Origin of the sequence: Streptomyces pyxinae (assembly GCF_024756275.1) — a bacterium.
GTDB lineage: Bacteria > Actinomycetota > Actinomycetes > Streptomycetales > Streptomycetaceae > Streptomyces > Streptomyces pyxinae.
Genome location: NZ_JANUGQ010000028.1, coordinates 1 through 57,671, shown reverse-complemented (window position 1 = coordinate 57,671; position 57,671 = coordinate 1). Strand labels below are relative to the sequence as shown.

Sequence of the window (57,671 nt, the reverse complement as noted above, 5' to 3'; positions counted from 1 at the left end):
GAGCACCACCCGGGGCAGCCGGATGTTCCACAGCACGCTCTCGGCCGTCCGGTCCAGCGGACGGCCGCCGAGCCCGATCCGGTTGCCGAGGGACGCCAGTACGTCTCCGAGCGGGATCTCGTACGCGCCGAGCCCGGCCGACACCAGGGCGAGCAGCACCAGCGCGGCGAGCAGCCCGGCCGTCAGCAGCCAGGCCCGGCCCGCCCGGCCGGAACCGCCGCCGGGCCCGGCGCCACCCCCGCCCCGGCCCCTGCCTTCGCCCTGAACACCCGTGTCACGAACACCCGTGTCACGAGCGCCTGTGTCATGAGCACCGGTGTCATGAGCGCCCGCGTCACGAGGGCCCTTGCCAGACGCACCCACGGCGGGAGCGGTCTCGGCCCGGGTGTCCGTGCCGGGAGCGCTGCCGCGGGTGCCGGCGCCCGAAGTGCCCTCCGTGCCGGGGGAGTCGATCGCCTGAGAGGTCACTTGCCATCTCCGTACAGCTGTTTCACCAGCGAGGACAGCACCTGGTCGGTGCGCGGGCCGTAGTTGAGCAGGACGCCGTCGTCCACCGCGACCACCCGGCGGTCGGCGCCGGCCGGGGTCTCCGCGACGCCCGGGATCTTCACCAGACCGTCCACACCGCCGACCGACTCAAGTCCCTTGGTCATCACCAGGATCGCGTCCGGCGCGGCCTTGGCGAGCGCCTCGCTGGTGATGGCGGTGAAGTCCTTGATGAGCCCGGACGCCTTGCCCGCGTCCACCGCCCCGGCCGCCTCCAGCAGCGAACTGGCCCCGGACTCCCGGCCGCCGAGCAGATAGACCGAGGCCGAGCCGCGCAGATAGAGGAAGGCCACGCGCGGCCGGTCGGTGCGGGCGGGGATCTTCTTCCGTACCGCCGCGATCCGTCCGTCGGTGCGCTTCTTGAGCGCGGCGCCCGCCGCCGGGACGCCCAGCGCCCGGGCCACCGTCTCGATCCGGGTGTCCACATCGGCCAGGGACTTGGCGGGCGGGACCACCACCAGCGGCACGCCCGCGTCCCGGATCTGGGCGATCGCCTCGACCGGCCCGGTGGTGGTGTCGGCCAGCACCACGGTCGGCTTCAGCGACAGCACGCTCTCGGCCGACACGTCGTGGGCGCGGGTGACCACCGGGAGCCCGGCCGCCTGCTCGAAGGTGGCGGTGATGTCCCGGGCCACCACCCGCTTGCCGAGGCCCAGGGTGAAGACGATCTCGTTGAGCGAGCCGGTGAGCGGCACGATCCGGTCGGCCGAGGCGACGGTGACCGGACTGCCGTCGGCCGAGGCCACGGTGACCGGCAGAGCGGGCGCGGGCGTCCCGGCCAGCGGCTCCACCCGGTCGGGCGGGGCGGCCGCACGGGCCCCGGCGCTCCCGGCCGGGCCCGTACCGCCGCCGTCGCCGTTTCCACCGCAGCCGGTCGCGGCGAGGGCGAGGGCGAGGGCCGCCGCCAACGCGGTGGCGAGGCGGGTTCTGAGCACCGGGAGCACCGTCCTGTCGTAGTCGTAGTCGTAGTCGTAGTCGTAGTCGTCATCGGCATCCGTCGTCGTCTCGTCGTCCGTCGTCGCGCCGCCGGGCACGGGTCCGGAAATGCCGCGACCGCGCCACGGAAACGCCGCGGCCGCAGTACCGGAAACGCCGTCGAGACGCCGCAGCCGTGCCTCCGGAACGCCGCAGACGTGCCGCGGAAGTGCCGCACACTCCCCGCGGTCGGCCCGCCGCCGGAAGCTGTCCGGAACGGGCCTCCGGAGGGCTGTTCCGGATTGCGCGGAGGTAGTTTAGGTTAGCCTTACCTTGCTCGCTAGCCCTTCGAGGGGACCCCCATGCTGCCGTTGTCCGGATCGGTGCGCCTCCGTGTCCGCGCCCTCGCCGTCGCCCTGCTCGCGGCGCTCCCGGTGGCCCTGCTGCCGGCCGCCACGGCACGGGCGGAGGACCGTACGGTGCGAGGCGGCCGGCTCGACTGGGGCATCAAGTCCTCGTTCCAGAGCTACGTCACCGGGCCCATCGCCCACGGGAACTTCAGCCTCACCGGGGGCGCCGCCACGGTCGGCGGCAGCCAGTTCCGGTTCCACTCCGCCCGGGGCTCCTACGACCCGGCCACCGGCGCCTTCGAGGCGGCCTTCGGCGGGGGCGTCCACTTCACCGGCCACCGGAAACCGGACGGCGGCAATGAACTCGACCTCACCATCAGCCGGCCCCGGGTCCGGATATCCGGCGGCAGCGGCACCCTCTACGCCGACATGGTCAGCAGGGCCAGGGGCAGCGGGCGGTTCACCACCACCTCCCAGGTGCCCTTCGCCTCGCTGAACCTGTCCGGAATCGACATGCGCGGCGGCGGCTCCCCGGTCGCCCTCTCCACCGTGCCCGCCGCCCTCACCGCCGACGGCGCCAAGGCGTTCGCCGGTTACTACACGGCCGGCACCGCGCTCGACCCGGTCTCCCTCTCGGTCGACGTCACGGCGCCCGCCGGCCCGTCCTCGTCCGCGCCCTCCCCCTCATCCACCGCCGGGCCGTCCGCCTCTGCCGCCGCCTCCGCTTCCGCCTCGCCGGGGACGAGTGGCTCGGCCGCCCCGGGGGCCTTCCGGGACGCGGCCGTGGACTGGGGGGTGCGCCGCACCTTCCGGGAGTACGTCACCGGCGCCATCGCCCGGGGCGAGTGGACCCTGGCCGGGGGCGCCCAGGACGGCGGTGCGCTCTTCCGCTTCCCGCGCGGCACCGGCGCGTACGACGCCAAGTCCGGTGTTCTGGACGCCCGATTCACCGGCAGCGTCCGCTTCACCGGCAAGCAGCTCGACCTGACCCTCGCCGCCGTCGCCGTGCGGGTGAAGGACGGCAAGGGCACGCTGAGCGCGGACGTCACCGGTGGGGGCCGTACCGAGAAGGCCGTGCCCCTGGTCACCTTCACGGCCGGTGATTTCACGCCGAAGAACGGACTCGCCGTCATCACCGAGGCGCCCGCCGTGCTGACCGCGCCCGGCGCCAGGGCGTTCGGCTCCCTCTACCGGGCGGGCACCGCCATGGACCCGGTCTCACTGGCCGTCGCCACCGACGCCAGGGCCGCCCTGCCGGCCCTGCCGGACCTGGGCAGCGACACCACCGCGTCCCCCGCCGCCACCGGTCCGTCCACCACCGCGAGCCCCGCCGCCCCGGCCTCCGCGCCCGCCGCCTCCGGTTCGTCCGCCGTCCCCGTGGCCGCCTGTGTCGCGGGTGGCGCCGGGGTACTGGCCCTGGCCGCCCTCGCCGCCTACCTGGTCCGGCGCCGCCGCACCCCCGCCCCCGCCACGGAAACCGATGGCCCCGGCACCGCCACCACCACCGACGACACCGGCACCGGCACCGCCGGCTGACCCCCGACGGCCCGGGCCGAAGCGCCGCCCACCCCCGATCCGAGGAGAACAACGACCATGCGTCCCATCGCCCTTGCCGCCGCCGTCGCCACGGCGGCCGCGCTCGGCGCCACCGCCCTCACCCTTCCGGCCGCCGCCGCCCCCGGTGGCGCCCCGGCGGTGGAGCTCAAGGACGGCACCCTGGACTGGGGCATCAAAGAGTCCTTCCGCACGTACGTGGTGACCTTCGGCGCCGGCAAGATCGAGACCGCCGACGGGGCCACCCAGAGCGCCGGCAACGGCCCGTTCGGATTCGCCCAGGGCACCGGCACCTACGACATGGCCACCCACGGCATCTCCACCGCTTTCAAGGGCAGCGTCCGGTTCCTGGCCCACGAGGGCAAGCTGGACCTGAAGTTCAGCGATCTGAAGCTGAAGACCAAGGGCCCGGCCGACCCGACCGGTGAGATCACCGCCGATGTGGTCGGCAAGGACATGCAGGGCAACGCGTTCGACAAGGACGACGCCGCCATCGCCACGCTCGACACCACCGGCATCAAGACGGAGAACGGCGCCGACGGCAGCATCGCGCTCAAGAACATCCCGGCCAAACTGACCAAGACGGGCGCCGAGATATTCGGCAACTACCCGGAGGGCACCCCGCTCGACCCGGCGACCGTCACGGTCAAGCCGGCCACCGGCGGTGGCCAGACCGGCGGTCAGACGGGCGGCCAGACCGGCGGTTCCACCACGGCCGGCGGTACGACCTCCGGCGCGGGCGGCTCCACGTCCGGCGCGGGCGGCTCCACCACGGCGGGCGGCACGACCTCCGGCGGCGGTACGGCCACCTCCGGCGGTTCCACCGGCGGCGGTTCCACCACCACCGGCGGCGGTTCCACCACCACCGGCGGCTCCGGCACCAAGCCGGCTCCCCAGCCCGCCGCCATTCTCTCCGGCAAGCTGACCTGGGGCGTCCGGGCCTCCTGGCGGAACTACGTCACCACCATGTGCGGCGGCACCATCACCCCATCGGCCGGCGCCACCAAGAACGGCTCCGTCTACGACTTCCGCTTCACCAAGGCCACCCTGGACGGCAAGGCCAAGAAGGTGGACGCCGCCTTCGACGGCACCCTGCGCTTCGCCTGCGCCGGGCACGGCATCGACTGGAAGATCAGCGACCTGAAGATCCGGGCGACCGGCGCCAAGGGCACCCTGGTCGCGGACGTCGCCAACGGCAAGACCGCCTTCAACGACATCGCGTTCGCCGACCTCGACCTCACCAAGGCCGACTGGACCGCCAAGAACGGTGTGGTGACCCTCAAGGACCTGCCCGCCAAGTTCACCGCCGCCGGGGCGGCCACCTTCGCCATGCCCGGGGGCAGCTCCCCGTACAAGCCGGGCGAGACCATCGACCCGGTGACGGTGGCGCTCTCCACCGGCAAGAACACCCCGCTGCCGCCCACCGGTTCGGCCTCCTCCGGCTCAACCGGTTCCGGCGCGGGCACCGGTGGCTCCGGCGCCACCGCAGGGACCGGCGGCTCCGGCTCCACCACCGGCGGTGGCACGGTCGGCGGCGGCACGGGCGGCAGTGTCGGCGGCGGTGCCGCCGCCATGGGCGACTCCGGTGCCCTCGCGGAGACCGGTGCCGGCATCTCGGCGGGCGCGGCCCTGACCGCCGCCGCGGCGACCGCGGCGGCCGGCGGAGCCGTGGTCTTCGCGGTCCGCCGCCGGCGCCAGACCGCCTGACGACCCGCTCCGGACCCGTCCGCCGTACGACCGGAGCCCGTCGGCGGACGGGTCCGGAGCGCCCGGCCCGGCCCCGCACCCGCGGGGCCGGGCCCTTTCCGTTGCCCGGGCCCAGGGCGCACCCTGCCCGGCTCCGGAGGGAGCCCCGCCCCCGGAGGGCACCCCTCCCGGAGGGCACCCCTTCCCGAGGAAGCCCACTCCCGGACGGCACCCCTCCCGGACGGCACCCCTCCCGGACGGCACCCCTCCCGGACGGCACCCCTCCCGGAGGGCATACCCCCGGAGGGCACCCGGGCGGACCCCCACCCCCCGCCCGAAGTGCTTGAATGGCCCGGTGAAGCAACACCCCACCGCCGCCGATGTGCTGGAGGTTCTCGCCGTCTTCTGCGGCCCCGACGGGCGGCACGGCAATCCGCTCGGTGTCGTCCGGGACGGCCGTACCTGCCCCGACGAGGCGTCCCGACAGGCGCTGGCCAAGCAACTCGGCTACAGCGAGACGGTGTTCGTGGACGACCCCGAGCGCGGCGCCCTCGACATCTACGCCCCGGGGGAGCGGCTCCCGTTCGCCGGGCATCCGCTGGTCGGCACCGCCTGGCTGCTCGATCTGGAAGTGCTGAACCCGCCGGTGGGCGAGGTGTGGGCGCGGGACGACGGCGAGTTCACCTGGATCACCGCCCGCCCCGAGTGGGCCCCGCCCCGCACCCTGCGGCAGTACGCCTCCGCCGCCGAGGTGGAGGCGCTGGAGGTCCCGCCGCCGGGCAGCTGGATCTACGCCTGGGCCTGGGAGGACGAGGCGGCCGGCCGGGTCCGTGCCCGGGGCTTCCCGGGGCGCGGCGACGGCGTGCCGGAGGACGAGGCGACCGGCGCGGCGGCCCTGCTGCTCACGGCCGCGCTGGGCCGGGCGCTCAACATCACACAGGGCCGGGGGTCGCAGCTGCTGACCGCCCCCGGCCCCGACGGCACGGCCGAACTCGGCGGCCGGGTGCGGTTGCTGAGCCCCGGCCGCCGGTCCCTCACGCGCTGAGCGGGAACTCGCTCCCCAGCTCCCGGAAGACCGCGCCGTTGTAGTCGAAGGCGCGCTTGCACTCGTCGATGACCCGCTGCTTCTCCAGGTCGTCGGCGTCGATCCCGTCCAGCAGCTCGCGGTAACCGCGCTTGAACGCCGCCGGGTTGTCGATCGCCTCGAAGACGTAGAACCGCACGCCGTCGCCCTTGCGCGCGAAGCCCCAGGTGCGCTCGGCCCGGTCCCGGATGATCTGCCCGCCGGAGAGGTCGCCCAGGTAGCGGGTGTAGTGGTGGGCGATGTACCCGGCCGACCAGGTGCGGGCGCACTCCTCGACCCGGTCCGCGTACGCCTCCGTGGCCGGCAGCGGCGACAGCCCGGCGCGCCAGTCGGCCCCGCGCAGATGGGCCAGGTCCCGCTCCAGCTCGGCGGTGCGGAACAGCTCGGGCCGGATGAACGGCCCGGCGACCGGGTCGTCCGCCAGCGCCGCCGCCGCGCCCTCCAGGGCCCGGTAGACGAACCACAGCTGCTCGGTGTAGCGGGCGTACGCCTCGACGCCCAGGCGCCCGCCGAGCAGGTCGCTCATGAAGGAGGAGTTCTCCGCCTCGGTGTGCTGCTGGTGCGAGGCCGTGCGGATGAGCGTCGAGAACGGGGTGACAGTGGCGCTGGCGTCCAAGGCGGGCCTCCGGGGACCGAGGGATACGGGACAGCGGTACGGAGCAGGCCCGACGGCAGCGGAACGCCGTGGAGGGCAGCCCCGGCCGCCGTCACCGCCGATCCTCCTACTTAGGCTTACCTAAGTCAACCGCTTCCCGACGTCCTGTCGGCAAAGACGCTACCCCTCTCGCCGGCCCCGGCAACCCGAACGGCCGAAATCCCCCGGCGCCCGGCCTCGGCCCGTACCGGACGGCGGCACGGGCCCCGGACAGGGCCGGGACGGACTCGGGGCAGGCCCGGGGAAGTGCTCAGGGGACTGAGAACAGGATCGGGGCGGGCTCAGGGCAGGGTCAGGATCTCCGCCCCCGTCTCCGTCACCACCAGCGTGTGCTCGAACTGGGCGGTCCGCTTCCGGTCCTTGGTCACCACCGTCCAGCCGTCCTCCCACATGTCGTACTCATGGGTGCCCAGCGTCAGCATCGGCTCGATGGTGAACGTCATCCCCGGCTGGATCACGGTCGTGTGGTGGGGGGAGTCGTAGTGCGGGACGATCAGCCCCGAGTGGAACGACGAGTTGATCCCGTGCCCGGTGAAGTCGCGCACCACGCCGTAGCCGAAGCGCTTGGCGTACGACTCGATGACCCGCCCGATGATGTTGATCTGCCGCCCCGGCCGGACCGCCTTGATCGCGCGGTTCAGCGACTCCCGGGTCCGCTCCACCAGCAGCCGGGACTCCTCGTCCACCTCGCCGCAGAGATAGGTGGCGTTGTTGTCGCCGTGCACCCCGTCGATGTACGCCGTGACGTCCAGGTTCACGATGTCGCCGTCGCGCAGCACGGTGGAGTCCGGGATGCCGTGGCAGATCACCTCGTTCACCGAGGAGCAGAGCGACTTCGGGAAACCCCGGTAGCCGAGCGTGGAGGGGTAAGCCCCGTGGTCGCACATGTACTCGTGGGCCACCCGGTCCAGCTCGTCCGTGGTGACGCCGGGCGCGATGTGCTTGGCGGCCTCCTCCATCGCCCGGGCCGCGATGCGCCCCGCGACGCGCATGCGCTCGACGGTGTCGGAGTCCTGGACCTCGGAGCCGGTGTACGGCTTGGGCGCCGGCCTCCCCACGTACTCGGGACGGCGGATGGATCCGGGAACGGAACGGAGCGGGGAGATCTCCCCGGGCACGAGCAGTGACTGGCCAGACATGCCAGCGAGTTTAACCAGCGCTGGTGGGGCACCATGGCGGCAGAGGAAGGAGGCCGCCATGGCCCTGTTCAAGAAGCGTACGGCCGGCAAAGCGGGCGAGTACTACTACTGCCTGAAGCACGGCACGGTCGAGGAGGGCCCCGAGTGCCGCGCCGCCGACCGCTTCGGCCCCTACGCCACCCGCCAGGAGGCCGCCCACGCCATGGAGACCGCCCGCGAGCGCAACCAGGAATGGGAGAACGACCCCCGCTGGCAGGAGAAGAAGTAACTCCCGCCCCGACCCGGTGCCCCCCTGGCTGCGAGCTGTGCCGAGGCGCGAGACCCGGATGGGGACACTCCCTCAATTCAAGCTCAAATCGATAAAAGAAGCTTGATCGCCGCCGTGCGATGTGGGATTGTCCTGGCGGCGGTGAAGGCAGGGGTGAGGTGAAGCGGAATTCCGTCTTCGGGGGGCGACTTTGCGCCATGATACTCATGGCGCAAAGTCGACTGTATGTCGGAGATTGCGGTCTGCTTCCTATCCCCTGTCATCTCACCGCGCCAAGTGCAGTCGATTCAACGAGGGGGAACGGTGTCGTCCAGACGCTTATTTGAAGGACAGCGTACGAGACTGCTGGGTGGGGTTTGCGTCGGTGCGCTGCTGGCTGTCGGAGCGTCGCCCGGTGCCATTGCTTCGGAAAATGACGCGGCGGACAGCCCGAAGAGCTGTTATTCAAGCGTCACCACCTATGTGCTGGAAGATGCGCCCGCGTCCGCTCCGGCGACGCCCGGGGCCGCAACCCGCACATTGCGTAAATACGTGGACTGGAATCCGCGGAGCGCCGGTGCCGACGGAACTCTGATCGACACGGCGGACACGGCCTCGGTACCGGCCTCGAGCCGACTGATCGCCGGTAACAAGGGTGCGATCTACGAAATCACCGGAGGGTCCGGCGGGGGCGGTCTCAGGCTGCACCGGGACATGACGGGCAGCGGGGGGAGCTTGTTGACCCCGAGATACAACTTCAAGCAGAACCCCGACCAGCCATGGGGCACCTTCGAGAAGATCTGGGCAGACACCGAGGGAAATGTCCTGGCGATCGACGCCGGGGGAAACCTCGACCTCTATCAGATCGTTTATCCGTCGTCCGGAACCACGGCGAGCATGGCGCGGAAGGCGCGGCTCCTGGCGACAGACCCGGCTCTGACCGAGCTGCGCAAGTCCTCGAAGGTCTGGTCGGTGGGCGCCCAGGTGTACGGCTTGCGTGACGGAGAAGTCCGGTCCTGGCCGTACTCGTTCACCGGCGGGGCGCTTTCGCTGGGCGCCGCGGTGGTCATCGCCTCCGGTCTGACGGACGCCAAGAGCGCGTGGAGTCCCGGTCCCGGCACGGTCTACACACACTCCGGGCCCAGCGGGCAGACGCCCGGAAGCCGTGATTACGCCGGTGTGGTCAAGGGATTCACCGGTGCCCCGTCGTCGCTGTCCCTCGCGAGGGACGAGGTACGGGTGGGCATCTTCGGTGAGGTACTGGTCAACGCCGTTCCTTGTCTCGTCGAAGCTCCGGAGGATGCCAGGCCCTCCGTGGGCCCCGAACCGGACGAGGCAACCGTCCCGGAGGCTCCCCCGGCCCCCGCTCCGCAACCGAAGCCCACGGGCCCCGCGAAGGTGTCGGGGAAGTTCGTCCTCGGGGACGGCAGTCCGGCCGCCGACCTGCCTGTGACGATCGAGGCCGCGGATGTTCGCCAGGACAGCGACTCCGCGATGAACCTGCCCGATCTTGGTGTGGTGCGCACGGGTGCCGACGGGGCGTGGTCACTGACGCTGCCGGATCCGCTGCCGGCGGATATCCAGAAGGCGGCGGACGACAACGGCGGCGCGCTGAATGTCATCGCCCGCACCGAGGGAACCACGACTTCGGGCGTGGCCATGTTCGGTACGGTCAGCTTGACCGCGGCGCCGGAGGCGCCGAGCACGGGGAAACCCACCGCGTTCGCGGCGTCGGTGGCCTCCGATTCGGCCGAGCCGACCGCGCTCCTGCCTCTGCTCGCCGCCGACGCCCCGGGCAACTCACCCTTTTCGGCCACGGAGGCGCAGACAGCCGACACCTACGCCGCTGAACATGACAGGCTCACTGTCGCGACGGACGAGCCGACACCCACCTGGCAGAGCGATCGCGGTCCCGCGCCGGCGAGCTACGACCCGTATCTGGTGAAGGGCGCGGACATCCGCTCCGAGAAGGTGGTGCCGTACCGGACGCGCAGCCAGTGCGAGTGGTTCGCGTTCCGTGAGTCCAGCCGCATCGCTTACACGGTGGTCGGCGAGGGCCATGCCTACTGGGATGCTCGTTCGCAGGTCGAGTACTCAAACAAACTGTCCAGCCAGTTCGACGTGGCCATCAGTCATGGCTCGAACTGGACGGTGAGCGGAAAGGTCGCGCGTGGCTCGTCCATGGGCGTCACCACTTCCCATGCCTACCGAGGCCCTTACTACTCGAAGCAGTGGATGGTGCCCATCGAGTATTCGAAGGAACGATGGGAGCAGTACTGCGGCGAGCTTCCCAAGCTGAAGGGAAAGTACTGGCGAATAGCTCCCGGCGGGTACAAAATCCCGCAGGGCGGGGCCACCGCCAAGATCGGTAAGGACGTCATGAGCAAGGACGGGCCTCGTAACTACGCCACGTCGCGCCCCGAATATCGGGCCATTGCGGTGCGTGACAGCTACTGGGGGCTGCTGTGGGGCCGGAGCTCCAAGACCGAGAGAGCGGCAACTGTGTACGGGATCACGTTGGGCGCTTCAACGTCTTATGACAGTGATCACGCTCAGCGCATCTATGCCGGCAAGGCGCGGCGTGCTCATTATATTTGGGGGAGGGGTGGGCGTCTGTATGAGAATCCGGGGATGTTCCATTCCAATTAGGCTGTGCGTCGCTGCGGTTGGTCTTCTGCTTGCCGCATGTTCCGGGCCTTCCGTTGATTCGGAAGGCCGGGAGAACGGCAGTCTTCTCTTGGCCGAGAGCGGGATGTCCCAAGGTCTGTCGGGGGTTGAGAGGGCCCACGTCGGAGAGGAGTGGTGGTTCGCGCTTCCCGTGCCGGTCAATACCTCTTCCAAGGACATTCGGGTGACCGGGGTGCGAGTGGTGGAAGTGCCGGACGGTCTCCAGGTGGCGGGGTACGGGGCCTTCAAACTCAAGGACACACAGGGGCTCTACCTGTTGTCGAGAGAGGGAGAGGAGGAAACCCCGAAGTTCGACCGGCTGAAGGATTATTTCAACCAGCCGGTCACCGTGCGGGCGAAGAACAGCAGTGACATCTATTACCTCGTCCGGCTGAAGGTGAAGGGCCGGGTGACGGGCAACGTCAAGGGCTGCCGGTTCGAGTACGAGCAGGGCTCGCGGCGCTACACGCAGACGCTGAGGTGTGAGGCCGAGATCAGGCTCGCGCGCCGGAAGTGACCGGCCGCGGGGTGCCGCACCGGGCACGTGGGCGCGGCACCCCGCTGTTTCGCGGGCTCACACCGCCGCGGCGGCCTTGCGGCGCTGGGCGTCCTCGTCGGTGTGGGCGTCGTAGGTGACCAGCTTGGGGAGGACGGCCGCCAGCAGGGCGACCGAGGCCACGCAGACCAGGCCGCCGCCCCAGACCGCCGGGCGGGTGCCGGTCCAGCCGGCCATGGCACCGGCCCGCACCTGGCCCAGCTGCGGGCCGGTGCTGTAGGAGAGGGTCTCGATGCCGGCCAGCCGGCCGCGCAGGGCGTCGGGGATCGTCTGGTTCCAGATGGTGGAGCGGCCGAGACCGCTGAGCATGTCGCCGGCGCCCGCCAGGGCCAGGCAGAGCAGGACCAGCCAGACGTTGGAGAACCAGCCGGCCGCCGCCACCGCCGCGCCCCAGCCGGCCGCCCCGCACACCACCAGCAGCCCGTGGCGGCGGATCCGCGAGGTCCAGCCGCTGGTCAGGCTCAGCAGCAGCGAGCCCACCGAACCGGCGGCGTACATCAGCCCGAGCGCCCAGTCGGCGTTCAGCTCGTCGGCGAGGAACGGGAAGATCGTGTTCGGGAAGGCGAAGATCATGGCGGCGAAGTCCACCGCGTACGTCCCGAGCAGCACCGGCCGCGACCAGGCGTACCGGGCGCCCTCCGCGATCCCGCGCAGCGACGGCCGCTCGGTGGCCAGGTTCGGCGGCGCCGGGGTGAGCCGCAGACAGAGCAGCACCGATATGACGAAGAAGGCCACGGTCACCGCGTAGGCGGGGGCGTGACCCGCGTAGGCGACCAGCAGACCCGCGACCGCCGGGCCCGCGATCATGCCCATCTGCCAGCGCACCGCGTTCAGCGCGGCGGCGGCCGTCTGCTGCTCATGCGGGACGATCTTGGCGAGCAGCGCGTCGAGAGCGGGCCGCTGGAGGCCGGCCAGCGCCGAGACCCCGCCCGCGACCACATAGAGCGGCCAGAGCAGCGGCTCCGACAGCAGGGCGTTGACCAGCAGCAGCGCGGCGAGCAGTCCGAGACCGGTCTCGGTGCCCACGATGACCTTGCGGCGGTCCGCCGAGTCGGCCAGGGCGCCCCCGTACAGCCCGAAGACGATCAGCGGGACGAGCTCCACCGCGCCCATCGCCCCCACCGCGAGCGGTGATCCGGTCAGGTCCTTGATCTGGAGCGGCAGCGCCACCATGGCGAGGGAGCTGCCGAAGTAGGTGATCAGGCCCTGTACCCAGAGCACTCGGAAGTCCCGTGAGGAACGCCAGGGGGAGAGATCGGGGAGTACGGCGGAGAGCTTCGAGGTCACGGCCGACCATGCTGCGTCGGCCCGCCCCGCCACGGCAACCCGATTATCACCGGAGACCGTAGGGTCGGGGCCATGACTACTGCGACCACCGCATCCAACAGCCCCGCCCGCAAGGATCCCTGGGACCTGCCCGATGTCTCGGACCTGGTCGTCGGCGTGCTCGGCGGCACCGGAGACCAGGGGCGTGGGCTCGCGTACCGGTTCGCCCGGGCCGGCCAGAAAGTGATCATCGGCTCCCGGTCGGCCGAGCGCGCCGAGGCGGCCGCCGCCGAGCTGGGCCGGGGCGTCGAGGGGGCGGACAACGCCGAGTGCGCCCGCCGCAGCGACGTGGTGATCGTCGCCGTGCCCTGGGACGGCCACCGGGCGACGCTGGAATCCCTGCGCGAGGAACTGGCCGGGAAGCTCGTCGTCGACTGCGTCAACCCGCTCGGCTTCGACAAGAAGGGTGCCTACGCGCTCAAACCCGAGGAGGGCAGCGCCGCCGAACAGGCCGCCGCCCTGCTGCCGGAGTCGCGGGTCGCGGCGGCCTTCCACCACCTCTCGGCGGTACTGCTCCAGGACGAGACGCTGGAGGCCATCGACACCGATGTGATGGTGCTGGGCGAGTCCCGGGCCGACACCGACGTGGTCCAGGCGCTGGCCGGCCGGATCACCGGGATGCGCGGGGTCTACGCCGGCCGGCTCCGCAACGCCCACCAGGTCGAGTCGCTGGTGGCCAATCTGATCTCGGTCAACCGCCGCTACCAGGCGCACGCGGGCCTGCGCGTCACCGACGTACAGAAGTAGCCCCCGGCCCCGGGGCCGGAGGAGTCCGGCCGGACCGGCTCCGGGGGCGGGCGGGGCATGGGGGACACTGGTCGGGCACATCCGCCGTTTCAGCCGTAACCGGACAGGAGCCGACCCCCATGCCCCGCCTCGCTCTGTACGCCCTCGCCGTCTGCGTGCTCGCCGTCGCCGCGGCCGTGATCTCCTTCGTCCAGGGCACCTGGCTGGGCATCGTCTGGGTGCTGCTGGCCGGGGTCTCCTCCAACATGGCCTGGTACTACTACAAGCGCGGCCCGCGCGTCACCCGCTGACGCCCCCGCGGAGCCGGTCCCGCTTCCGGTCCCGGCCCAGGTGTCGACCCAGTCCCTGTCCGGGTTCCGTTTCCCGCCCCGGTCCCGGGCGGCGCGCGTCAGCCGGTGACCGCCGCCTGGCAGATGTCGTTCCGCTCCTGCCAGAAGCGGTAGAAGTCCTGGCCGCAGGCGACCTCGACGGGGGAGACGCCCAGCGCGTCCAGGATCGACCGGATCACGTCGAAGAAGACCGCGTTCACCTCGGGGATGAAGAGGAAGACGAACACCGCCAGCAGCCCGAAGGGCGCGAACGGCTCGATCTGGCGGCGGATCCGGTACGAGAGCCAGGGCTCGACCACGCCGTAGCCATCGAGCCCGGGCACCGGCAGGAAGTTCAGCAGCGCCGCCGTCACCTGGAGCAGCGCCAGGAAGGCGAGCGCGAACCGGAAGCCCCACGGCACTCCGTCCAGCAGCCCCAGCCAGAACGGCGCGGTGCAGACCAGGGCGAAGAGCAGATTGGTCAGCGGCCCGACGGCCGAGATCAGGCTGTGCCGCCAGCGGCCCCGGATGCGGTTCCGCTCGATGAACACCGCGCCGCCCGGCAGCCCGATGCCGCCCATGATCACGAAGATCACCGGAAGCACGATGCTCAGCAGGGCGTGGGTGTACTTCAGCGGGTTCAGGGTCAGATACCCCTTCGCCCCGATCGAGATGTCCCCGCTGTGCAGTGCGGTACGGGCGTGCGCGTACTCGTGCAGACAGAGCGAGACGATCCACGCCGAGGTGACGAAGAGGAAGACGGCGAGACCGAGGTTGGCCGAGAACTCCGTCCAGACCGCCCAGCCCGTCACCGCCATCACGGCGGCGATGCCGAGGAAGACCGGACTGATCCTCCGGTCGCTGTGGCGGGAGGTGGCGGTGGCCATGCGGGGTGCTCCTGTTGTCTCGCGGGTTGTCTCGGGGGTGTCTCGCGGGCTCTGCGGTCCTTCGGCGCCGCCCGCGAACCGTCTCGCGGGCCGTGCGCACCGAACCGTACCGGGACGCGCGGGATCAACGTCCGGTACGCGAACCGAGTTCCGGAGCTCCGGCTGCCGACTTCGCACATATGAGTGAATCCAGGTCGGAACCGCCCCGACCCGGACGCGGGCGGCATACGGTGAGCGCCTTCGAGAGCCGAGGCGGTGAGGCATGGACGACAAGATGTCCTGGAAGACCCATGTCGACGGGCAGCCGGTGCGGCTTCCCTCGACGATCGACGAGATCCGGGCGGCGTTGCCCGAGGACCAGCGGCCGGTGTTCGACGAGGAGATCGGCCGCACCCCTGTCGACCAGCTCCCCCAGGTGCTCGCGGTGTGGGCGCTGCCACCGGCCGCCCGGGAGCAGATCGACGCGGACATCGCACGGCTCAAGGCGGGGGACCACAGCGGGTTCCACCCCCATTCCGGGGACGCGGCGTGAGCCGTCGGGACCGGCCGGAGTCGCCGGAGTCGCCGGTGTCCTGAGCCGGCGGAGCGGAGGCCGGACCGGCGGCGACCGGCCGACCGCCGCGGGCGCCGGGGGCTCGCCCCGCCGCGGGCACTGGGGCGAGCCGGCGGACCGCCCGGCGGTGGGCGGGCGGCGTCGCGGAGAATGGGCGGGTGCAGATCTTCGTACTCGGTTCCACCCAGGCGCGGCAGGACGACGGCACCCCGGTTCAGGTCGGCGGGGCGCGGTTGCGCGCGCTGCTCACCGTGCTGGCGGTACGGGCCGGGCGCACCGTGCCGGCCGGGGCGCTGGTGGACGAGGTGTGGGGCGAGCGCCCGCCCGCCGACGCGCCCGGCGCGCTCCAGGCGCTGGTGGCGCGGCTGCGGCGGGCCCTCGGGGCCGGCGCGGTGGTCTCGGCCGACGGCGGCTACCGGCTGGGCGCCGGCCCCGAGGCGGTGGACCTGCACCGGTTCGGGCGGCTCGCGGCCGAGGGGGCGCGGGCGCTGGAGGCGGGCGAGCCGGGCCGGGCGGTCGCCGCGCTGGACGAGGCGCTGGCGCTCTGGCGGGGGCCCGCGCTGGCCGACCTGCCGGATCCGGTGGCCCGGGCGGCCGAGGCGGCACCCTGGGAGGCCCGCAGGCTGACCGCCCGCCGCTCCCGGCTGGCCGGTCTGGTGGCGCTGGGCCGGGCGGAGGAGGCGCTGCCGGAGCTGGCCGCGCTGGAGGAGACGTACCCGCTGGACGAGCCGCTGCGGGCGCTGCGCATCCGGGCCCTGGCGGCGGCCGGGCGCCCGGCGGAGGCGCTGGCGGCGTACGAGACGGTCCGCCGCGACCTGGCCGAGCGGCTGGGCGCCGACCCCGGTCCGGAGCTGAAGGCCCTGCACACCCGGCTGCTCGACCCGGAGGCGGCCGGTCCGGAGCGGGGCCCGGCCCCGGTCGCCCCCGCCGCCCCGGTGTCCGCGCGGCCCGTGCCGGACCTCCGCCCCGGCAATCTGCGGGCCCGGCTGACCAGCTTCGTGGGCCGGGAGGAGGAGATCGGCACCGTACTGGCCGATCTGGCCGGCTCCCGGCTCGTCACCCTGCTCGGGCCCGGGGGAGCGGGCAAGACCCGGCTCTCCCAGGAGGCGGCCGAGCGCGGGGGCACCGCCTGGCCGGACGGCGTGTGGCTGGCCGAGCTGGCGCCGGTCAGATCCCCGGAGGCCGTCCCCGACGCCGTACTCACCGCGCTCGGGGCGCGCCAGACCGTGCTGCACGGCGCCGGGGCGGGGGAGCTGCGGGTGGTCGAGGGGGCGGGCCGGGACGACGCCCTGGTGCGGCTGGCCGAGCACTGCGCCCGGCGGCGGATGCTGCTGCTGCTCGACAACTGCGAGCACCTGTCGGACGCCGCCGCCGCTCTGGTCCAGCGGCTCCTGGAGGAGTGTCCCGGCCTCTCCGTGCTGGCCACCAGCCGGGAGCCGCTGGGCGTGCCCGGGGAGACCCTGCGCCCGGTGGGCCCGCTGCCCGGCCCGGCGGCGCTCGAACTGCTGGCCGAGCGGGGTGCGTCCGCCCGGCCCGGTTTCCGGGTCGAGGACGATCCGGAGGCCTGCGCCGAGATCTGCCGCCGGCTCGACGGGCTGCCGCTCGCCATCGAGCTGGCCGCCGCCCGGCTGCGGATGCTCACGCCCCGGGGGATCGCGGACCGGCTGGACGACCGGTTCCGGCTGCTCACCGGCGGCAGCCGTACCGTACTGCCCCGCCAGCAGACCCTGCGGGCGGTGGTCGACTGGTCCTGGGAGCTGCTGGCCGACCAGGAGCGGGCCGTGCTGCGGCGGCTCTCGGTCTTCTCCGGCGGCTGCGGCCTGGCGGCGGCCGAGGCGGTCTGCGCGGAAGCGGGACCGGACACCCGGGCGGGAGCGGGGCCAGGGGCGTCGGGAGCGGGGGCCGGGCCGGGGTCCGTGCCGGGAGCGGGACCGGGGGTGTCGGGAGCGGGACCGGGCGCCGGAACCGGGCCCGAGGCCGGCCGCCGGGGATCCGCGCCGGGCGCCGGGGCGTGGCCGGGACCCGGGGCGGGCGCCGTGACGGGACCGGGAGGCGGACCGGGGTCCGTGCCGGGAGCGGAACCGGGCGCCGGAACCGGGCCGGAGGCCGACCGCCCGGGATCCGCGCCGGGTCCGCACTCCGGCCCGGGACCGGGTGGGCGCGGCGTCCCGGACATCCTGGACGTGCTGGGCTCGCTGGTGGACAAGTCGCTGGTCGTCGCCGCGCCCGCCGCCGACGGGGAGATGCGCTACCGGCTCCTGGAGACGGTGGCCGAGTACGCCGCCGAGCGGCTGGACGAGGCGGGCGAGCGGCCCGCCGCCGAGCGCCGCCACCTCGTCCACCACCGGGAGCTCGCCCGTACCACCGACTCGCTGTTGCGCGGCCCCGGTCAGCCGGACGCGATCGCCCGGTTCCAGCTCGAATACGAGAACATCCGCACCGCGCTGCGCCGGGCGGTCGACGCCCGGGACGAGCCGGAGGCGCTCTGCCTGGTCCTCTCGCTCGCCTGGTACTGGCAGATGCGGGATCTGCGCGCCGACGCCCGCCACTGGACGGAGCGGGCCGCGGCGCTCGGACCGGACCCGTTCGCCGCCCCGGTGGAACCGGCCCCGTCGCTGGACCGGCGGTGCACCGACACCCCACCGCCGTGGGAGGAGGCGGTGCTGGACGAGGCGCGCCGGGGCGTACGGCTGATCGGGCTGGTCTACCGGGGCCATGAGACCTGGCACTGGTCCACCGGGGAGGGCGCCGCCGAGATGCGCCGGATCGCCACCGCCTACCGTCCCGGACAGCCGCAGAGCTGCTGGATGCCGGGGTCGCTCTGGCTCTACGCGGTCGTGGTCACCGGTGACGCCGAGCGGCTGCGCGCGGTGGTCGACGGAACCGTGGACACCTGCCGCCGGCTGGGACTCGACTGGGAGCTCGCCGGTGCCTTGCAGACCCGCGCCAACATCCTCGCCAACCGCAGCAGCTGGGCGGGGGACGCGGCCCGGGACGCCGAAGAGAGCCTGGCGATCTTCCAGCGCCTCGGGGACGCCTGGGGCACGGCCGAGGCCCTCTCCTCGCGCGCCGAGGCGCGGGAGCGGTCCGGGGACGCGGCGGGCGCCGCCGAGGACTACGCGGCCGCCGTGACATACGCGGAACGGATCGGCGCCCGGGGCCAGGTGGCGCTGCTGCGCGCCCGGTACGCCCAGGTGCTGACCGAGACCGGCCGGGGCACCGAGGCCGAGGAGATTCTCCGGGACATCCTGGAGCGGGACGGGGACAACTCCGGGAGCGAGGTCGTCCCGGCCGCCCGGCTCTATCTGGTGGGCTGGCTGGCCCGGACCGGCCGGACCGCCGAGGCGCGCCGTCATCTGGATTCCCTGGACAAGGAGTTCCGGGCCGAGGCGTTCACCTTCCTGGGATCGGTGGTGCTCGGCACCCGGAGCTGGCTGGACAACCTGGACGGCCGCCACCAGGAAGCCCTGGCGGCGGCGGCCGGCGCGTACGCCCTGGCCGGGGACCCGGTGGCCCGGATGGTCGCCCCGCATCTGCCCGCCGTGCAACTGGTCGCCGCCGCCTGGGCGCTGGCCGCGCTCGGCGGTCCGGGCGCCCGGACGGCGGCGGTGCTGCTGGGCGCCCGGGAGGAGCTGCTGCCGGCCGGGCACGTGCCGTGGGCGCAGGAGCTCCGGGACCTGGCGACGGCGACCGGGCTGGCCCGGACGGCCCTCGGCGAGGCCGAGTACACCGCGGCGTACCAGGAGGGCCGGGGCCTCGACCCGGACGAGGTCGCGGCCCTGCTGCCGTCCCCGGAGCGCCGGCCCCCGTCCGAGTGATGGCCCGGAAGCGGCGCACCGGCCCCCGTCCGGGTGACGGCCGGGCCCCGCGGCTTCCGGCCCGGCCCGGGTCGCGACCGCCGTACGCCCCGGGAGGCGCACCGGTCGGTCCCCTTCCGGGTGACGGCCCGGCGGGCGGGGCGGCCTTCGCGGCCCTGCGCCGGCCGTCAGGTCTTCCGGCGGAACCGCGACACCGCCAGCGGGGCCGTCACCAGGGTGATCCCCACCGCCCAGGCCAGCGTGATCCACACCGAGTTGCCCACCGGCTGGTCGTTGATGAGCGCCCGGGCCGCGTCCGCCAGGTTGGAGAGCGGGTTGACCTTGGTGAACCCCTCCAGCCAGCCGGGCATGGAGGCGGGCGGCGCGAAGATCGACGAGCCGAACTGCAGGGGCATCAGCACCAGCATGGCCACGCCCTGGACCGCCTGGGCCGTGTTCAGGGTGAGGCCCAGCAGGATGAAGATCCACATCAGCGAGGCGCCGAAGACCGTCGAGAGCCCCACCGCCCCCAGCAGGTCGAGCACCGAGGACTTGACCTCCATGCCCAGCAGAAAGCCCATGCCCAGCAGAATGGCGGTGGCGACCAGCGAACGGCCCACCTCCACCACGATCTTGGCCACGAGCACCGAGGACCGGGCGATCGGCATGGACCGGAACCGGTCCATGACCCCCTTCTTGAAGTCGTCGTTGATGCCGGTGCCGACCGCCATGGCGATGTTCATGCCCATCATCGCCATCAGGCCGGGCACCACATAGTTGACGTAGTCCTGCTGGTTGCCCTTGCCGGCGATGGCGCCGCCGAAGACATAGACGAAGAGCAGCACGAACACGATCGGCATCAGCACGGCGTCGAACATCGACTCGGGGTCGTGCTTGATCTGGAGGGCGTTGCGCCGCACCAGGGCGCCGATGTGCCGCAGATTGGCCCGCAGTCCGATCCGGTCCTCACCGGCGGAACCGTCGGCGGGGACTCCGCCCGGGCCGCCGGCCGGAGGCACCTGACCGGGGCGAACGGACGCGGGCGCGGGGGTGGTTGCCGTACTCACGCGGCGATCTCCTCGGAAGTCGTGGCGGAACCGGCCGGGCCGGCCGATTCCGGGCCGGGCTCGGTCGCGGGCGCCTTCTGCCCGGTGATGGCGAGGAACACCTCGTCCAGACTGGGCAGATGGGTGCCGATATGGGCGATGCCAAAGCCTCGCTCGCTCAGCAGGCCGACCACGGCGGTCAGTTGCTCGTCGCTGAGGATCGGTACGTACAGCTGGCCCTCGGCCGGGACCGCGGTGGCGCCGGCCAGTCCGGTGAGCCCGCTCTCGGTGAGCGTCCTGGCCATCTCGTCCAGCAAGGCCGGATCGCTGGGGCGGACCTGGAGCGTACGGCCGCCGACCTTGGCCTTCAGCTCGTCCACCGCGCCGCTGGCGATCACCCGGCCCCGGTCGATGACGGTCAGCTCGTGCGCCAGCTGCTCGGCCTCCTCCATGTACTGGGTGGTGAGCAGGACGGTCATGCCCTCCCCGACCATCCGCCGGACCTCGTCCCACACCTCGTTGCGGGTACGGGGGTCGAGCCCGGTCGTCGGCTCGTCCAGGTACAGCACGGCGGGCCGGCCGATCATGGAGGCCGCCAGGTCCAGCCGGCGCCGCATGCCGCCGGAGTACTGGCCGGCGGGCTTCTTCGCGGCGTCGGTCAGCGAGAACCGCTCCAGCAGCTCGTCGGCGCGGCGCCGCGCCTCCGCCCGGGAGAGGTCGAGCAGCCGCCCGATCATGTAGAGGTTCTCCCAGCCGGACAGCTTCTCGTCGACCGAGGCGTACTGCCCGGTCAGCCCGATGGTCCGGCGCAGCTGGCGCGGCTGGCGCACCACGTCGTACCCGGCGACGGTGGCGGTGCCCGCGTCGGGCGCGATCAGCGTGGAGAGGCAGCGGACCAGGGTGGTCTTCCCGGCGCCGTTGGGGCCCAGCACCCCCAGGACGGTGCCCTGGCGCACATCCAGGTCCACCCCGTCCAGCGCCTTGGTCTCGCCGTAGTGCTTCACGAGGCCTCGTACCTCGACGGCGTTGATGTCGGATCGTGTCATGGCCCCATGACATCAACCGCCACTGACAACGCCCCGACAGATGACCGACACCGCCGGCCGGGCACCGACATCACCCGCACCCCCCTCGTGTCCCTGTCCCGCCCCGTGCAGAGAGGCCGGCCGGGGAGCCCGTCCCGGAAGGGAACGGGCGACGGCCCGCCGATGGGGGAAGTCGGCGGGCCGTCGTTTCGTACCGGGAGTGGCCGGCGGGGCGGCCGCCCCGGGCCCCCGGGGAGCCCCAGGGGCCCAGGGGAGGAGCGGCCGCACGGTGGAACCAGAGGCAAACTGGCGGACTGGCGGAAGGGTCGGACTAGTGGAAGGCGTGCTCCGGCTGCGGGAACGTTCCGCCGGACACCTCGTCGGCGAACGCGCGGGCCGCGTCCCCGAGCGTCTGCCGCAGGTTGGCGTACTGCTTGGTGAAGCGCGGCACCTTGCCCCCGGTCAGCCCGGCCATGTCGGTCCAGACCAGCACCTGGGCGTCGGTGTCCGGCCCGGCGCCGATCCCGATGGTCGGGATGTCCAGCGAACGGGTGACCTCGGCGGCCAGCTCGGCGGGTACCAGCTCCAGCACCACCGCGAAGGCGCCCGCGTCCTGCGCCGCCTTGGCGTCCCGGAGCAGCCGGTGGGCCGCCTCGTCGCCCCGGCCCTGCACCCGGTAGCCCATGGTGTTGACGGACTGCGGGGTCAGCCCCAGGTGGGACATGACCGGGATCCCGGCCCGCACCAGCATCTCCGTCTGCGGCAGCGAGCGCTCGCCGCCCTCCAGCTTGATCGCGCCGACCCCGGCCTCCTTGACCAGCCGGGTGGCCGACCGCAGGGCCTGCACCGCGCCCTCCTGGTACGAGCCGAACGGCAGATCGCCGACGACCAGGGCGCGCCGGGTGCCGCGTACCACGGCGGCGGAGAGGATGGCGATCTCGTCCAGGGTGACCGGCACGGTGGTCTCGTAGCCGAGGTGGCAGTTGCCCATCGAGTCCCCGACCAGGACGACCGGGATGCCGGCCTCGTCGAACACCGAGGCGGTCATCGCGTCGTAGGCGGTGAGCATGGGCCACTTCTCGCCGCGCCGCTTGGCGGCGGCGATGTCATGGACGGTGATGCGTCGCGTGCTGGTGCCTCCGTACAGCGCCTTGTCGGCCTTGTCAGCCTTGTCGGCCTTCTCGGTCTTACCGGCCTTGTCGCCGTCGGAGGACCGCGCGGACTGCTCCTGGGCAGCCTGAAGCGTCATGGTGAAACGGCTCCTTCGTCATCTCGAGGCGCCCTGACGGCGTCCCCGGACCACATCCATGGTGGCACCTGGTGCCGTACGGGGGAAGTGTGCGGGTTCTGTCACAGCCGCCGTCCCGGACGGGTGCCCCAGGAACCCGCCGCGCCGTCGGGTCGTCCTCGTGGCAGTACGCCCGTTCCTGATCACCTAGGGTCTGACCGGACGGCGCGTACGGCGGTACGGGACGGACGCGCGGCGGTACGGGACGTGCCCGGGGGCACCGGCGGCCGGCGGAACCGGACCGGCGGCCGGCACCGGGGGCGTACCGGGGACACACCAGTGGTCGCCGGGACCGGACCGGCAGGACGAGCAAGGCGAGCAAGGCGAGCGAGGCAGGCGAATGACGCGGGTGGACGACGTGACGGAGACGAGCGGCGGCGGCGCGATCTGGCGGCGTCCCGGACTCTGGCGCCGGGGTGTCGTGCTCGCGGTCTGCTCGGTGCTGCTGACCCTGGTGATGGTCTTCCACGCCGAGATCCCCAACCGGATCGGCAACCTGGGCAGCCTGGCCGAGACGTTTCTCCCCTGGTTCGGCCTCTTCGTCCCGGTCCTGCTGGTGCTCGGGCTGATCCGCAGGTCCGCCACCGCGCTGATCGCCCTGCTGCTGCCGGTGGCGGTCTGGATCAACCTCTTCGGCGGGCTGGTCACCGACCGGTCGGGCGGCGCCGGCGACCTCATGGTGGTCAGCCACAATGTGAACGCCGACAACCCGGACGCGGCGGGCACGGCCCAGAACGTGGCCGGCTCCGGGGCCGAGGTGCTGGCGCTGGAGGAACTGAAGCCGGGGATGGTCCCGGTCTACGAGAAGGCGCTGGCCGCCACCTACCCGTACCACTCGGTGCAGGGCACGGTCGGGCTCTGGAGCAAGTACCCGCTGAGCGGCGCCCGCCCGGTGGACATCCGGCTCGGCTGGGTGCGGGCCATGCGCGCCGTGGTGGACGCGCCGCAGGGCCGGGTCGCGGTCTACGTGGCCCATCTGCCCTCGGTCCGGGTCAAGCTGAACGCCGGGTTCACCGCCAGCCAGCGGGACGACAGCGCCGACGCGCTGGGCGAGGCGATCGCCCGGGAGCCGCTCGACCGGGTGGTCCTGCTCGGTGACCTCAACGGCACCATGAACGACCGCGCGCTCAATGCCGTCACCTCGCAGCTGCGCTCCACCCAGGGCGCGGCCGGCGACGGCATGGGCTTCAGCTGGCCGGCCGCCTTCCCGATGGCGCGGATCGACCAGATCATGGTGAAGGGCGTGGAGCCGGTCGCCTCCTGGACCCTCCCGGCCACCGCCAGCGACCATCTGCCCATCGCGGCGCGGATCGCTCTGAAGCAGCGCTGAGGCAGGCCCCGGGCCGCGCCCCGGGGTTCGGCGCCCGGGGGATCCGCGCCCCGGGGTCCGGCGCCCGGGGGACCCCGCCCGCCTCGGGGGGTCCCGCGCCCGGGGGGTCCCGCGCCCCGGGAATCCGGGCTCCGGGGAATCTTGGCTTTCCTTCCGGAAATCAGCTGTTCACACCGGGAACATCCTGGGCGCTCGACTTTGTTCCGTAAGAGAACTTACGCTGGTACGTCCCCGCCCGCCCCGCCCCGCCCCGTGCTCGTCCCGTACGCGTACGCGTCCTCTCGTGCTGTGCCCCGCGGCCCCCGCGGCCACAGGGGAGGCCGTCGGAGTCGTACGGACGCCGGGGCCGCGGGGCGGCGGCCGGGCTCCGGCGGCGCCGTCGTGCGGAGCGGCACGGCACCGCGCCCCGGACCCGCCCGGCGCGGGCTCGCCCGGTTCGCCCGGTATGAGCCGGCCCGGCGCGACCCGCCCGGGTGCGGCCCGGGCGCACCCGACGTTCCCGGAACTGGACCGACCCCTCTTACGGAAGGGCCCCCCTCATGCCCCTGGCGCTGCTCGCGCTCGCCGTCTCCGCCTTCGGCATCGGAACCACCGAGTTCGTGATGATGGGCCTGCTGCCGAATGTCGCGGACGATCTGCACACCTCCGTCCCCACCGCCGGCTATCTCGTCTCCGCCTACGCCATCGGTGTCGTCATCGGCGCCCCGCTGCTCACCGCCCTCGGCTCCCGGATCCCGCGCAAGCGGATGCTGGTGCTGCTGATGGGCCTGTTCACCGTCGGCAACCTCGCCTCCGCCCTGGCGCCCGGCTTCGGTACCCTGCTCGGCGCCCGGGTGCTCGCCGGTCTGCCGCACGGCGCCTTCTTCGGCGTCGGCGCGGTCGTCGCCGCCCGGCTGGTGCGCGAGGACCGGCGCGCCCGGGCCGTCGCCACGATGTTCCTGGGCCTGACGGTCGCCAACATCGTGGGCGTCCCGGCCGCCACCCTGCTGGGCCAGCACCTCGGCTGGCGGGCCACCTTCCTGGTCGTCGCGGCGATCGGGCTGGTCGCCATGGCCGCGCTCGGTCGGCTGGTGCCGTACGTCCCGGTCGACGAGGGCCAGGGGGTCGGCCGCGAGCTGCGCGCCCTGGGCGACCGCCAGGTGCTGCTGGGCCTGCTCACGGCGGTCTTCGGCTTCGCCGGGGTGTTCGCCGTCTACTCGTACCTGGCCTCCATGACCACCGAGGTGATGGGCTTCGGTGAGTCCGCCGTCACCCTGGTGCTCGCCCTCTTCGGCATCGGCATGACCCTCGGCGCCCTGGTGGCCGGCCCGCTCACCGACCGGGCGCTGCGGCCGACCCTGTACGGCTCGCTGGCGGCGCTCGCGCTGGTGCTGGTCGGGTTCCGGTTCGCGGTGCACCAGCAGGCGCCGGCGCTGGTCGGCGTGGTGGTGCTCGGCGCCGTCGGCTTCATGACCACGACCCCGCTCCAGATGCTGGTGATGAACAAGGCCCGGCACGCCCCGACCCTGGCCTCCGCCTCCAACCACTCGGCCTTCAACCTGGCCAACGCGGGTGGCGCCTGGCTGGGCGGCGCGGCGATCGCGGCCGGCTGGGGCTGGACCTCCCCGGCCCTGGTCGGCGCCGCGCTGGCCGTGGTCGGCCTCGCCGTGGCGGTGACCGCCGGGCTGCTGGACCGGGGCCGCGACCGGGACGGCTCCGGCACCGGCTCCGGTACGGACGGGACGCCCTCCCGGGTGGTCGCGTCCGGCTCCCGGCCGGAGCCCCTGGCCGAAGCCGCCGCCGGCCCCGCCCGGGCGACCGCGACCGCCGAGGCCGTCCGGTCCGCCGGCACCGACTGACCCGTCCCCGGCGACGGAGCCGCCCGGACCGGTGACCGGCCCGGCGCGGTCGAGGGCCCCGGTGACGGCCCCCGGGGCCGGGTCCGGACGGCGACCCGGCCCGGGCAGCGACAGGGGCCCGGGTCCGGACCACAGTGGTCCGGACCCGGGCCCCTCGGTGTCTCCCGGCCCCTTGCCTGGCCCAGCCCCGGCCCGGGCCCGGCTCGCTCGGGTCAGCCGGTCGTCGTCTCGCGCCAGCGGTTGGTGATCGGCAGCCGCCGGTCCTTGCCGAAGCCCTTGGCCGAGATCTTGGTGCCCGGCGGGTACTGGCGCCGCTTGTACTCCGCCACGTCCACCATCCGCAGCGTCCGGGTCACCAGCTCCTCGTCGAAGCCGGCCGCCACGATCGCGTCCTTGCCCTGGTCCCGGTCGACGTACAGCTCCAGGATCCGGTCGAGCACGTCGTAGTCGGGCAGCGAGTCGGTGTCCACCTGGCCGTGCCGCAGCTCGGCGCTGGGCGGCTTGGAGATGGAGTTCTCCGGGATCGGCGGGGTCTCGCCGCGCTCCCCGGCCGCCCGGTTGCGCCACCGCGCCAGCCGGAAGACCGAGGTCTTGTACACGTCCTTGATCGGCCCGTACGCGCCCACCGAGTCGCCGTACAGCGTCGAGTAGCCGACCGCCAGCTCCGACTTGTTGCCCGGCGCCAGCACGATGTGGCCCTCCTGGTTGGAGAGCGCCATCAGCAGGGTGCCGCGCAGCCGGGACTGGAGGTTCTCCTCGGCGAGCCCGGTCAGCCCCAGCGACTCCATGTACGCGTCGAACATCGGCTCGATCGGTACGGTACGGAAGTGGCACCCGGTCCGGCGGGCCAGCTCGGCCGCGTCGTCCCGGGAGCCCTGGGAGCTGTACTTGGACGGCATCGCCACGCCGTACACGTTCTCCGCGCCCACCGCGTCACAGGCGATGGCCGCCACCAGCGCCGAGTCGATACCGCCGGAGAGGCCGATCAGCACCGAGCGGAAACCGTTCTTCGCGGCGTACGCGCGCACCCCGGTGACCAGCGCCGAGTAGACCTCCTCGTCGTCGTCCAGCCGCTCGGTCAGCTCACCGCCGTACTCGGGCGCGTACGGCTCCACCGGTTCCCCGGACAGGATCACCCGGTCGATCCGCAGCCCGTCGTCCACCGTGCCGCTCACCGGTTCGGCGGAGGCGGCCGGCAGCTCCAGGTCGATGATCACATTCGCCTCGGCGAACTGCGGGGCGCGGGCCAGCACCTCGCCGGAGGCGTCCACCACGATCGAGTCGCCGTCGAAGACCAGCTCGTCCTGGCCGCCGACCATGGCCAGGTAGGCGGTGGTGCACCCGGCCTCCTGGGCGCGCTTGCGCACCAGCTCCAGCCGGGTGTCGTCCTTGTTCTGCTCGAACGGCGAGGCGTTGACCGAGACCAGCAGCCCCGCCCCGGCCGACCGGGCGGCGGGCACCCGGCCGCCCTCCTGCCAGAGGTCCTCGCAGATGGCGAGTGCCACGTCCACCCCGCGCACCCGCACCACCGGCAGGGTGTCGCCGGGCACGAAGTAACGGAACTCGTCGAAGACGCCGTAGTTGGGCAGATGGTGCTTGGCGAACGACAGCGCCACCTTCCCGCCGTGCAGCACGGCCGCGGCGTTCCGGGGCGCGCCGGCCGGCTGGCCGTACCGGGGCTGGGCCTGATCGGCGCGGTCCAGATAGCCGACCACCACCGGCAGCTCCCCGAGGCCCTCGTCCGCCAGCCGGCCGGCCAGCGCGCGCAGCGCCTCCCGGGAGGCCGTCACGAACGAGGAGCGCAGCGCCAGGTCCTCCACCGGGTACCCGGTCAGCACCATCTCCGGGAAGGCGACGAGATGCGCCCCCCGCTCGGCCGAGTGCCGGGTCCACCGCACGACCGCCTCGGCGTTCGCGGTGAGATCACCGACCGTCGCATCGATCTGATTCAGGGCAAGACGTAGTTGAGGCACATCCGCCAGTGTAATCGTCACTCCGACGCGATGGGGTGCGGCGGACCGGGGCTCACCCTGGGGCCGCCCTGACCGCGCCCTCACCGGTGACATGGCAGGCTGTCCGGCGACGGGCGGAGGACGGGCGGGCGACGGGTGAGCGTGGACGCGGAGAGAGTGGACGCGAGAAGAGACGCGGAAGGAAGCGCGGAGGGAAATGCCGGAGGAGACACGGAGAGATTCGTACGGGTCGGGGGAGTGCCCCACCATGTGACCGTGACGGGCACCGGACCGGTCTGTGTGCTGAGCGCCGGGCTCGCCATGAGCTGGTTCGACTGGGACCCGGTCGTCCCGCTGCTGGCCCCGCACCGCACCGTGGTCCGCTTCGACCGGCCGGGGCACGGACTGAGCGGCCCCGCCCTCGCGCCGCCCACCGCGGAGGGGGAGGGCCACCGGATCGCCGGGGTCCTGGACGCCCTCGGGACGACCGGCCCGGTCACCGTCGTCGGCCACTCGATCGCCGCCTTCCACGCCGAGGCGTTCGCCCGGCTGCACCCGGGCCGGGTGGCCGGGGTGGTGCTCTGCGACGGCTCCGTGGAGGAGGACGCCCGCCCGCCGGTCCTCCCCGCCGCCCTCCGTACGGCCGTGGCGCACGGCCTGGGCGCCGCGCTCGCCGCCACCGGCGCCCCCGCCGCCCTCGGTCCGGCCACGCGCCGGGCCCTGGTACGCCTCGGCCGCCCGGGCCGTGCCCCGGACCCGGCACCGGGCGCCCTGGTACGGCGCTGTTACCGGACCTCGCGGGTGGCCCGGGGCGCCGTGCTGGAGAACGCCCATTACCTGGACGTGGCCGCCGGTCTGCGGGCGCTGCGCGAGCGCCACCCGCTCCCGCCGGGCCTGCCCGTCACGGTGCTGGCCGCCCCCGAGGGCGCGGGCCCCCGCTGGACGGCCCGCCAGCAGGCCCTCGCCGACCTGCTGACCGCCCGCTTCGTCTCCGTACCGGGGTCCGGGCACCTGATGATGCTGGACCGCCCGGACGCCCTGGCCGACGCGGTGCTGGCGCTGGACCGCTGACCACCGGGACCCGGACCGGGGGCACCTGGGGCGGGACCCTCGGAAGGGCCATGAGCCCGAGGAGCACTGAGGCCTCCGGAAGGGCCGTGCGCCCGGGGAGAACCGGGACCCTCAGCTTCGGGGCCCCGGCTCCCGGAAGCCCCAGCTGTCCTGGGCGTCCCGGAGCCCCTGGAAGCCCCAGACGCCCCGGAAGCCCGAGGCGTCCCGGAAGTCCCAAGCGCCCCGGAAGTCCCAGGCGCCCCGATAGCCCAAGGCGTCCCGGGAGGCCCCAGTGCCCCGGGAACCCCTACCCTCGCACCCCCCGCTTCCGCAGCAGCTCCGCCATCAGCGCGATCTCCGACTCCTGGGCGTCGACCATGCCCTGGGCGAGCTCCCGTTCCACCGGGGTCGCGCACTTCTCCGCGCAGCCCCGGGCCATGTGCACCCCGCCCTTGTGGTGGGCGGTCATCAGCCGCAGGTAGCCGATCTCCGCCTGCCGCCCCTTCGACGCCCGCAACTCCGCCAGCTGGGCCCGGCTCGCCATCCCCGGCATCGGGGCCCCCGGGGCGGACGCGCCGTGCGAGGGCATCCCCATCCACCCCATCGGCTCCCGGTCCATCGCGACCTTCGGCAGCCCCCACAGGTCCAGCCAGCCGAGCAGCATGCCCCGCTGATTGGCCTGGGTGTTGGCGATGTCGTACGCCAGCCGGCGGATCTCCTCGTCGTCGGTCAGATCGCGCACCAGGAACGACATCTCCACCGCCTGCTGGTGGTGGACGGCCATGTCCCGGGCGAACCCGGCCTCCACCGAATCCGCCGCCGGAGTCACCGGCCGCTCCGGGGCGGCGCCGTCCCGGGCCGAGGCGACCGTGGCCGCCCCGGCGAAGAGCAGGGCGAGCACGACCGCCGTGACCGCCGCCCACCGCGTCCGGGAGCCCTCCCACCACGCCTGCCGGGCGCTCACCGGGCCTCCACCCCGCCGGTGCAGGGGGCGCCCGGCTCCGGGGTCTGCCGGCCCTGTACGTACCGGGTGAAGAACCGGTCGACGCGCGGGTCGTCGGCGCCGTCCACGGTGACCTGCTTGCCCCAGGCGGTCAGCATGATCGCCCCGTCCTGGTTCCGCACCGGGCTCATCAGCGAGTACGGGGTGCTCGCGACCTTCCCGGCGAGCTTCTTCACGTCGGCGGCCGGCGCCTCGTCGTTGTACGTCACCCAGACCGCGCCGTGCTCCAGGGAGTGCACGGCGTTCGTCTCCGGCACCGGCTCCTGGTAGACGTCACCCGAACAGTTCAGCCACACCGGGTTGTGGTCCCCGCCGACCGGCGGCGTCATCGGATAGGTGACCGGGGTGGTCACATGGTTGCGGCCGAGCTTCTTCGGGTCCCAGCTCCGCTCGCCCGGGATCGGCGTGTCGGCGGCGGCCGTCGGCCGGGCGGCCGCCTTGCCGTCCCCGCCCGCCGCGCCGTCCTTCCGCTTGGTGAGGGTGTACGCGCCCACCCCGACGAGCCCGGCGACGAGTACGCCGCTCAGCGACAGTACGACGATCCGGTAGCGGCGCTCCCGGGCCCGCTCGGCCCGGCGCAGTTCCTCGATCCGGGCCCGCCGGTCGGTGGCGGTGGCGGTGGCGGCGGTGTGATGGTGGTCGGCCATGGTGGTCGAAGGTCCTTCCCTCGGTCCTGTCGGTAAGAAGAAGCCATATGCCCATGACAAGCAGTCACCAAGGAAGGTGATCGGGCCACGGGCGCGGCCCTTCTACGTCCGCAGGACTTGCAGAAGGTGCAGATCGGGGGCGCGCGGCCGGGCCGCGAAGGTTCCGTCCACCCGGCCGCCGCCGGCCGGCGGGACGAGCAGCGCCGGTCCGTCCTGGTGCGGCGGCGGATCCAGTGGCGGGGCGGTGAGCACGGCGGGGCTGAGCGAGGCGGTGAGGCCGCAGCCCCCGTCGTCGTACGGACAGGCGTACCAGCTGTCCCCGGCCGCCGTCCCGGCCACGCGGGTCATCCGGGCACCGTCGCCGGATTCCGTCCCGCCGTGGTGGCCGGCTCCGGGGGCGAGGCAGATCACCAGCGCCGCGAGGAGCGTCGCCATGGCACCCAGCAGGGCCATGGGACGCCCGGTGCGTATGACCCCCGGCCCCCTCATGGGCGTGATCGTAACGGCCGGACCCGCCCCGGCCCCAGCCCGGTACCCGAAACCTCCGTACCCCCGCACCCGGCTCGGTGTCCCTCCGGGGGGGCCGGTTCAGCGCCCCCGCCGCCGTCCCGCCGCCGTGGAGCCGTCCGAGACGCTCAGCGCCAGCAGCGCCACGTCGTCGGCGACCTCCTCGGCGTACCCGGAGAGGTCGTGCCACACCTCCCGCACCAGCTCCGTCGGCGGCGCCCACCGCACCCGCTCGGCCAGCGGGTAGAACCGGCCCGCCGCGTCCCGCGCCTCGGTCACCCCGTCGGTGTGGGCCAGCAGGACGTCCCCCGGGCCCAGCGGGACGGTCAGCGACGCCGGGACGCAGAACTCCGCCATCCCCAGGCCCAGCGGCGAGGCGGGCTCCGGCTCGACCTCCCGGACCCCGGAGCCGTTCAGCAGCAGGGGCGGCGGGTGGCCGCAGCTGAGCACCCGTACCCGGGAGGCGCCCGGCGGGAACTCCAGCAGCACCGCCGTGGCGAACAGCTCCTTGTCCCCGTGCGCCGCCGCGTCCACCACCAGCCGCCGGTCCAGGCGGGCGGCCACCCCGGACAGCTCCGGCTCGTCCAGTACGCCCTCGCGGAAGGCACCGAGCAGCGCCGACACCGTGCCGACCGCCGCCAGGCCGTGTCCCTTCACATCGCCCACGACGGCCCGCACCCCGTACGCGCTCTGCTGCACGTCGTACAGGTCGCCGCCGACCAGGGTGCCCCGCTGGGCCGCCCGGTACAGCGCCCCGCACCGCACCGGGCCCACTCGCGGCGGCATCGGCGGCAGCACCGCGAGCTGGGCGGCCTGGGCGACCGTGCGGACCGAGACCAGCTGGGCGTCCCGGCGTACCCGCAGCGCCGCCAGCACCACGCTGACCAGCGAGATCAGTACGAAGGCCAGCAGATCCTGGTACGAGACGTCGTCGGCCCTTATCGCCGGGAGCAGCAACAGCGCCGCCAGCGTCCCGGAGACCAGCGCCGTGCCGAAGCGGCCGTAGACCAGCGAGGTCAGCGGCGGGACCACCGCGAAGGCGAAGCCCAGCTCCAGGCTCTTGGGGGTGAGCAGCTGGACGATCACCAGCACGACCACCATCACCCACGGCAGCGTGCGCACCCAGCGCGGCAAGCGCACGCCACCGGCCAGCTCCTGCCCGCCACGGTCCATGTCACCAGTCTGCGAGGCCACCGTTACCCGCGCCACAGACAGCCAGGCACTATGGGGACGCAACGTGCACGAAACCGTGTGCTGGCATGCTGGCCCTGATCAGCGAGGATGGGTGTGGAAATGGACAAGCAGCAGGAGTTCGTGCTCCGTACGCTCGAAGAGCGCGACATCCGGTTCGTGCGCCTCTGGTTCACGGACGTGCTCGGCTTCCTGAAGTCGGTCGCCGTGGCCCCCGCCGAGCTTGAACAGGCCTTCGACGAGGGCATCGGCTTCGACGGCTCGGCCATCGAGGGCTTCGCCCGGGTCTACGAGTCCGACATGATCGCCAAGCCGGACCCGGGCACCTTCCAGGTCCTGCCGTGGCGCGCCGAGGCGCCGGGCACCGCCCGGATGTTCTGCGACATCCTGATGCCGGACGGCTCACCCTCCTTCGCGGACCCCCGCTTCGTCCTCAAGCGCATCCTCGCCAAGACCTCCGACCTGGGCTTCACCTTCTACACCCACCCGGAGATCGAGTTCTTCCTGCTGAAGGACAAGCCGGTCGACGGCACCCGCCCCACCCCCGCGGACAGCTCGGGCTACTTCGACCACACCCCGCAGCACGTCGGCATGGACTTCCGCCGCCAGGCGATCACCATGCTGGAGTCGATGGGCATCTCGGTCGAGTTCAGCCATCACGAGGGCGCCCCCGGCCAGCAGGAGATCGACCTCCGCTACGCCGACGCGCTCTCCACGGCGGACAACATCATGACCTTCCGGCTGGTCATGAAGCAGGTGGCGCTGGAGCAGGGCGTCCAGGCCACCTTCATGCCCAAGCCGTTCTCCGAGTATCCGGGCTCCGGCATGCACACCCACCTCTCGCTCTTCGAGGGCGACCGGAACGCCTTCTACGAGTCCGGCGCGGAGTACCAGCTCTCCAAGGTCGGCCGCTCCTTCATCGCCGGCCTGCTCCAGCACGCCGCCGAGATCTCGGCCGTCACCAACCAGTGGGTCAACTCCTACAAGCGCATCTGGGGCGGCTCCTCCCGCACCGCCGGCTCCGGCGGCGAGGCCCCCTCCTACATCTGCTGGGGCCACAACAACCGCTCCGCCCTGATCCGCGTCCCCATGTACAAGCCCGGCAAGACCGGTTCCTCCCGCGTCGAGGTCCGCTCCATCGACTCGGGCGCCAACCCGTACCTCACCTACGCCGTCCTGCTGGCCGCCGGCCTCAAGGGCATCGAGGAGGGCTACGAACTCCCGGCCGGCGCCGACGACGACGTCTGGGCCCTCTCCGACGCCGAACGCCGCGCCATGGGCATCGAGCCCCTCCCGCAGAACCTCGGCGAGGCCATCACCCTGATGGAACGCAGCGAACTGGTGGCCGAAACCCTGGGCGAGCACGTCTTCGACTTCTTCCTCCGCAACAAGAAGCAGGAGTGGGAGGAATACCGCTCCGAAGTCACCGCCTTCGAACTCCGCAAAAACCTCCCGGTGCTGTAAGCGCAGGCCAGGACAGTTAGACCCTGGAACTGAAGCTGAGGGCCGACGGTCGTGAACCGTCGGCCCTCAGCCGTCCTACTCGGCCGGGGCCGCCTCTGGGCCGTCAGACGTCGACCCGGGGCCCTCATAGAGCCCGTCCACGGCCCGGCGGGCCCGTCCGTCGCTGCTCGGCATCAGGCGCGTGTAGACCCGGAGCGTGAACCCGGGGTCGCCGTGACGAGGTACGAGCTGAGCGCCTTGATGTTCTCGCCAGCGTCGAGGAAGACGGACGCGTAGAAGTGCCGCAGCGCGTACATTCCGTGCTCGCGGGCCGTCTGGTGACGCGCGCCCTCCTTGGGCTTTCCACATGCGGGTGTTGAAGTCGGTCCGGCGCACGGCGCCGCCGCCGGTGAGTGAGAAGTACAGCCGCTTCGTGACGAGCGGCCCGTCCGGCTTCAGCCACGGCAGGGAGACGTCGACGGGCGGGAATTCCTCAGCATGCTCGCGGAGAACGCGGGCGACCTGGCGGGGGAGCGGGACGTCCCGCTCCTTTCCGCGCTTCAGCGGCCCGAAGACGAGATGCCCGTTGACGACCTTCACCTGATTCGCGATGTGGAGCCATCCGGTGTCGAACCTGACGTGCTCCTCCGTCAGTCCGAGGATCTCGCCCTGGCGGAGACCGCACCTCTCTCCGATGTCGACCATTGCCTGGTAGCGCTTCGGCAGCGCCGAGCGGATGGCGAACACCCGCTCCGCCGTCCACGGCCTCACCCGCGGCTCGACCGGCGCCGGCGGCCGGACCGAACGCGACTTGCACGGGTTCTTGGCGAGTAGCTCGTCGTCCACGGCCGCGGCGAGCACGGCGGAGACGCTGGCGAAGATGAGCCGGCGATATGAGGACACAGGGAGGGCCTTCCCTGATCGGCGGCTGATGATAGCCAGCGTATCCGGGGAGCAGAACGGATGACTCGGCCATGTGAACCTCTCTTCCGAAGATCGCTCGGCCCCGGCACGGGCGGCGACCGGGCAGCGGTTGGAGCCCCGGGAAGGGGCGGTTTCGGGGCCTCGTGGGCCACGTGAGGGCCAGGATCTCTACATGGCGGTCTCGGCCCGGGGAAGGTGCAGGTCAGACGACGTGCGAGCGCTGCACGCCGGTCGGCCTTGAAAACCGGCATGGTGGGCGAGATGAAGCTTTCCCTGCTTCATCAAGGCATCCGCCGCGCACAGCGCGGCCCGTCGCCCGGGCCTGCGCTCCTGTCTCCGCCCCGCTCCAGCCCGGCCGCCGACCGCACGCCTGAAAGCTCGGGTTGATGGGCAGCCAAAGCACACATCCAAGCACGGCAACCGTCGCATGGCACGCGTAGCCACCAGCGCTGCCGACTGCGGCCAGGACGGGCGACCCAAATACGGCCAGCGGCGAGGGAGGGGTGGCCTCTTGCGCACGGCCGGCCGGCTCCCGAGCTTGAGTAGGGCGGGGCGCCGTACCCCTGTCGTCACGGATGACGGGAGCGTGAGGCAACCGCACCACCGGAAATGGGCGGTCGGGGAGCAGCTGCTGCCGCGAAGTGGTGCCGGCCGGTGTGGTCGCTCCGCGTCGGTACCGGTTTCGTTGGGGCTGACCAGCGTGTCGCCAAGAAGAATCAGCTCACCCGCCGTAACTCCGCCAACCAGCAGCGAATGTCAACGAATCACAACGGCAGCGGAGAGGAAAGATGGTCCAGATCGATTTCCTCGGAGTGCCGATAACGTTCGAACGAGTATTCTTCCGTGGAAGAAATATCAGAGCTCACTACGCCTCCTTCAACTGCTTCCAGAATATCTGGAGTCGAATTTTCCGGAGGAACGCACATCGCTGCCCAAGAATCAGCTAGTGCACTCCAAAGCCAATACCGATCAGTCGCATCCAAAGAGATTCGCTCGGCGTCATGAAGGTACTTCGCGATTTCGCTATGCCTGCGAATCAGGGTGGCCCCATTTGAGCCGTAAAGCCATGTACTAACCCGCTCGGAGCACTCAGGAATTTCATTCGGAGGGAAGGGAGGAAGAACCCCTGGTTCCAATACTACGCAGAGCGTTAGTGAGTACGGAGCAACTTCCCATTCTTCAGTACATTCCAGCCTCAGAGAAGCTATCTTGCTTAGCGCCCAGCCGATTGGACTGGCTTCTTTAGTGACCTTACTTCCTATCAGGTCCTGCAACGGGCGGATCCATGGCACCACCTCATCCGGAAAGGCAAACCGGCTAAAACGACGGCCAACTCGCTGCCCGAACTTGCGCACCGCTGCAATGGCTTCGACACCCGGCTTGCGCTCTGCAGAGGCAATAACCGCCTTCGAAACTGTGGCAACATAAGTTAGGTCTGCAAAATGGCAGTCACCGAGCTCAGGTAGATGCACGAGATGCGGGCGTCGACCATTGCGATTTGCCTTCGCCTCTACGGGGGGAAGCTCCAGAACTGGAGCCAAATGGGCTGTCGGTCGATCCTTTAGAACTACATCGCAGGTCTGGGTGATCAGGACTGCACCGTGCGGGGTAGCTACCCACTCAACAACACCAGGCTGAACTTTTAGGGGGATGCTCACCACGCGGATGACATCGCCCTGACGATACTCCTTGATGCGATCAGCCCAGTCAGGTTCAGCCTTGACTTCTTGGCCGGCATCGTCGCCGGGAACTTCTGCGGGCACACCCTCGGAAGATGCGTCCATGCGCCCCCCTAGCCTGACGTTCAGTCAGATTCAGTACCGAGCAGTTGGCTTGGAGTATATCCAACGCTCTGCACGGGGGCAGCGCCCTTCCTGTACCGGGCCTGGAAGACCTCCAGCGGGCTTCCGACCCCAGGCTTCGACGCGTGGAACCAAGAGCGCACTTGCTCGGGGGACTTCACCGGGGTAGAACGAACCAGTTCAGCAAAATGCATCAGCATCTCACTGTGCCGAGCATTGATCCGTGCACCCGATGCCCACAAGTGCATCGATCGACGGCTAACACCAAAGGCTCGACTTAGTTGCTCCCACGTAAAACCGCTCTCGTCGTGAATAACTCTCACCACGTCGGCAATCTCCAAAGGCAACTTCTCTCGATCAACCTCGGGAAAATTTGTAGGTTCAATCTCGACTGGATCCGCAGGCACTGGAGCCGTTGTCTGCTCAATCAGCGAAATGGCGTCTGCTGTCTGAGTGCCGACAAACGTGGACGTTGCAATCGTCGCCGCGCACACCAAGCCAGCGGCCCAAACTCGCGTCTTCGAATGCGCGAGCATGTCAAAGCTCCGCACAATCGCCGGCAAAGCTTCCGACTCGGTACGCACCTGAAGAAGCGTATTTCCGGCCGCATTCTGCTCTATCATCACAGCTTCCCCCCGAAGTGCGACAGAAATTCGTCCGTCACGGCCCACCGAAAAAATCGGTAGGCAGACTCAGAGAGCATCTCGGCGTGCCCCCTTACCTCTTCAGGGTCGGAACTAACCTCCGAGCTTTGGTAGAAGGAGTCCAAATCAAGGACCCAACTTCGCTGCTCAAACGAAGATAGCGAGGGATCGAATGTTCCGCCAGGGGGCATCTCTCCCCACTGAGCCAGCAGCCCCCTGCTGGCATCAATTTTGAAGCTTGCTTGAGCGAGAGAGTGCTGGAGATCGGCCCGCCCGTCTAGCTGAACCCCGGAGATTCCAAGGATTTCAGGACGGATGAGCGAGGGGAGGTTTGCCAGTGCATTCTGATCGACAACTCGATTAGTGTACCGATACCCGATGCGAGTGTAGGCGGGAACGTAGGCGACCTTTTTCAATGCCGCAGAGACCGAGGAGAGGGCGGAGCAGAATTCGGTACGCCCACCGTAGACACTCGTCTCTAGTGCAAGGGAACCGTTGGATAGGGAAACTACGGTTTTCCGATCTGGAGATCGGAATCGCCAGACAGCGTTTTGCCCCATTTGCGGCGACACTTGACCTGGGGTGATTAGCATATTGAATTCCGCACCCTTTTCAAGGTACGGATAATCTTTGCCGATCTCCGCTGCAAACAGAGACGCCGCATTGGGTGAGTCCAGTACCGCCAGTGGATCAAAGCGCAGCTGTGTCAACACGCGAACCAATGGAGCCACGGACAGCGGCACGTCCTCGCACGGCTCGTCACCGAAGGGTGCTTGCAACTGGCTCCTTGTCATGCTTCACACACTACTTCACACCCCCGGGGGCGTCACCTAGGATGCACGCCGTTCCCCTACATGGCGCAGAGCGGCTTGCTGTCAGGGTGATCGAATCCGGAAGCCGACCACGTGCAGGTGGACGCTATCCCGAGGCACTGGCAGACGCTGGCCAGGGCCCGTGCCGCATCCGTGCCAGATCCTGCGGGGACTCACGGGGGATGAGAGGCGTCTGCAGAACCTGCACGGTGGGTCAGCCAGCTCAACAACTGCGTAGGTCAGGCCCAGGGGCGTCCACCCGCTCTCCTAAAGCGGCGGCAGCCAGCGATCAGTGCGTTCCGACAGGGTGGTGCATGCCCATTCGGTGAGGAGGAGTACTGCTGGTGGCGAGGCTTGCGTGTAGTGGAGAGCGGGGCCGTCCCTTGGCCGCCCGAGGGAGGTGCAGAGACACCAACACCCACCAACAGCCTTCAGTTCTCGGTCGCTGCGACCTGGATCAGCAGCAGGCGCCCGAGGCCGGCGGGGAGGCTCGCCACTTCCTCCGCAACAAGAAGCAGGAGTGGGAGGAATACCGCTCCGAAGTCACCGCCTTCGAACTCCGCAAAAACCTCCCGGTGCTGTAAGCGCCCCCCTCCGCCACGTCCCCGGGCGGTCCTGTCCCCGCCCGGGAATTCCGTTGACGCGCAAGGAAATGGGCCCCGTTGCCGGGGCCCAGGAACCCTCTTGGAGGCGGACCTCGGCGGGTTGTGCCCGCGGATCAGCAGGACTCCCCTTGATTCCCGTTGAGGGTACTGATGGCCGAGGTCGGGGGGCGTCCCCCGGCGGGAGCCGGACGGGCAGGCTAGGCGGCGATGGCCAGGCGGCGCTGGATCGGGGCCAACTCCTGTTCTGTCTGTTCGGCGTTGTCCAGGGCGAACGCCGCGTGCGGGTTCTCCTGGACCAGGCGGAGCCACTCCCGGACCGTTGCGTCACCGGTAACCGTGAGCAGCTCCGTGGGCCGGTGCGGCGCCCTGGTGGAGAGCACCACGGCCATGAACTGATCGGTCGTCGTCACCAGGATGACGTCATGCGGATAGCGTGCCACGCACTCCATGACGCCCCGAGCGGGTTCGCTCTCGTCCGCGATCACCAGGACGTGCGCACCTTGCTCGTTCGTCGTCCGGTCGAGACCCGACAGGTAGTTCATGAAGCCCGGGATGTGCTTGCTCTCGAACTCCTTCAGCACTCTCTTCCGGCCTGCCTGGAACTCGGGCGCGTCCGCCCAGACGAAGGTCAGAGTGACCGCGTTGGCAATAGCCACGTCGATCTCCGCCATCTCGGCGCGAGTGGGATAGGCGGCTCCGTCGTCCAGCTCATGAACGGCCAGCCATTCGTTCACTTCGGACCAGAGCCACGCCTGCGACCGGCCCACCGTTCCCTCGGCCATGGGGAAAGGCGCCCCCTCACCCTTACGAGTGCCGGCGACCCACTGGCTGACGTTCTGGCGCGATCGTCCCGTCCGTTCGGCGATCTCTTGCACTCCGACGAGATCACGGTCCAGCCGGTCGATCCGCAGTCGGGGCTCCGCTGCCTGGGCGGCGGACACGGCTGTCACGGCAGCCTCGACGGCGGACTCGCCGCTGCCGGTCATGCTGAGCAGATCCACCCCGCCGGCCCGGGCCAGCAGTGCGTCGCACTCGTCCCGCAGCGCGTCGACGGCGGTCTGGTCGTCGACACTCACACCCGAGATCACGAAAGTGAAGTCGTATTCCATGGCTACCCCCTAACCGTCGCCACCGTCCCAGACTTGTTGACGCTCGTCAACAAGAGAATGCGTGCAAAACGGGGCAAAAATTACTGTGACTAATGCCGAGGCTTACCGGTGAGGGTGCGCAGAGGCGAGTCGTCCGGGAGGGGACACCGGGCCGCCAGGCGGTCGATCCGGCGGGCGTGCGAGCTCGCGTTCTGGGGCGTGCCCGAGACCGGAATGGTGGTGCAACGGGCCTCACACGGGCAGTAGAGCTTGCCCAAGTGCCCGTCCTTGTGAATCTTCCAGCCCTGGTCGGCCCACTTCTCCAGGACTTGTCGCACTTCCTTCTTGGGGTGCTCGGAGGGAAGGACCTCGCGCCCGACCATGGATCTCTCCTCCGGTGTCGGCCGCGCGAAGCCGTATGGTCCTCGCGGGCAAGATCACTCCGGTGTCGGAGCGATCACGCTCCGACACCGGCACGATACTCCAAACGGCGGACAGCTCGTCAGACGCGAGCGGGTGTGCGGCGGCTGCCGCCCGCTGGTCGCCGCTGTCGCGGGGCCTGGTGTCCGTTGCGGTTCTCCGTCTCGCCGGAAGCCCCCGCCTCACCGCCCCGTGGGCACCCACTCCAGGTGGCCGTCGAGGCCCATCGCGGCGAAGCCGCCGGGGGCCGGGGCCGGGGCGCCGGAGAAGAGGCGGGCGCCGAGCGGGCGGGCGGGGGAGCCGGCGGGGGAGCCCGTGCCCGGGGTGCCGGCGGGGGTGCTCGCGCCCGGGGTGCCGGTGAGGGCGAGGGTGCCGTCGGGGGCTCGGAGGGCGAGGCGGCCGGAGGCGGCGCCGATCGCGCCGTAGCCGGAGACGCCCGGTACGCCCCGTACCGGCGAGGCCGGGGACCGGCCGGTGAGGCGGGCCCAGCGGGGCTCGCCCGACGCGGGCTTCCGGAACCAGAGGCGGACGCCGTCGCGGCCGTCCGGTTCGGCGCTCAGCGACAGGGTGGTGGCCGGGAGCCCGGTCTCCAGCGGGCCCGCCGTGGCGCCGCCCGTCGCGGGACGGGTCCAGGTCAGCACGGTGGCCGGGGTCGTGGCGAAGACATGACCGAGGCCGGTCCGGTCGGTCACCGCCACCGGGTCGCCGTGCAGGTCCTCGCCGCCCACCGGGAGCCAGCCGGACCACGTGCCGTCCGGGCGCTGCTCGGCCAGGCTCATCGTGTGCGCGCCGTTGCGGACGTACGCCGCCATCCGCCCGGTACGGTCCACCAGCACGGCCGGCAGGCTGATGTCGGAGGTGCCGGACTCGTCGTCCCGCTCGGGGGTGCCCAGCGACTGCCAGCCGCCGAACGGGCCGCCCGGGGCGGTCTGGAGGGTCAGGACCACCTCGCGGCGGTAGCCGTCGGCCTCGCCCAGCTGCGTACGGACGCCGAACACCCCGATCCGGCCGTCGGGGAGCCGTACCGAGGTCACCCCGCTGTCCAGCTGCCCGGCGCCGTTCTGGAGGACCGGACCGGCCCAGTCGTGGCCGGGCGCCTTGCGCCAGACCGCGAGCCGGCCGTCCAGCACCGAGAAGGCGTACAGCCCGCCCGCCGCGCCCGGCTGGACCCAGCTGGTGGACTCGCCCCGGCTGTAGCGGATCGACTGCGACCAGCCGTGGCCGGTCGGGTTGGCGGCCACCTTGAGGTCACCGCAGCCGGCCGGGTCCTCGCAGTGGTCCTCACCGTCCGACCAGGCGTACGTCTTCAGGGTCGCCAGCTTCGCCGCGCTGCTCGCCGGGTCCAGCGAGTGCGGCAGGCCGCCGGTGAAGTAGCCGAGGTAGTGCTGCACACCGAAGGACGGCCGGCCCGGCGTACGGGCGTACTCCGCCAGCGCCGCCTGGGCGAACCGCGCCCCGTACATGTGGTCCTGGTGGTCCGCCAGCTTGCCGGTCCTCTCGATCCGGCCCGGCGTGGGGTCGAGCAGCCGGACGAAGGTGGGACGGAAGCGCCGGAGCAGCCCGGCCAGCGTGTCGGTGAGCTGCTGCCTGCCGTACGCGAAGTTCTTCCGCACCGGCGAACCCGCCGCCAGCTGCGACTCCAGCACCCTGGCCTCGCCGTCCCACAGCGCGCGCAGCCCGAACGGCCGCTTGTCGCTGATGCTGCCGGTCTCGCGCAGCTGCACCCACACCAGGCTGATCTGCGGCCTGGCGCGCAGGGTGTCCAGCTCGGCGCGGGCGCCCCCGGCGGTGGTGACGGCGGTACGGTCCCAGGGGCTGGTCCGGTTGCCGGTCGCCATCTCGGCGTACGCCGCCCGGATGCCGTTCTGCCGGGCCTCGGCGTACCCGGGCTTGTCCGGGCGCGGCTGCGGGTCCTGGTGGCGGGCGTTGCGGCCGTCCGACTCGCCGGCCGTCAGGTACACGGTGGTCAGGCTGCGCCCGGAGACCAGCGACTGACGGGTGTCCGGGTTCATGAAGTACAGGTCGTCGTCCGGGTGGGAGACGATCTGGACCACCGAGCTGTCGTCCGTACGGATGGGCCGCACCGCGACGTTCTCCGGCACGCCCCGGCTCGGCACGTCCGAGGCGTCCGAGGAACCCGAGGTCGCCACCAGTGCCCCGCCGGTCACCCCGAGCAGCACCGCCAGCGGCGCGGCGACGACGAGCGCCCGCCGCAGCCGGCGGCGGGACGGCCGGCGGGCGGGATCGGCGGCGAGGTCGGGGGCGGGGGCGGACTGCTCCGGCTGTTCCGGCATGGGCGGCGGCTTCCGTGCTGGTGAGGGCTGGTGGGGGCTGGCGAAGGCTGGTGGGGCTGGCGAGATTGGTAGGGGCTGGTGCGAGTGGGGGTGAATCGGTGCGGGCCGACGGGGCCGCTGGGGCTGCGGTTCGCTGATCGGCGCTGGTCAGCGGTGGTCGGTGGCCATCCGGGGCGGCGCTCGGAGCGGTGTTCCGGGCGGTTTCCGCCGGTTGCTCCCGAGGTGTGCCGCCCTGAGAGGGATGGGCCGCTGGAGAAGAGGGGGAAATCGGATAAGTGGTTCATCGGGAGAGAGGTGGGAGGGGTGTGGTGTGGATCACGCCGGGCCTCGCCTGCCCTGGCTGGTCTCCTCGGTCCTCCTCGGCCTCGGCCGGCCCTCGCCGGCCCTCGCCGGGCTTCACGGGTTTCACCGGCCTCGCGGGGGGCCGGCGCCGTCGCCCCACTCGGCGGACCCACCGCAGCCGCCGCCTCCGCCCCCGGCGGACCTGCGGACCCGGCCCCGGTGGGTCCCCGGCCCCGGTGGGTCCCCGGCCCGGGAGGGGCATCGGCCCCGGTGGGCCCGCAGCCCCGGTGGGTCCCCGGCCCCGGTGGACCGCCCCGCCCGGGTCCACCCGGCTCCGGCGGCCCCGCTCCCACCCACCCCCGCCCGGCCATCCCGGGGACGGCGGGCCCGGGGAGGGCGGGGCGGGGGACTAGGCTCGGTCCACGCGAGACGGCACGGTGGAGGGAGACCGGGAATGACGGCGCCGGGGCGCAGGAGCAGCACCTTCACCCGACTGCTGCGGCACGGCTTCACCGACCTTTCCGGCGCCGAGCGGCTGTTGGATCTCGACGTGCTCGCGGCGGTGCGCGGCGACTCGGTCCTGCTGGACGCGCTGGGCGCCACCGCCGACCCGGACCTCGCGCTGCGCGGCCTGGTACGGCTGGCCGAGGCGCAGCCGGACGGGCCCCGGGAGCTGCTCGCCACCCTGCTGGGCGCCAAGCCGCTGCGGGACCGGCTGCTCGGGGTGCTCGGCACCTCCGAGGCGCTCGGGGACCATCTGGCCCGGCACCCGGACGACTGGCGGGCGCTGGCCACCTATGAGTCGGCCGATCTGCATCCGGGCGTGGAGGAGTTCGAGCGGGGGCTCGCCGAGGCGTCCGACCCGGTGGCGCTGCGGGTCGCCTACCGGCGCTGCCTGCTGGCCATAGCGGCCCGGGACATGTGCGGCACCACCGGGGTGGCCGAGGCCGCCGCCGAGCTGGCCGACCTCGCCACCGCCACCCTGCGCGCCGCGCTGGCGCTGGCCAGGACCGCCGCCCCGGAGGACGCGGCGCTCTGCCGGCTCGCCGTCATCGCGATGGGCAAGTGTGGCGGCCACGAACTGAATTACGTCTCCGACGTGGACGTGATCTTCGTCGGGGAGCCGGCCGACGGCGCCGACGAGACCAAGGCGCTCCAGGCTGCCACCCGGCTCGCCTCGCATCTGATGCGGATCTGCTCGGAGACCACCGTGGAGGGCACCATCTGGCCGGTGGACGCCAACCTGCGGCCCGAGGGAAGAAACGGTCCGCTGGTCCGTACGCTCTCCAGCCATCTCGCCTACTACGAGCGCTGGGCCAAGACCTGGGAGTTCCAGGCGCTGCTGAAGGCACGGGCGGTGGCCGGCGACCCGGAGCTGGGCGCCGCGTACATCGACGCGGTCTCCCCGCTGGTCTGGCACGCGGCCGACCGGGAGAACTTCGTCCCGGACGTGCAGAAGATGCGCCGCCGGGTGATCGACAACATCCCGGTCACCGAGGTCGACCGGGAGCTGAAGCTCGGGCCCGGCGGGCTGCGGGACGTGGAGTTCGCCGTCCAGCTGCTCCAGCTGGTGCACGGCCGCAGCGACGCCACCCTGCACTCCGGCACCACCCTGGACGCCCTGGCGGCGCTGGCGGCCGGCGGCTACGTGGGGCGGTTCGACGCGGTACAGCTGGCGGAGGCGTACCGCTTCCTGCGCACCCTGGAGCACCGCATCCAGCTCTTCCGGCTGCGCCGCACCCATCTGGTGCCCGAGGACGACACCGACCTGCGGCGGCTCGGCCGCTCGATGGGACTGCGCACCGAACCGGTGACCGCGCTCAACCGGGAGTGGCGCAAGCACGCCTCGGTGGTGCGCCGGCTGCACGAGAAGCTGTTCTACCGGCCGCTACTGGACGCGGTGGCGCAACTCGCGCCCGGCGAGAGCCGGCTCAGCGCCAAGGCGGCCGGCCAGCGCCTGGAGGCCCTCGGGTACGCCGACCCGGCCGCCGCCCTGCGCCATCTGGAGGCGCTCTCCTCCGGCGTCAGCCGCAAGGCCGCCATCCAGCGGACCCTGCTGCCGGTGCTGCTCGGCTGGTTCGCGGACTCGGCCGACCCGGACGCCGGGCTGCTGAACTTCCGCAAGGTCTCGGACGCCCTCGGCAAGACCCCCTGGTACTTGCGGCTGCTCCGCGACGAGGGCGCCGCCGCCGAGAACCTGGCCCGGGTGCTCTCGGCCGGCCGGCTCGCCCCCGACCTGCTGCTCCGCGCCCCGGAGGCGGTCGCCATCCTGGGTGCTCCGGAGGGCCTCGAACCCCGCTCCCGGGGCCATCTGGAGCCCGAGGTACTGGCCGCCGTGGGCCGGGCGGACGGCGCCGAACAGGCGGTCGCGGTGGCCCGGGCGGTGCGCCGCCGGGAGCTGTTCCGCACCGCCGCCGCCGACCTCATCGGCTCGTACGGCTCCGGGACCGGCCCGGAGGCGACCACCCCGGGCCCGGGGCACCCGGTCCCGGGCCACCCGGACCCGGCAGGCCCGGCGGACCCGGGCGCCCTGGTCGACCGGGTCGGCCAGGCGGTCACCGACCTCACCGCCGCCACCATCGCCGGCGCCCTGCGGGCCGTGGTGCGGGAGCAGTGGGGCGACACCCTGCCCACCCGGTTCGTGATCATCGGCATGGGCCGGTTCGGCGGCCATGAGCTGGGCTACGGCTCCGACGCCGATGTGCTCTTCGTCCATGAGCCGCGCGAGGGCGTGGACGAGCAGGAGGCCGGCCGGGCGGCCAACGCGGTCGTCTCCGAGCTGCGCCGGCTGCTCCAGCTCCCCACCGCCGACCCGCCGCTGCTGATCGACGCCGACCTCCGCCCCGAGGGCCGCAGCGGCCCGCTGGTGCGCACCCTCAAGTCGTACGCCGCCTACTACCGCCGCTGGTCCCTCGGCTGGGAGAGCCAGGCGCTGCTGCGGGCCGAGCCGATGGCGGGCGACCCCGATCTGGGCCGCCGCTTCACCGAGCTGGCCGACCCGCTGCGCTACCCGGCCGGCGGGCTGGACGAGCCGGCGGTGCGCGAGATCCGCCGCCTCAAGGCCCGGATGGAGCGGGAACGGCTGCCGCGCGGCGCCGACCCGACCCTCCACACCAAACTGGGCCGGGGCGGGCTCTCGGACGTGGAGTGGACGGTGCAGCTGCTCCAGCTGCGGCACGGGTACGAGCTGCCGGAGCTGCGCACCACCCGCACCCGCCGGGCGCTGGCCGCCGCCCGGGAGGCCGGGCTGATCGGGGAGCACGAGGCCCGGACGCTGGACGAGGCGTGGGTGCTGGCCACCCGGGTGCGCAACGGCGTGATGCTGGTACGGGGCCGGGCCGGCGACACCTTCCCCTCCGACGCCCGGGAGCTGGCGGCGGTCGCCCGCTACCTGGGGCACGGGCCGGGGCACGCCGGGGAGCTGGTGGACGAGTACCGCCGCACCACCCGCCGGGCCCGCGCGGTGGTGGAGGAGCTGTTCTACGGGGGCTGAGCCCGGGCCGGGCGCCTCGGCCCGGCGTGCGTGCCCGGGCTCCGGCCGTACGACCCCGGTCCCGTACGGACCCCGGGTCTCCGGCCGTACAGCGCCGCCGGACGCACCTGGGGCCCGGCGCCGGGGAGCGGCCGGACGCACCGGGCCCGGGCCCGCACGGCTCCCGGAACGCGGGCGGCCCGGGGGCCGGGCTACGCCCCCGCTCCCGAACCCACCGCCGGGGACGTCGCCGGGGGCTTCGTCCGGGACGCCGGGGACTCGGCCGCCGCGTGGCGGGGGAGGCGGTGCGGCAGGGAGCCGTACCAGAGGCGGACCACCGCGAAGCCGAAGGCCAGGCAGAGCATCCCGCCCACCGCGTCCAGCCAGAAGTGGTTGGCGGTCGCCACGATCACCACCAGGGTGGCCGCCGGGTAGAGCAGGCCGAGGATCCGCGCCCACGGCGCGGTGGCCACCGCGAAGACGGTCAGCCCGCACCAGAGCGACCAGCCGATGTGCATGGACGGCATGGCGGCGTACTGGTTGGACATCTGCTTGAGGTTGCCGGAGGCCATCGAGCCCCAGGTGTGGTGGACCACCACCGTGTCCACGAACGACTCGCCCGCCATCAGCCGGGGCGGTGCCAGCGGGTAGAGGTAGTAGCCGAGCAGCGCGACCCCGGTGGTGGCGAAGAGCACCAGCCGGGCGGCCGCGTACCGCCCCGGATGCCATCGGTAGAGCCACACCAGCACCCCGATGGTCACGATGAAGTGCAGGGTGGCGTAGTAGTAGTTCATCCCCACGATCAGCCAGGTCACCGAGTCGATCGCATGATTGACCGACTTCTCGACCGCTATGCCGAGGGTGTGCTCGGTGCGCCAGATCCAGTCGGCGTTCCGCATCGCCGCCGCCTTCTGCTCGGGCACGGCGTTCCGGATCATCGAGTACGTCCAGTAGCTGACCGCGATGAGCAGGATCTCGAACCAGATCCGGGGGTGGCGCGGCGTGCGCAGCCGGTCCAGCCGGGTGCGGTGGGTGACGGGGACGGCCCGGTCGCCGGCGCCGGCGGACGCCGGTTTCTCCGGGGTTCCGGTGGTCGCCTCCATGGGTGCGTCCGCGGCCGTCGGCTGAGCCGTACGGCCTTCCAGTGTCCTCACAGTCGTGTCACCCATGGGTCAGGAGTCTGCCAGTAGTGTGCGGTGGATCGATCATCCGTCGGTCTGGTCCTCGTCGCCCGCGGTACGTCTCACGGATGACGCCTTCCCGGACGACCGCTGCCCGCCGGGGCCGGCCGCGGTGGAGCCGCGGACCACCAGTTCGGGCATGAAGACGAACTCGCTGTGCGGGGCCGGTGTCCCGCCGATCTCCTCCAGCAGGGCCCGGACCGCCGCCTGTCCCATCGCCTGCACCGGCTGGCGGATGGTGGTGAGCGGCGGGTCCGTGAAGGCTATGAGGGGGGAGTCGTCGAAGCCGACCACCGAGACGTCCGCCGGGACCCGCAGCCCCCGCTCCCGGGCGGCCCGGATCGCGCCGAGCGCCATCATGTCGCTCGCGCAGACCGCGGCGGTGCAGCCCCGCTCGATCAGCGCGGCGGCGGCCGCCTGGCCGCCTTCCAGGGTATAGAGCGAATGCTGGATCAGCTCCTCGGCGGCCGCCGCGTCCAGCCCGAGGCGCTCCCGCATGCCGAGCCGGAAGCCCTCGATCTTGCGGAGCACCGGGACGAACCGTTTCGGTCCGACCGCCAGCCCGATCCGGGTGTGGCCCAGTGCCGCCAGATGGGTGACAGCGAGCCGCATCGCGGCCCGGTCGTCGGGGGAGACGAAGGGGGCCTGGACCTTGGGCGAGAAGCCGTTGATCAGGACGTACGGAACGCCCTGGCCGCGCAGCTGGTCGTAGCGGTGCATGTCGGCGGTGGTGTCGGCGTGCAGCCCGGAGACGTAGATGATCCCGGAGACCCCCCGCTCCACCAGCATCTCGGTCAGCTCGTCCTCGGTGGAGCCGCCGGGCGTCTGGGTGGCCAGCACCGGGGTGTACCCCTGGCGGGTGAGGGCCTGGCCGATGACCTGGGCGAGCGCCGGGAAGATCGGATTGTCCAGCTCGGGGGTTATCAGCCCGACGAGCCCGGCGCTGCGCTGCCGCAGCCGGACCGGCCGCTCGTAGCCCAGCACGTCCAGCGCGGCCAGCACGGACTGGCGGGTGCCGGCGGCCACACCGGGCTTGCCGTTGAGCACGCGGCTGACTGTGGCTTCGCTGACCCCCGCCTGGGCTGCGATGTCGGCTAGCCGCGCGGTCATGGACCGGACTGTACCGGCTGCGCGGTACGCGCGTCAGCTCGCCCACCAGGCGCAGGACTCGGGGGCGAGCAGCACCGTCCCGGCCCCGTCCCGGCCGCCCTCGCCGGGGCCCGCGCCCGGTCCGCCGGTGCCTCTTCCGTCCGCCGGGACCTCGCGTGCCGGAGCGGGCAGCACCGGCCCGGCGCCGTACGGTCCCGGGCCGTGCCCGCCGGAGCCGTACGCCCCGGGACTCCGTCCGGCGGAGCCGTACGCGGCCGGGCCGCTCGCCACCGATCCGTTCGCGACCGATCCGTATGCCGCCGGGCCGTACGCGCTGGAGAGCAGCGGCCGGCCCGGCGACCGCAGTTCCACCGGCCGGTCCGTGGTGTTGAGGGTGCAGACCAGGGCGCCCGAGCCGGTCGCGGACCGACGGCGGAAGGCCAGCACCCCGTCGGGCGCGGGCAGCCACTCCACCGTGTCGCCCCGGCCGAGCGCGGGGTGCGCCCGGCGCAGCGCCAGCGCCGCCCGGTACAGCTCCAGGGTGGAGCCGGGGTCGCCGGTCTGGGCGGCCACCGAGAGGCCCCGCCAGGCGGCCGGCTGCGGCAGCCAGCTCCCGCCGGGACCGAAGCCGTACGAGGGGCCCTCCTCGGTCCAGGGCAGCGGCACCCGGCAGCCGTCCCGCAGCCCGTCCTGCCCGGCGCCCCGGTGGAAGGCCGGGTCCTGGCGCACCTCGTCGGGCAGGTCCGCCACCTCGGGCAGGCCCAGCTCCTCGCCCTGGTAGACATAGGCCGAGCCGGGCAGCGCCAGCATCAGCAGCGCCGCCGCCCGGCCCCGGCGCAGCCCGGTGTCCCCGCCGCCGTACCGGGTCGGGTGGCGGACCACGTCGTGGTTGGAGAGCACCCAGGTGGTGGCGGCGCCCACCGAGGCGGTGGCCCGCAGCGAGTCGTCCACCACCCGGCGCAGCGCCGCCGCGTCCCAGGCGCAGGTCAGGAACTGGAAGTTGAACGCCTGGTGCAGCTCGTCCGGGCGTACGTAGAGGGCCAGCCGCTCGGCCGAGGGCGCCCACGCCTCCGCGACCCCGATGCGCTCGCCCTCGTAGGAGTCGAGCAGCCGCCGCCAGCCCCGGTGGATCTCGTGGACGCCGTCCTGGTCGAAGAAGGGCAGCTCCTGGGAGCCGATCATCCGCACCTGCTCCCGGTGGCCGATGTCCGGCAGTCCGGCGGCCTTGACCATGCCGTGCGCCACGTCGATCCGGAAGCCGTCCACCCCGAGGTCCAGCCAGAACCGGAGCACCGAGGCGAACTCGGCCGCCACCTCGGGGTTCTCCCAGTCGAGGTCCGGCTGCTGGGCGGCGAAGAGATGGAGGTACCAGTCGCCGTCCGGGGTGCGGGTCCAGGCCGGGCCGCCGAAGACGGACTCCCAGTCGTTGGGCGGCTCGGCCCCGCCGGGGCCCCGGCCCGGGCGGAAGTGGTAGCGGGCGCGGGCCGCCGGGTCGCCCGCGAGCGCGGCGGTGAACCAGGGGTGCCGGTCGGAGGTGTGGTTGGGCACGACGTCCACGATCACCCGCAGCCCCAGGGCGTGGGCGGTGCGGACCAGTTTGTCGGCGTCGGCGAGGTTCCCGAAGACCGGGTCGACCGCGCGGTAGTCCGCGACGTCGTAACCGCCGTCGGCCTGCGGGGAGGCGTAGAACGGGGTGAGCCAGACCGCGTCGGCGCCCAGCTCCGCGATGTGCCGCAGCCGGGCGGTGGCCCCGGGCAGATCCCCGATCCCGTCGCCGTCGCCGTCCGCGAAGGAGCGGACGTACACCTGGTAGATGACGGCCTCCCGCCACCAGCCCGTCTGCTCGCCGGTGGTGTCCGCGGGCCGGGCGGGGGTGGTGAGCTCGTGGGGCATGGTGCGGGGTCCCTCTCGGACGGGCCCGGGCGCGGGCGGGGCCCCGCCGGTGCGGCTGTCGCCGGTGGCGGTGGGGCGCGGCGGGAGCCGGAGTACGCGGTGGGCCGGGTGTGACGGGTGGGATGTGTGTGTGATGTGTGGTGTGCGGTGCGACGGATGGGGCGCGGCGGGGAAGTGGTGGGCGGACGGCGTGGGCGGCCGTGGGGGCGGGCGGGGACACGGGGGTGCCCCGCAAGTTCACTGCAACGCGCTGCAAGGCGTTGCAGTGAGGCTTGCAGGAGCATTCGGTGTGGCGCAACCCCGTCAGGGCCGCTGTCACCCGGCATGTCAAGCGATGTATCGGCAACCGTACGGACACGCGAATGTAACGATCGGCCCGGCTTGCTGAAAATTCTCGCAAGGTCTTTCGGTCGGTTTGCATCCCTGTTACGTTCCTGGGCAACCCGGCGCGCCGCGAAGGAGCGGCCCGCGAGGAGGCACGAGATCCGGCGATCGGCGATCGGCGGTCTGGTCGGACGGCGATCCGGCGATCCGGCTGGACGGCGATCCGGCGATCGTCCGGCGGTCGCGTTCGGTCCGTGTTCGTCCACCGGGATCAGTCGAAGGAGTTCACATGCGGCGCGGCATAGCGGCCACCGCACTGGCCGCCGCCCTGGCCCTGACCACGGCGGCGTGCGGCGGGGGCGACGGGGGCGGGTCGAAGAACGGCTCGGGCGAGCTGTCCGGCACCGTCACCTTCTGGGACACCTCCAACGAAGCCGAGAAGGCGACGTACCAGGAGCTGGCCGAGGGCTTCACCAAGCTCCACCCGAAGGTGCGGGTCAGCTACGTCAATGTGCCCTTCGGCGAGGCGAACGCCAAGTTCAAGAACGCCGCCGGTGGCAACTCCGGTGCCCCCGACGTGATGCGCACCGAGGTCGCCTGGGTCGCGGACTTCGCACACCTCGGCTACCTCCAGCCGTTGGACGGCACCCCGGCCATCGACAACCGGACCGACTGGCTTCCGCAGGCCGCCGCCAGCACCGAGTTCGACGGCAAGACCTACGCCGTGCCGCAGGTCATCGACACCATGGCGCTCTTCTACAACAAGCGGATGCTCAAGGAGGCGGGCGTCGAGGTCCCGACGAGCGTCACGGAGCTGAAGGCCGCCGCGGCGAAGATCAGCGCCAAGTCGCCCGGCAAGACCGGTCTCTATCTGCGCGGGGACGACCCGTACTGGTTCCTGTCCTTCCTGTACGGGGAGGGCGGCGACCTGGTCAGGACCGCCTCCAAGAAGATCGCCATCGACGACGAGCCGGGTGTCAGGGCGTACAGGACGATCAAGGACCTGGTCGACTCCAAGGCGGCGATCACCGACGCCTCGGACGGCTGGAACAACATGCAGAACGCCTTCAAGTCCGGCAAGGTCGCCATGATGCTCAACGGCCCCTGGGCGATCGAGGACACCCGGGCCGGCGCGGAGTTCAAGGACCCGAAGAACCTGGGCATCGCCCCCGTCCCGGCCGGCGGCGCCGCCCAGGGCTCCCCGCAGGGCGGCTGGAACCTCAGCGTCTACGCCGGCTCCGGGAACCTCGACGCCTCCTACGCCTTCGCCAAGTACATGAGCTCGGCGGCGGTGCAGAAGAAGACCACCGAGAAGCTCAGCCTGCTGCCCACCCGGCTCTCGGTCTACGCCGAACCCTCCGTCAGCGGCAACGAGATGGTGAAGTTCTTCAAGCCCGCCGTCGACAAGGCCGTCGAGCGCCCCTGGATCCCCGAGGGCAACTCGCTCTTCGAACCGGTCAAGCTCCAGATGGCCAACGTCCTCACCGGCAAGACCTCACCGGAGGACGCCGCCAAGGACACCGGCGAGGCGTACCGGAAACTGCTCAAGGACTACCGGTAGCACCGGCGGGAGAGGCTGAACCACCCATGGCTGTCGAGACCAGCCAGTCGGTGGCGGGGGCCGCGGGCGCCGGGAGCGCCCGCGGCCGCGGCCGCCGCACTGCCAACCAACCGGCCGGAGCGCGGCCGGGCCGGCTGCGCCGGGCGCTGACCACCCACTGGTACGCCTGGGCGATGACCGCCCCGGTGGTCCTGGTGATCGGCGTGATCATCGGCTACCCCCTGGTGCGCGGCGCCTATCTGTCGCTCACCGACGCCAACGAGGCCAATGTCGAGCGGACGATCGGCGCCAACCACATCCCCGCCACCTACGAGTTCACCGGACTCGACAACTACACGGCGATCCTCTCCGACGAGGTCTTCTGGGACCGGCTCGGCTGGACCCTGGTGTGGACGGTCACCTGTGTGGTGCTCTCGTTCGGGCTCGGCCTGGTCCTGGCGAACATGCTCAACCGCCGTATCCGGGGCCGGGGTTTCTACCGGATGGCGCTGATTCTGCCCTGGGCGGTGCCCGCCTTCGTCTCCGTCTTCACCTGGCGGCTGCTCTTCAACGAGCGGGACGGCCTCTTCAACAAGCTGCTGGCCGGCGGCGGCATCGACGGGATCTCCTGGCTGAACGACCCCACCTGGGCCAAGGTCGCCGTCATCGCGGTCAATGTCTGGCTCGGCGTGCCCTTCATGCTGGTCGCGATGCTCGGTGGCCTCCAGTCCATCCCCGGCGAGCTGTACGAGGCGGCCGAGATGGACGGGGCGGGCCCCTGGCAGCGGTTCCGCCACATCACCCTGCCCGGACTGCGGCCGGTCGCCGCCACGGTGATCCTGCTCAGCTCCATCTGGACCTTCAACATGTTCCCGGTGATCTATCTGCTCACCCGGGGCGGCCCGGGCGACGCCACCGAGATCCTGGTGACCTACGCCTACCGGCTCTCCTTCGTCAACAGCCCGCGTGACTTCGCCGGTTCGGCCGCCTGGGGCGTGCTGATCCTGCTGCTGCTCTCGCTCTTCGCGGTGGCCTACCGCCGCGCGCTCCGCAAGCAGGGAGACATCTGGTGAGCACCCCACCCCCGGAGAACACCGGCACGGCCGCCGGCACAGTGAAGGGCCGTTCCGCCGGGCCCGCCCGGCCGGGACGGGCCGTCCGGTCCGCCCGGCCCGGACGCCGGGTGCGCGGGCGCGGCGAGCGCTCGCCGCTGGCTTCGGCCGGGCTGCACCTGGCACTGATCGCCGCCACCGTCGTGGCGGTCTTCCCGCCGCTCTGGCTGCTGATCACCTCCTTCAAGCCCAAAACCGACGCCTTCGACACCTCGCTGGTCAAGAACTTCACCCTGGGCAACTACACCCATGTCCTGGGCGACACCGCGTTCCTCTCCTGGCTGGGCAACTCGGCGCTGGTGGTCGGGACGACCACGGTGATCGGCGTCTTCATCTCCGCCACCACCGGCTACGCGGTCAGCCGCTTCCGCTTCCCCGGGCTCCGCCCGCTGATGTGGCTGCTGCTGATCACCCAGATGTTCCCGGTCGCGGTGCTGATCGTGCCGCTCTACAACCTGATGGCCGCGCTCGGGCTGCTCAACCAGCCGATCGGCCTGGTCGTCACCTATCTGACGGTCGCCGTGCCGTTCTGCGCCTGGATGATGAAGGGCTACTTCGACGGCATCCCGGCCGAGATCGACGAGGCCGGACGGGTCGACGGGCTCACCCCGTTCGGCACCTTCTGGCGGCTGATCCTGCCGCTCGCCCGGCCGGGCCTGGCGGTCACCGCGTTCTACACCTTCATCACCGGCTGGGCCGAGGTGGCCTACGCCTCCGCCTTCATGACCGGCGAGGAGAACCTGACCCTCGCGGGCGGCCTGCAGAGCTTCGTCAACCAGTACACCGCCGACTGGGGTTCGCTCACCGCCGCCGCGGTGCTGATCGCCGCCCCGGCCGCGCTCGTCTTCGGTCTGGTCCAGCGCCATCTGGTCGCCGGACTGACGGCGGGGGCGACCAAGTCGTAGCACCGATGGCACCGATGGCACCGATGGGACCGCCGGGAACTGTCCCCGCCGGCCCTGTGATCCGCGCGCTCCCCGCCCCTCCGGTCCGGTACCCGCCCGGCCTCCGGGCCGAGCCGGGTCTCCGAGGTGGGCCCGGTCTCCGGGCCGAGCCCGGTCTCCCGGCCGAGCCCGGTCTCCCGGCCGGGCGCCGTCTCCCGGCCGGGCGCGGGACCGGCCCCCGGGCCGTACCCGTCCCCGTTCCCGGCCTCCCGGCCCCGCGCTCCTCGCACACTTCGTCCTCCTTACGTCCCGTACACCCCGTCCACCTCAGGGAAGACATGACCCAGCACCTCACCGCCCCCGCCGCCACCCCGACCACCGGTACGCACCCGGGCTGGTGGCGGGACGCGGTGATCTACCAGGTCTATCCGCGCAGCTTCGCCGACGGCGACGGGGACGGCATGGGGGATCTGGCGGGCATCCGCGCCCGGCTGCCGTATCTCAGGGACCTCGGCGTGGACGCGGTCTGGCTCAGCCCGTTCTACGCCTCCCCGCAGGCCGACGCCGGGTACGACGTGGCCGACTACCGGGCCATCGACCCGATGTTCGGCACCCTGCTGGACGCCGACGCGCTGATCAGGGACGCCCACCGGCTGGGGCTGCGGATCATCGTGGACCTGGTGCCCAACCACTCCTCCGACCGGCACGAGTGGTTCCGCCGGGCGCTGGACGAGGGGCCCGGCTCCCCGCTGCGGGAGCGCTACCACTTCCGGCCCGGCAAGGGCGAGCACGGCGAACTCCCGCCCAACGACTGGGAGTCCATCTTCGGCGGCCCGGCCTGGACCCGGACCGCCGACGGCGAGTGGTACCTCCACCTCTTCGCGCCCGAGCAGCCCGACTTCAACTGGGAACACCCCGCCGTACGGGACGAGTTCCGCTCCATTCTGCGCTTCTGGCTCGACATGGGCGTGGACGGCTTCCGGGTGGACGTGGCCCATGGCCTGGTCAAGGCCGAGGGGCTGCCCGACCTCGGCTCCCACGACCAGCTGAAGCTGCTGGGCAACGAGGTGATGCCCTTCTTCGACCAGGACGGCGTCCACGAGGTCTACCGGAGCTGGCGCACGGTGCTCGACGAGTACGGCGGCGAGCGCGTCCTGGTCGCCGAGGCGTGGACGCCCACCGTGGAGCGCACCGCCCACTACGTGCGCCCGGACGAGATGCACCAGGCGTTCAACTTCCAGTATCTGAGCACCCACTGGGACGCCGGCGAGCTGCGCGCCGTCATCACGGACTCGCTCGCCGCCATGCGCCCGGTCGGCGCGCCCACCACCTGGGTGCTCTCCAACCACGATGTCACCCGGCACGCCACCCGGTTCGCCAACCCGCCCGGCCTTGGCACCCAGTTGAGGGAGCCGGGCGACCGCGCCCTGGGGCTGCGCCGGGCCCGCGCGGCCACCCTGCTGATGCTGGCGCTGCCCGGATCGGCCTACCTCTACCAGGGCGAGGAACTGGGCCTGCCGGACGTCACGGACCTCCCCGACGAGGTGCGCCAGGACCCGTCCTTCTTCCGGGCGGCCGGCCAGGACGGCTACCGGGACGGCTGCCGGGTGCCCCTCCCGTGGACCGTGACGGGGCCCTCGTACGGCTTCGGGGACGGCGGCAGCTGGCTCCCGCAGCCGGCCGGATGGGGCGAGCTGAGCGTCGAGGCCCAGACCGGCGACCCGGGTTCCACCCTGGAGCTGTACCGCGCCGCGCTCGCCCTGCGCCGGGAGCGGCCCGGCCTCGGTGCGGGCGAGGCGGTGGAGTGGCTGCCCGCGCCCGGGGGCGTGCTCGCCTTCCGGCGGCCCGGGCCCGACGGGGCGCCCGCCTTCGTCTGCACGGCCAACACCACGGGCGCCCCGGTCCGGTTCGAGGCGCCGGGCCGGCTGCTGCTCGCCAGCGACCGGGTGCGTACCGGGGTGACCGGCACCGCCGAACTGCCCGCCGACACCACCGCCTGGTGGGCGGTGTGACCGTCCCCCGGTCAGGTGACGGGGAGCCCCGGGCGCGGGACTCCTCGCCCCGGGGCGCCCCGCGCCTCGCGGACATCGCCGCCCAGGCCCGGGTGAGCGAGGCCACCGTGAGCCGGGTGCTCAACGGCCGGGCGGGCGTGGCCGGAGCCACCCGCCACCGGGTGCTGGCCGCCCTGGACGTGCTCGGCCACGAGCGCCCGGTACGGCTGCGGCGGCGCAGCGCCGGACTGGTCGGGCTGGTCGTCCCGGAGCTGACCAATCCGATCTTCCCGGCCTTCGCCCAGGTCATCGAACAGGTGCTGGCCGGCCACGGCTACACCCCGGTGCTCTGCACCCAACTGCCCGGCGGCGCCACCGAGGACGAGCTGGTCGAACAGCTGGAGGAGCGCGGGGTCACCGGCATCGTCTTCCTCTCCGGGCTGCACGCGGACACCGCCGCCGACCCGGCCCGCTATGTCCGGCTGGCGGCCCGGGGGGTGCCGTTCGTCCTCATCAACGGCTACAACGAGCGGATAGACGCCCACTTCGTCTCGCCCGACGACCGGTCGGCGGCCCGGATGGCCGTACGGCACCTGGTGGAGCTGGGCCATGAGCGCATCGGGCTCGCCATCGGCCCGACCCGGTACGTCCCGGCCCGGCGGAAGGCCGAGGGGTTCACGGCGGCGCTCGGCGAGTCGTTGGGCGTCTCCGGCGCGGCCGCCGAACTCCTGGTCAAACCGACTCTGTTCGGTGTCGAGGGCGGGCACGCCGCCGCCGACGAGCTGCTGGACCTGGGGTGCACCGGGATCGTCTGCGGCAGCGATCTGATGGCGCTCGGCGCGATCCGCGCGGCGCGCGGGCGGGGTCTGGACGTGCCGGGTGAGGTGTCGGTGGTGGGCTTCGACGACTCGCCGCTGATCGCCTTCACCGACCCGCCGCTCACCACCGTCCGCCAGCCGGTCCGGGCGATGGCGACGGCGGCGGTCGACGCCCTGCTGGAGGAAGCGGCCGGGAACCCGGTCCGGCGCACCGAGTTCGTCTTCCAGCCCGAGCTGGTGGTGCGCGGCTCCACCGCCCGGCCCCCGGTCTGACCGGGGCGGCCCCCGGCTGACGGCGGCGGGCGCCGACCGACTTGGCCCCCCCGACGGCTGCGGGCGCCGGACCGCCCCGGGCCGGCAGGCGGCCGGGCCTCGCCGGGTCGGTCCCGGCCCGCCCGCTCGTCAGCCGCGCAAGGCGGTGTCCAGCCGGTGGCGGAGCACCCCCGGCCGGCCGCGACCGGCCGCCGGGACCGGCAGACGGCGCAGCAGCGCCCGTACCGCCGCCGGGGCCTGCTCGATGGCCCACCGCAGCTCCTCGTCACCGGCGCTCTCGTCCCCGCCGGCCGCCAGCTCACGGGCGCGCGCCGCGCGGAGCGCCGGTTCATGGATGTGCTTCGCCTGGTGCGGGCTGGCCAGCGCGTGGATGTACGGGGCCGCCGCCGCACCGCAGGCGGTCAGGGCGGCGGCCTCGGCGGCCGGATCCCCGGCCTCCCGCGCGGCGGCCCGGGCCGCCCAGGCGGCGGAGCGCAGCCGCGCGGTCCGCTTGCCCGTACGGGTGAAGTCCCGGAGGGCCTCGACCGCCTGGCGCGGGCGGTCGTCCCCGGGGGCCTCCGTCTCGAACAGCGGCAGCACCCGTTCGGCGCAGCCGGCGGCCCAGAGCCCGAGCAGCCGGCGGTCTTCCTCGCTGATGGTCACCGTGGTGGTCATCCGCCCATCCTGCCGCCTCCGGCCCGTGTCGCGGCCGGGGAGTGCCCCGGGTTCCGGCGGATCGTGGGCGGTTCGCGGACGGATCACCGCGGTGTGACACGGGGGTTGACCGCGCGTCAGGGGACTCGTACGGTCTGGGCCGAAAACAGTTTCCGCATCTTGCGGCAAGAAGCTGCAACCGGCCCGTCGGCACCCTCCGCACCGCCCGCCCCGGGGCCCCCACCGCCCGCTC

Annotated in this window: 44 protein-coding genes and 1 pseudogene (1 of these 45 running past the window's edge); 21 read left to right on the top strand and 24 right to left on the bottom strand. The window is 72.5% G+C overall.

Annotated elements, in window-relative coordinates:
* Both NX801_RS25525 and NX801_RS25520 read right to left on the bottom strand, forming a co-directional pair.
* Positions 1-189, bottom strand: partial view of a FecCD family ABC transporter permease gene (locus tag NX801_RS25525; RefSeq protein ID WP_258790281.1) — the start only. The gene continues 822 nt to the left of window position 1, outside the view; the window shows 189 of its 1,011 coding nt (coding positions 1-189); its start codon is at positions 187-189; the stop codon falls past the left edge of the window.
* A gap of 275 nt (positions 190-464) precedes the next feature.
* A complete protein-coding gene (locus tag NX801_RS25520) occupies positions 465-1,490 on the bottom strand; it encodes a heme/hemin ABC transporter substrate-binding protein (protein WP_258790280.1) in 1,026 nt (341 codons plus the stop codon).
* Positions 1,491-1,823: 333 nt separating this feature from the next.
* Here NX801_RS25520 and NX801_RS25515 point away from each other — a divergent pair, with 333 nt between their 5' ends.
* The 3 genes from NX801_RS25515 to NX801_RS25505 all read left to right on the top strand — a co-directional run bounded on the left by NX801_RS25515 (position 1,824) and on the right by NX801_RS25505 (position 6,096).
* A complete protein-coding gene (locus NX801_RS25515) occupies positions 1,824-3,347 on the top strand; it encodes an HtaA domain-containing protein (protein ID WP_258790256.1) in 1,524 nt (507 codons plus the stop codon).
* A gap of 57 nt (positions 3,348-3,404) precedes the next feature.
* Positions 3,405-5,072 (top strand): HtaA domain-containing protein, encoded by a 1,668-nt coding sequence (locus tag NX801_RS25510; protein WP_258790255.1) that lies wholly within the window; start codon positions 3,405-3,407, stop codon positions 5,070-5,072.
* 334 nt (positions 5,073-5,406) lie between these two features.
* Complete coding sequence (locus NX801_RS25505; RefSeq protein WP_258790254.1) at positions 5,407-6,096, top strand: PhzF family phenazine biosynthesis protein; 690 nt, start codon at positions 5,407-5,409, stop codon at positions 6,094-6,096.
* On the opposite strand, the gene NX801_RS25500 is transcribed toward NX801_RS25505, so the two are convergent.
* On the bottom strand, positions 6,086-6,751 hold the full coding sequence (locus NX801_RS25500) for a biliverdin-producing heme oxygenase (protein WP_258790253.1): 666 nt from the start codon (positions 6,749-6,751) through the stop codon (positions 6,086-6,088). The two genes, NX801_RS25505 and NX801_RS25500, sit on opposite strands and share 11 nt — an antisense overlap.
* Before the next feature lie 320 nt (positions 6,752-7,071).
* On the bottom strand, positions 7,072-7,929 hold the full coding sequence (gene map / locus NX801_RS25495) for a type I methionyl aminopeptidase (protein ID WP_258790252.1): 858 nt from the start codon (positions 7,927-7,929) through the stop codon (positions 7,072-7,074).
* 58 nt (positions 7,930-7,987) lie between these two features.
* Between map and NX801_RS25490 the strand changes: the two genes are divergently transcribed.
* The 3 genes from NX801_RS25490 to NX801_RS25480 all read left to right on the top strand — a co-directional run bounded on the left by NX801_RS25490 (position 7,988) and on the right by NX801_RS25480 (position 11,360).
* On the top strand, positions 7,988-8,197 hold the full coding sequence (locus NX801_RS25490; protein WP_258790251.1) for a hypothetical protein: 210 nt from the start codon (positions 7,988-7,990) through the stop codon (positions 8,195-8,197).
* A gap of 225 nt (positions 8,198-8,422) precedes the next feature.
* Positions 8,423-10,825, top strand: a complete 2,403-nt coding sequence (locus tag NX801_RS25485; RefSeq protein ID WP_258790250.1) for a hypothetical protein — start codon at positions 8,423-8,425, stop codon at positions 10,823-10,825.
* 103 nt (positions 10,826-10,928) lie between these two features.
* Positions 10,929-11,360 (top strand): hypothetical protein, encoded by a 432-nt coding sequence (locus NX801_RS25480; RefSeq protein ID WP_258790249.1) that lies wholly within the window; start codon positions 10,929-10,931, stop codon positions 11,358-11,360.
* A gap of 57 nt (positions 11,361-11,417) precedes the next feature.
* On the opposite strand, the gene NX801_RS25475 is transcribed toward NX801_RS25480, so the two are convergent.
* Positions 11,418-12,686: an MFS transporter gene (locus NX801_RS25475; protein ID WP_258790248.1), complete on the bottom strand. Its 1,269-nt coding sequence runs from the start codon at positions 12,684-12,686 to the stop codon at positions 11,418-11,420.
* 72 nt (positions 12,687-12,758) lie between these two features.
* Between NX801_RS25475 and npdG the strand changes: the two genes are divergently transcribed.
* Both npdG and NX801_RS25465 read left to right on the top strand, forming a co-directional pair.
* Positions 12,759-13,472, top strand: coding sequence for an NADPH-dependent F420 reductase (npdG, locus tag NX801_RS25470; RefSeq protein ID WP_258790247.1), 714 nt, complete (start codon positions 12,759-12,761; stop codon positions 13,470-13,472).
* A 119-nt stretch (positions 13,473-13,591) separates the two neighbouring features.
* On the top strand, positions 13,592-13,762 hold the full coding sequence (locus tag NX801_RS25465; RefSeq protein ID WP_258790246.1) for a hypothetical protein: 171 nt from the start codon (positions 13,592-13,594) through the stop codon (positions 13,760-13,762).
* Between the two features lie 98 nt (positions 13,763-13,860).
* Here the strand turns inward: NX801_RS25465 and NX801_RS25460 are convergent, their stop codons facing one another.
* On the bottom strand, positions 13,861-14,667 hold the full coding sequence (locus tag NX801_RS25460) for a site-2 protease family protein (protein WP_258790244.1): 807 nt from the start codon (positions 14,665-14,667) through the stop codon (positions 13,861-13,863).
* A 262-nt stretch (positions 14,668-14,929) separates the two neighbouring features.
* On the opposite strand from NX801_RS25460, the gene NX801_RS25455 reads away from it, so the two are divergent.
* Together NX801_RS25455 and NX801_RS25450 are read left to right on the top strand one after the other, a co-directional pair.
* On the top strand, positions 14,930-15,199 hold the full coding sequence (locus NX801_RS25455) for a hypothetical protein (protein ID WP_258790242.1): 270 nt from the start codon (positions 14,930-14,932) through the stop codon (positions 15,197-15,199).
* Positions 15,200-15,378: 179 nt separating this feature from the next.
* Positions 15,379-19,038: an AfsR/SARP family transcriptional regulator gene (locus tag NX801_RS25450; protein ID WP_258790240.1), complete on the top strand. Its 3,660-nt coding sequence runs from the start codon at positions 15,379-15,381 to the stop codon at positions 19,036-19,038.
* A gap of 167 nt (positions 19,039-19,205) precedes the next feature.
* Here the strand turns inward: NX801_RS25450 and NX801_RS25445 are convergent, their stop codons facing one another.
* From NX801_RS25445 to panB, 3 genes are all read right to left on the bottom strand, one after another.
* Positions 19,206-20,084: an ABC transporter permease gene (locus NX801_RS25445; protein ID WP_428986228.1), complete on the bottom strand. Its 879-nt coding sequence runs from the start codon at positions 20,082-20,084 to the stop codon at positions 19,206-19,208.
* Positions 20,081-21,109: an ATP-binding cassette domain-containing protein gene (locus NX801_RS25440; protein ID WP_258790239.1), complete on the bottom strand. Its 1,029-nt coding sequence runs from the start codon at positions 21,107-21,109 to the stop codon at positions 20,081-20,083. The genes NX801_RS25445 and NX801_RS25440 overlap by 4 nt, the downstream gene beginning before the upstream one ends.
* Positions 21,110-21,419: 310 nt before the next feature.
* Complete coding sequence (gene panB / locus NX801_RS25435) at positions 21,420-22,337, bottom strand: 3-methyl-2-oxobutanoate hydroxymethyltransferase (RefSeq protein WP_258790238.1); 918 nt, start codon at positions 22,335-22,337, stop codon at positions 21,420-21,422.
* 379 nt (positions 22,338-22,716) lie between these two features.
* Between panB and NX801_RS25430 the strand changes: the two genes are divergently transcribed.
* Positions 22,717-23,706 (top strand): endonuclease/exonuclease/phosphatase family protein, encoded by a 990-nt coding sequence (locus NX801_RS25430; protein ID WP_428986227.1) that lies wholly within the window; start codon positions 22,717-22,719, stop codon positions 23,704-23,706.
* Between the two features lie 539 nt (positions 23,707-24,245).
* Positions 24,246-25,544: an MFS transporter gene (locus NX801_RS25425; RefSeq protein ID WP_258790236.1), complete on the top strand. Its 1,299-nt coding sequence runs from the start codon at positions 24,246-24,248 to the stop codon at positions 25,542-25,544.
* 212 nt (positions 25,545-25,756) lie between these two features.
* On the opposite strand, the gene NX801_RS25420 is transcribed toward NX801_RS25425, so the two are convergent.
* Positions 25,757-27,517, bottom strand: a complete 1,761-nt coding sequence (locus NX801_RS25420) for an NAD+ synthase (protein ID WP_258790235.1) — start codon at positions 27,515-27,517, stop codon at positions 25,757-25,759.
* Positions 27,518-27,772: 255 nt separating this feature from the next.
* On the opposite strand from NX801_RS25420, the gene NX801_RS25415 reads away from it, so the two are divergent.
* Positions 27,773-28,567 (top strand): alpha/beta fold hydrolase, encoded by a 795-nt coding sequence (locus NX801_RS25415; protein ID WP_258790234.1) that lies wholly within the window; start codon positions 27,773-27,775, stop codon positions 28,565-28,567.
* Between the two features lie 286 nt (positions 28,568-28,853).
* On the opposite strand, the gene NX801_RS25410 is transcribed toward NX801_RS25415, so the two are convergent.
* From NX801_RS25410 to NX801_RS30830, 4 genes are all read right to left on the bottom strand, one after another.
* Entirely contained in the window at positions 28,854-29,510 is a 657-nt protein-coding gene (locus NX801_RS25410) for a DUF305 domain-containing protein (protein WP_258790233.1), read from the bottom strand.
* Complete coding sequence (locus NX801_RS25405; protein ID WP_258790232.1) at positions 29,507-30,196, bottom strand: thioredoxin-like domain-containing protein; 690 nt, start codon at positions 30,194-30,196, stop codon at positions 29,507-29,509. Before NX801_RS25405 ends, NX801_RS25410 begins: the two co-directional genes overlap by 4 nt.
* Positions 30,197-30,298: 102 nt before the next feature.
* Positions 30,299-30,685 (bottom strand): hypothetical protein, encoded by a 387-nt coding sequence (locus NX801_RS25400; protein ID WP_258790231.1) that lies wholly within the window; start codon positions 30,683-30,685, stop codon positions 30,299-30,301.
* 99 nt (positions 30,686-30,784) lie between these two features.
* Positions 30,785-31,876, bottom strand: a complete 1,092-nt coding sequence (locus tag NX801_RS30830) for a PP2C family protein-serine/threonine phosphatase (protein ID WP_309505895.1) — start codon at positions 31,874-31,876, stop codon at positions 30,785-30,787.
* 120 nt (positions 31,877-31,996) lie between these two features.
* Between NX801_RS30830 and NX801_RS25390 the strand changes: the two genes are divergently transcribed.
* On the top strand, positions 31,997-33,358 hold the full coding sequence (locus NX801_RS25390) for a glutamine synthetase family protein (RefSeq protein WP_258790230.1): 1,362 nt from the start codon (positions 31,997-31,999) through the stop codon (positions 33,356-33,358).
* A gap of 75 nt (positions 33,359-33,433) precedes the next feature.
* Here NX801_RS25390 and NX801_RS25385 read toward each other — a convergent pair whose 3' ends face one another.
* The 4 genes from NX801_RS25385 to NX801_RS25370 all read right to left on the bottom strand — a co-directional run bounded on the left by NX801_RS25385 (position 33,434) and on the right by NX801_RS25370 (position 37,501).
* Complete coding sequence (locus tag NX801_RS25385; RefSeq protein ID WP_309505894.1) at positions 33,434-34,240, bottom strand: tyrosine-type recombinase/integrase; 807 nt, start codon at positions 34,238-34,240, stop codon at positions 33,434-33,436.
* 785 nt (positions 34,241-35,025) lie between these two features.
* The gene (locus NX801_RS25380; protein WP_258790229.1) at positions 35,026-36,045 is read right to left on the bottom strand and encodes a hypothetical protein; all 1,020 of its coding nucleotides are present in this window, start codon (positions 36,043-36,045) and stop codon (positions 35,026-35,028) included.
* Positions 36,046-36,065: 20 nt separating this feature from the next.
* Positions 36,066-36,686 (bottom strand): hypothetical protein, encoded by a 621-nt coding sequence (locus NX801_RS25375; protein WP_258790228.1) that lies wholly within the window; start codon positions 36,684-36,686, stop codon positions 36,066-36,068.
* Positions 36,686-37,501, bottom strand: a complete 816-nt coding sequence (locus NX801_RS25370; protein WP_258790227.1) for a TIGR04255 family protein — start codon at positions 37,499-37,501, stop codon at positions 36,686-36,688. Before NX801_RS25370 ends, NX801_RS25375 begins: the two co-directional genes overlap by 1 nt.
* Positions 37,502-38,016: 515 nt before the next feature.
* Here NX801_RS25370 and NX801_RS31055 point away from each other — a divergent pair.
* Positions 38,017-38,103, top strand: a pseudogene (locus NX801_RS31055) (glutamine synthetase); the annotation flags it as partial.
* Positions 38,104-38,321: 218 nt separating this feature from the next.
* Here NX801_RS31055 and NX801_RS25365 read toward each other — a convergent pair.
* Both NX801_RS25365 and NX801_RS25360 read right to left on the bottom strand, forming a co-directional pair.
* The gene (locus NX801_RS25365) at positions 38,322-39,233 is read right to left on the bottom strand and encodes a helix-turn-helix transcriptional regulator (RefSeq protein ID WP_258790226.1); all 912 of its coding nucleotides are present in this window, start codon (positions 39,231-39,233) and stop codon (positions 38,322-38,324) included.
* Positions 39,234-39,814: 581 nt separating this feature from the next.
* Positions 39,815-41,926, bottom strand: a complete 2,112-nt coding sequence (locus NX801_RS25360) for a PIG-L family deacetylase (protein WP_258790225.1) — start codon at positions 41,924-41,926, stop codon at positions 39,815-39,817.
* A 736-nt stretch (positions 41,927-42,662) separates the two neighbouring features.
* Here NX801_RS25360 and NX801_RS25355 point away from each other — a divergent pair.
* Positions 42,663-45,701 carry a bifunctional [glutamine synthetase] adenylyltransferase/[glutamine synthetase]-adenylyl-L-tyrosine phosphorylase gene (locus NX801_RS25355; RefSeq protein ID WP_258790224.1) on the top strand — a complete coding sequence of 1,013 codons (3,039 nt, stop codon included), beginning with the start codon at positions 42,663-42,665 and terminating at the stop codon, positions 45,699-45,701.
* A 191-nt stretch (positions 45,702-45,892) separates the two neighbouring features.
* On the opposite strand, the gene NX801_RS25350 is transcribed toward NX801_RS25355, so the two are convergent.
* From NX801_RS25350 to NX801_RS25340, 3 genes are read right to left on the bottom strand one after another with little or no spacing between them, the layout of a single operon-like run.
* Entirely contained in the window at positions 45,893-46,849 is a 957-nt protein-coding gene (locus tag NX801_RS25350; protein ID WP_258790223.1) for a phosphatase PAP2 family protein, read from the bottom strand.
* 36 nt (positions 46,850-46,885) lie between these two features.
* Positions 46,886-47,971 (bottom strand): LacI family DNA-binding transcriptional regulator, encoded by a 1,086-nt coding sequence (locus NX801_RS25345; protein ID WP_258790222.1) that lies wholly within the window; start codon positions 47,969-47,971, stop codon positions 46,886-46,888.
* A 33-nt stretch (positions 47,972-48,004) separates the two neighbouring features.
* A complete protein-coding gene (locus NX801_RS25340; protein ID WP_258790221.1) occupies positions 48,005-49,843 on the bottom strand; it encodes a glycoside hydrolase family 13 protein in 1,839 nt (612 codons plus the stop codon).
* Positions 49,844-50,456: 613 nt separating this feature from the next.
* On the opposite strand from NX801_RS25340, the gene NX801_RS25335 reads away from it, so the two are divergent.
* The 5 genes from NX801_RS25335 (at position 50,457) to NX801_RS25315 (ending at position 56,785) form a co-directional block, all read left to right on the top strand.
* Positions 50,457-51,728, top strand: a complete 1,272-nt coding sequence (locus NX801_RS25335) for an extracellular solute-binding protein (protein WP_258790220.1) — start codon at positions 50,457-50,459, stop codon at positions 51,726-51,728.
* A 26-nt stretch (positions 51,729-51,754) separates the two neighbouring features.
* Entirely contained in the window at positions 51,755-52,780 is a 1,026-nt protein-coding gene (locus tag NX801_RS25330) for a carbohydrate ABC transporter permease (RefSeq protein WP_258790219.1), read from the top strand.
* Between the two features lie 110 nt (positions 52,781-52,890).
* Entirely contained in the window at positions 52,891-53,724 is an 834-nt protein-coding gene (locus tag NX801_RS25325; RefSeq protein ID WP_258790277.1) for a sugar ABC transporter permease, read from the top strand.
* Between the two features lie 317 nt (positions 53,725-54,041).
* Positions 54,042-55,715 carry a glycoside hydrolase family 13 protein gene (locus NX801_RS25320; RefSeq protein ID WP_258790218.1) on the top strand — a complete coding sequence of 558 codons (1,674 nt, stop codon included), beginning with the start codon at positions 54,042-54,044 and terminating at the stop codon, positions 55,713-55,715.
* Positions 55,700-56,785 (top strand): LacI family DNA-binding transcriptional regulator, encoded by a 1,086-nt coding sequence (locus tag NX801_RS25315; RefSeq protein WP_428986231.1) that lies wholly within the window; start codon positions 55,700-55,702, stop codon positions 56,783-56,785. The genes NX801_RS25320 and NX801_RS25315 overlap by 16 nt, the downstream gene beginning before the upstream one ends.
* A 129-nt stretch (positions 56,786-56,914) precedes the next feature.
* Here NX801_RS25315 and NX801_RS25310 read toward each other — a convergent pair whose 3' ends face one another.
* Positions 56,915-57,439, bottom strand: coding sequence for a putative immunity protein (locus NX801_RS25310; RefSeq protein ID WP_258790216.1), 525 nt, complete (start codon positions 57,437-57,439; stop codon positions 56,915-56,917).
* Positions 57,440-57,671 lie beyond the last annotated feature (232 nt).

What these genes read in the sequence shown, in the direction of transcription:
- NX801_RS25365 (WP_258790226.1), bottom strand. Translation starts at nt 39,233, where the DNA reads ATGGAATACGACTTCACTTTCGTGATCTCGGGTGTGAGTGTCGACGAC.
- NX801_RS25380 (WP_258790229.1), bottom strand. Translation starts at nt 36,045, where the DNA reads ATGGACGCATCTTCCGAGGGTGTGCCCGCAGAAGTTCCCGGCGACGAT.
- NX801_RS25345 (WP_258790222.1), bottom strand. Translation starts at nt 47,971, where the DNA reads ATGACCGCGCGGCTAGCCGACATCGCAGCCCAGGCGGGGGTCAGCGAA.
- NX801_RS25510 (WP_258790255.1), top strand. Translation starts at nt 3,405, where the DNA reads ATGCGTCCCATCGCCCTTGCCGCCGCCGTCGCCACGGCGGCCGCGCTC.
- NX801_RS25370 (WP_258790227.1), bottom strand. Translation starts at nt 37,501, where the DNA reads ATGACAAGGAGCCAGTTGCAAGCACCCTTCGGTGACGAGCCGTGCGAG.
- NX801_RS25375 (WP_258790228.1), bottom strand. Translation starts at nt 36,686, where the DNA reads ATGATAGAGCAGAATGCGGCCGGAAATACGCTTCTTCAGGTGCGTACC.
- NX801_RS25465 (WP_258790246.1), top strand. Translation starts at nt 13,592, where the DNA reads ATGCCCCGCCTCGCTCTGTACGCCCTCGCCGTCTGCGTGCTCGCCGTC.
- NX801_RS25390 (WP_258790230.1), top strand. Translation starts at nt 31,997, where the DNA reads ATGGACAAGCAGCAGGAGTTCGTGCTCCGTACGCTCGAAGAGCGCGAC.
- NX801_RS25425 (WP_258790236.1), top strand. Translation starts at nt 24,246, where the DNA reads ATGCCCCTGGCGCTGCTCGCGCTCGCCGTCTCCGCCTTCGGCATCGGA.
- NX801_RS25515 (WP_258790256.1), top strand. Translation starts at nt 1,824, where the DNA reads ATGCTGCCGTTGTCCGGATCGGTGCGCCTCCGTGTCCGCGCCCTCGCC.
- NX801_RS25455 (WP_258790242.1), top strand. Translation starts at nt 14,930, where the DNA reads ATGGACGACAAGATGTCCTGGAAGACCCATGTCGACGGGCAGCCGGTG.
- npdG (WP_258790247.1), top strand. Translation starts at nt 12,759, where the DNA reads ATGACTACTGCGACCACCGCATCCAACAGCCCCGCCCGCAAGGATCCC.
- NX801_RS25400 (WP_258790231.1), bottom strand. Translation starts at nt 30,685, where the DNA reads ATGAGGGGGCCGGGGGTCATACGCACCGGGCGTCCCATGGCCCTGCTG.
- map (WP_258790252.1), bottom strand. Translation starts at nt 7,929, where the DNA reads ATGTCTGGCCAGTCACTGCTCGTGCCCGGGGAGATCTCCCCGCTCCGT.
- NX801_RS25335 (WP_258790220.1), top strand. Translation starts at nt 50,457, where the DNA reads ATGCGGCGCGGCATAGCGGCCACCGCACTGGCCGCCGCCCTGGCCCTG.
- NX801_RS25310 (WP_258790216.1), bottom strand. Translation starts at nt 57,439, where the DNA reads ATGACCACCACGGTGACCATCAGCGAGGAAGACCGCCGGCTGCTCGGG.
- NX801_RS25430 (WP_428986227.1), top strand. Translation starts at nt 22,717, where the DNA reads ATGACGCGGGTGGACGACGTGACGGAGACGAGCGGCGGCGGCGCGATC.
- NX801_RS25480 (WP_258790249.1), top strand. Translation starts at nt 10,929, where the DNA reads ATGTCCCAAGGTCTGTCGGGGGTTGAGAGGGCCCACGTCGGAGAGGAG.
- panB (WP_258790238.1), bottom strand. Translation starts at nt 22,337, where the DNA reads ATGACGCTTCAGGCTGCCCAGGAGCAGTCCGCGCGGTCCTCCGACGGC.
- NX801_RS25360 (WP_258790225.1), bottom strand. Translation starts at nt 41,926, where the DNA reads ATGCCGGAACAGCCGGAGCAGTCCGCCCCCGCCCCCGACCTCGCCGCC.
- NX801_RS25340 (WP_258790221.1), bottom strand. Translation starts at nt 49,843, where the DNA reads ATGCCCCACGAGCTCACCACCCCCGCCCGGCCCGCGGACACCACCGGC.
- NX801_RS25355 (WP_258790224.1), top strand. Translation starts at nt 42,663, where the DNA reads ATGACGGCGCCGGGGCGCAGGAGCAGCACCTTCACCCGACTGCTGCGG.
- NX801_RS25460 (WP_258790244.1), bottom strand. Translation starts at nt 14,667, where the DNA reads ATGGCCACCGCCACCTCCCGCCACAGCGACCGGAGGATCAGTCCGGTC.
- NX801_RS25350 (WP_258790223.1), bottom strand. Translation starts at nt 46,849, where the DNA reads ATGGGTGACACGACTGTGAGGACACTGGAAGGCCGTACGGCTCAGCCG.
- NX801_RS25405 (WP_258790232.1), bottom strand. Translation starts at nt 30,196, where the DNA reads ATGGCCGACCACCATCACACCGCCGCCACCGCCACCGCCACCGACCGG.
- NX801_RS25320 (WP_258790218.1), top strand. Translation starts at nt 54,042, where the DNA reads ATGACCCAGCACCTCACCGCCCCCGCCGCCACCCCGACCACCGGTACG.
- NX801_RS30830 (WP_309505895.1), bottom strand. Translation starts at nt 31,876, where the DNA reads ATGGACCGTGGCGGGCAGGAGCTGGCCGGTGGCGTGCGCTTGCCGCGC.
- NX801_RS25485 (WP_258790250.1), top strand. Translation starts at nt 8,423, where the DNA reads ATGTCGGAGATTGCGGTCTGCTTCCTATCCCCTGTCATCTCACCGCGC.
- NX801_RS25490 (WP_258790251.1), top strand. Translation starts at nt 7,988, where the DNA reads ATGGCCCTGTTCAAGAAGCGTACGGCCGGCAAAGCGGGCGAGTACTAC.
- NX801_RS25440 (WP_258790239.1), bottom strand. Translation starts at nt 21,109, where the DNA reads ATGACACGATCCGACATCAACGCCGTCGAGGTACGAGGCCTCGTGAAG.
- NX801_RS25330 (WP_258790219.1), top strand. Translation starts at nt 51,755, where the DNA reads ATGGCTGTCGAGACCAGCCAGTCGGTGGCGGGGGCCGCGGGCGCCGGG.